Annotated in this window: 55 protein-coding genes (1 of these 55 running past the window's edge); 22 read left to right on the forward strand and 33 right to left on the reverse strand. The window is 65.0% G+C overall.

Features of this window, described 5'->3' with window-relative positions; all coding sequences use genetic code 11:
* Window positions 1-145: 145 nt before the first annotated feature.
* From MTX35_RS21570 to MTX35_RS21610, 9 genes are all read right to left on the reverse strand, one after another.
* Window positions 146-343: a hypothetical protein gene (locus tag MTX35_RS21570; RefSeq protein WP_243596936.1), complete on the reverse strand. Its 198-nt coding sequence runs from the start codon at window positions 341-343 to the stop codon at window positions 146-148.
* A gap of 111 nt (window positions 344-454) precedes the next feature.
* A complete protein-coding gene (locus MTX35_RS21575; RefSeq protein WP_243596937.1) occupies window positions 455-865 on the reverse strand; it encodes a DUF2752 domain-containing protein in 411 nt (136 codons plus the stop codon).
* Window positions 866-877: 12 nt separating this feature from the next.
* On the reverse strand, window positions 878-1,225 hold the full coding sequence (locus MTX35_RS21580; RefSeq protein WP_243596938.1) for a plastocyanin/azurin family copper-binding protein: 348 nt from the start codon (window positions 1,223-1,225) through the stop codon (window positions 878-880).
* Between the two features lie 23 nt (window positions 1,226-1,248).
* The gene (locus MTX35_RS21585; RefSeq protein ID WP_243596939.1) at window positions 1,249-2,223 is read right to left on the reverse strand and encodes a HEAT repeat domain-containing protein; all 975 of its coding nucleotides are present in this window, start codon (window positions 2,221-2,223) and stop codon (window positions 1,249-1,251) included.
* Window positions 2,224-2,232: 9 nt separating this feature from the next.
* Complete coding sequence (locus MTX35_RS21590; RefSeq protein WP_243596940.1) at window positions 2,233-2,859, reverse strand: HEAT repeat domain-containing protein; 627 nt, start codon at window positions 2,857-2,859, stop codon at window positions 2,233-2,235.
* Between the two features lie 34 nt (window positions 2,860-2,893).
* A complete protein-coding gene (locus MTX35_RS21595; protein WP_243596941.1) occupies window positions 2,894-4,948 on the reverse strand; it encodes an FUSC family protein in 2,055 nt (684 codons plus the stop codon).
* A 22-nt stretch (window positions 4,949-4,970) separates the two neighbouring features.
* A complete protein-coding gene (locus tag MTX35_RS21600; protein WP_243596942.1) occupies window positions 4,971-6,263 on the reverse strand; it encodes a GAF domain-containing protein in 1,293 nt (430 codons plus the stop codon).
* Window positions 6,264-6,307: 44 nt separating this feature from the next.
* The gene (locus MTX35_RS21605; protein ID WP_243596943.1) at window positions 6,308-7,075 is read right to left on the reverse strand and encodes an acetoin reductase; all 768 of its coding nucleotides are present in this window, start codon (window positions 7,073-7,075) and stop codon (window positions 6,308-6,310) included.
* On the reverse strand, window positions 7,072-8,130 hold the full coding sequence (locus MTX35_RS21610; RefSeq protein ID WP_243596944.1) for a 2,3-butanediol dehydrogenase: 1,059 nt from the start codon (window positions 8,128-8,130) through the stop codon (window positions 7,072-7,074). The genes MTX35_RS21605 and MTX35_RS21610 overlap by 4 nt, the downstream gene beginning before the upstream one ends.
* Window positions 8,131-8,312: 182 nt before the next feature.
* Here MTX35_RS21610 and MTX35_RS21615 point away from each other — a divergent pair, with 182 nt between their 5' ends.
* Together MTX35_RS21615 and MTX35_RS21620 are read left to right on the forward strand one after the other, a co-directional pair.
* A complete protein-coding gene (locus MTX35_RS21615; RefSeq protein ID WP_243596945.1) occupies window positions 8,313-9,428 on the forward strand; it encodes a hypothetical protein in 1,116 nt (371 codons plus the stop codon).
* 92 nt (window positions 9,429-9,520) lie between these two features.
* Entirely contained in the window at window positions 9,521-11,362 is a 1,842-nt protein-coding gene (locus tag MTX35_RS21620) for an NAD(P)/FAD-dependent oxidoreductase (protein ID WP_243596946.1), read from the forward strand.
* A gap of 61 nt (window positions 11,363-11,423) precedes the next feature.
* On the opposite strand, the gene MTX35_RS21625 is transcribed toward MTX35_RS21620, so the two are convergent.
* The 3 genes from MTX35_RS21625 to MTX35_RS21635 form a co-directional block, all read right to left on the reverse strand.
* Entirely contained in the window at window positions 11,424-12,788 is a 1,365-nt protein-coding gene (locus tag MTX35_RS21625; RefSeq protein ID WP_243596947.1) for an NAD(P)/FAD-dependent oxidoreductase, read from the reverse strand.
* 63 nt (window positions 12,789-12,851) lie between these two features.
* Window positions 12,852-14,324 (reverse strand): carboxylesterase/lipase family protein, encoded by a 1,473-nt coding sequence (locus MTX35_RS21630; RefSeq protein WP_243596948.1) that lies wholly within the window; start codon window positions 14,322-14,324, stop codon window positions 12,852-12,854.
* Between the two features lie 45 nt (window positions 14,325-14,369).
* Complete coding sequence (locus MTX35_RS21635; RefSeq protein ID WP_243596949.1) at window positions 14,370-15,374, reverse strand: aldo/keto reductase family protein; 1,005 nt, start codon at window positions 15,372-15,374, stop codon at window positions 14,370-14,372.
* Window positions 15,375-15,426: 52 nt separating this feature from the next.
* Between MTX35_RS21635 and MTX35_RS21640 the strand changes: the two genes are divergently transcribed.
* A complete protein-coding gene (locus tag MTX35_RS21640; protein WP_243596950.1) occupies window positions 15,427-16,041 on the forward strand; it encodes a dihydrofolate reductase family protein in 615 nt (204 codons plus the stop codon).
* On the opposite strand, the gene MTX35_RS21645 is transcribed toward MTX35_RS21640, so the two are convergent.
* Genes MTX35_RS21645 through MTX35_RS21655 form a run of 3 tightly spaced genes read right to left on the reverse strand, consistent with a single transcriptional unit; the run spans window position 16,023 to window position 18,320 of the window.
* On the reverse strand, window positions 16,023-17,252 hold the full coding sequence (locus MTX35_RS21645; protein WP_243596951.1) for a hypothetical protein: 1,230 nt from the start codon (window positions 17,250-17,252) through the stop codon (window positions 16,023-16,025). The genes MTX35_RS21640 and MTX35_RS21645 overlap by 19 nt on opposite strands.
* Before the next feature lie 7 nt (window positions 17,253-17,259).
* Entirely contained in the window at window positions 17,260-17,724 is a 465-nt protein-coding gene (locus MTX35_RS21650; protein WP_243596952.1) for a MarR family winged helix-turn-helix transcriptional regulator, read from the reverse strand.
* The gene (locus tag MTX35_RS21655; protein WP_243596953.1) at window positions 17,721-18,320 is read right to left on the reverse strand and encodes a DJ-1/PfpI family protein; all 600 of its coding nucleotides are present in this window, start codon (window positions 18,318-18,320) and stop codon (window positions 17,721-17,723) included. The genes MTX35_RS21650 and MTX35_RS21655 overlap by 4 nt, the downstream gene beginning before the upstream one ends.
* A gap of 167 nt (window positions 18,321-18,487) precedes the next feature.
* On the opposite strand from MTX35_RS21655, the gene MTX35_RS21660 reads away from it, so the two are divergent.
* From MTX35_RS21660 to MTX35_RS21670, 3 genes are read left to right on the forward strand one after another with little or no spacing between them, the layout of a single operon-like run.
* A complete protein-coding gene (locus tag MTX35_RS21660) occupies window positions 18,488-20,080 on the forward strand; it encodes a sigma-54-dependent Fis family transcriptional regulator (protein ID WP_243596954.1) in 1,593 nt (530 codons plus the stop codon).
* A gap of 54 nt (window positions 20,081-20,134) precedes the next feature.
* Window positions 20,135-21,604, forward strand: coding sequence for an aldehyde dehydrogenase (locus tag MTX35_RS21665; protein WP_243596955.1), 1,470 nt, complete (start codon window positions 20,135-20,137; stop codon window positions 21,602-21,604).
* A gap of 21 nt (window positions 21,605-21,625) precedes the next feature.
* On the forward strand, window positions 21,626-22,735 hold the full coding sequence (locus tag MTX35_RS21670; protein ID WP_243596956.1) for an NDMA-dependent alcohol dehydrogenase: 1,110 nt from the start codon (window positions 21,626-21,628) through the stop codon (window positions 22,733-22,735).
* A 111-nt stretch (window positions 22,736-22,846) separates the two neighbouring features.
* Here MTX35_RS21670 and MTX35_RS21675 read toward each other — a convergent pair whose 3' ends face one another.
* Window positions 22,847-23,485 (reverse strand): hypothetical protein, encoded by a 639-nt coding sequence (locus tag MTX35_RS21675; RefSeq protein WP_243596957.1) that lies wholly within the window; start codon window positions 23,483-23,485, stop codon window positions 22,847-22,849.
* Between the two features lie 94 nt (window positions 23,486-23,579).
* Between MTX35_RS21675 and MTX35_RS21680 the strand changes: the two genes are divergently transcribed.
* Window positions 23,580-23,939 carry a helix-turn-helix transcriptional regulator gene (locus MTX35_RS21680; protein ID WP_243596958.1) on the forward strand — a complete coding sequence of 120 codons (360 nt, stop codon included), beginning with the start codon at window positions 23,580-23,582 and terminating at the stop codon, window positions 23,937-23,939.
* Window positions 23,936-24,973: a TIGR03086 family metal-binding protein gene (locus tag MTX35_RS26105; RefSeq protein ID WP_308198158.1), complete on the forward strand. Its 1,038-nt coding sequence runs from the start codon at window positions 23,936-23,938 to the stop codon at window positions 24,971-24,973. Before MTX35_RS21680 ends, MTX35_RS26105 begins: the two co-directional genes overlap by 4 nt.
* Window positions 24,974-24,980: 7 nt before the next feature.
* On the opposite strand, the gene MTX35_RS21695 is transcribed toward MTX35_RS26105, so the two are convergent.
* The 3 genes from MTX35_RS21695 to MTX35_RS21705 all read right to left on the reverse strand — a co-directional run bounded on the left by MTX35_RS21695 (window position 24,981) and on the right by MTX35_RS21705 (window position 27,944).
* Complete coding sequence (locus tag MTX35_RS21695; RefSeq protein WP_374230343.1) at window positions 24,981-26,126, reverse strand: acyl-CoA dehydrogenase family protein; 1,146 nt, start codon at window positions 26,124-26,126, stop codon at window positions 24,981-24,983.
* A gap of 69 nt (window positions 26,127-26,195) precedes the next feature.
* A complete protein-coding gene (locus MTX35_RS21700; protein WP_243596960.1) occupies window positions 26,196-27,017 on the reverse strand; it encodes an SDR family oxidoreductase in 822 nt (273 codons plus the stop codon).
* A 72-nt stretch (window positions 27,018-27,089) separates the two neighbouring features.
* On the reverse strand, window positions 27,090-27,944 hold the full coding sequence (locus tag MTX35_RS21705) for a sulfurtransferase (protein ID WP_243596961.1): 855 nt from the start codon (window positions 27,942-27,944) through the stop codon (window positions 27,090-27,092).
* 65 nt (window positions 27,945-28,009) lie between these two features.
* On the opposite strand from MTX35_RS21705, the gene MTX35_RS21710 reads away from it, so the two are divergent.
* Window positions 28,010-29,155: an NADH:flavin oxidoreductase gene (locus tag MTX35_RS21710; RefSeq protein ID WP_308198159.1), complete on the forward strand. Its 1,146-nt coding sequence runs from the start codon at window positions 28,010-28,012 to the stop codon at window positions 29,153-29,155.
* A 33-nt stretch (window positions 29,156-29,188) separates the two neighbouring features.
* On the opposite strand, the gene MTX35_RS21715 is transcribed toward MTX35_RS21710, so the two are convergent.
* A complete protein-coding gene (locus tag MTX35_RS21715; protein WP_243596962.1) occupies window positions 29,189-31,459 on the reverse strand; it encodes a DUF222 domain-containing protein in 2,271 nt (756 codons plus the stop codon).
* A 143-nt stretch (window positions 31,460-31,602) separates the two neighbouring features.
* Between MTX35_RS21715 and MTX35_RS21720 the strand changes: the two genes are divergently transcribed.
* Window positions 31,603-31,875, forward strand: a complete 273-nt coding sequence (locus MTX35_RS21720; protein WP_243596963.1) for a hypothetical protein — start codon at window positions 31,603-31,605, stop codon at window positions 31,873-31,875.
* Here the strand turns inward: MTX35_RS21720 and MTX35_RS21725 are convergent.
* Window positions 31,872-32,648, reverse strand: coding sequence for an IclR family transcriptional regulator (locus MTX35_RS21725; protein WP_243596964.1), 777 nt, complete (start codon window positions 32,646-32,648; stop codon window positions 31,872-31,874). The genes MTX35_RS21720 and MTX35_RS21725 overlap by 4 nt on opposite strands.
* 143 nt (window positions 32,649-32,791) lie before the next feature.
* Between MTX35_RS21725 and MTX35_RS21730 the strand changes: the two genes are divergently transcribed.
* Window positions 32,792-33,553: a CoA transferase subunit A gene (locus MTX35_RS21730; RefSeq protein WP_243596965.1), complete on the forward strand. Its 762-nt coding sequence runs from the start codon at window positions 32,792-32,794 to the stop codon at window positions 33,551-33,553.
* Window positions 33,550-34,191: a 3-oxoacid CoA-transferase subunit B gene (locus MTX35_RS21735; protein ID WP_243596966.1), complete on the forward strand. Its 642-nt coding sequence runs from the start codon at window positions 33,550-33,552 to the stop codon at window positions 34,189-34,191. Before MTX35_RS21730 ends, MTX35_RS21735 begins: the two co-directional genes overlap by 4 nt.
* Window positions 34,192-34,244: 53 nt before the next feature.
* On the opposite strand, the gene MTX35_RS21740 is transcribed toward MTX35_RS21735, so the two are convergent.
* The gene (locus MTX35_RS21740; RefSeq protein ID WP_243596967.1) at window positions 34,245-35,093 is read right to left on the reverse strand and encodes an aldo/keto reductase; all 849 of its coding nucleotides are present in this window, start codon (window positions 35,091-35,093) and stop codon (window positions 34,245-34,247) included.
* A gap of 54 nt (window positions 35,094-35,147) precedes the next feature.
* Between MTX35_RS21740 and MTX35_RS21745 the strand changes: the two genes are divergently transcribed.
* The 5 genes from MTX35_RS21745 (at window position 35,148) to MTX35_RS21765 (ending at window position 40,049) form a co-directional block, all read left to right on the forward strand.
* Window positions 35,148-36,821 carry a phospholipase D-like domain-containing protein gene (locus tag MTX35_RS21745; RefSeq protein WP_243596968.1) on the forward strand — a complete coding sequence of 558 codons (1,674 nt, stop codon included), beginning with the start codon at window positions 35,148-35,150 and terminating at the stop codon, window positions 36,819-36,821.
* 128 nt (window positions 36,822-36,949) lie between these two features.
* Window positions 36,950-37,843 (forward strand): PfkB family carbohydrate kinase, encoded by an 894-nt coding sequence (locus tag MTX35_RS21750; protein ID WP_243596969.1) that lies wholly within the window; start codon window positions 36,950-36,952, stop codon window positions 37,841-37,843.
* On the forward strand, window positions 37,840-38,589 hold the full coding sequence (surE, locus tag MTX35_RS21755) for a 5'/3'-nucleotidase SurE (RefSeq protein WP_243596970.1): 750 nt from the start codon (window positions 37,840-37,842) through the stop codon (window positions 38,587-38,589). Before MTX35_RS21750 ends, surE begins: the two co-directional genes overlap by 4 nt.
* A gap of 94 nt (window positions 38,590-38,683) precedes the next feature.
* Window positions 38,684-39,757, forward strand: a complete 1,074-nt coding sequence (locus tag MTX35_RS21760) for a M4 family metallopeptidase (RefSeq protein WP_243596971.1) — start codon at window positions 38,684-38,686, stop codon at window positions 39,755-39,757.
* Window positions 39,758-39,767: 10 nt separating this feature from the next.
* Window positions 39,768-40,049, forward strand: a complete 282-nt coding sequence (locus tag MTX35_RS21765) for a protealysin inhibitor emfourin (RefSeq protein ID WP_243596972.1) — start codon at window positions 39,768-39,770, stop codon at window positions 40,047-40,049.
* 31 nt (window positions 40,050-40,080) lie between these two features.
* Here MTX35_RS21765 and MTX35_RS21770 read toward each other — a convergent pair whose 3' ends face one another.
* Genes MTX35_RS21770 through MTX35_RS21780 form a run of 3 tightly spaced genes read right to left on the reverse strand, consistent with a single transcriptional unit; the run spans window position 40,081 to window position 43,162 of the window.
* Window positions 40,081-40,740, reverse strand: a complete 660-nt coding sequence (locus tag MTX35_RS21770) for an NADPH-dependent F420 reductase (RefSeq protein ID WP_243596973.1) — start codon at window positions 40,738-40,740, stop codon at window positions 40,081-40,083.
* 37 nt (window positions 40,741-40,777) lie between these two features.
* The gene (locus MTX35_RS21775) at window positions 40,778-42,268 is read right to left on the reverse strand and encodes an NAD(P)/FAD-dependent oxidoreductase (RefSeq protein WP_243596974.1); all 1,491 of its coding nucleotides are present in this window, start codon (window positions 42,266-42,268) and stop codon (window positions 40,778-40,780) included.
* Between the two features lie 27 nt (window positions 42,269-42,295).
* A complete protein-coding gene (locus MTX35_RS21780) occupies window positions 42,296-43,162 on the reverse strand; it encodes an SDR family oxidoreductase (RefSeq protein WP_243596975.1) in 867 nt (288 codons plus the stop codon).
* A gap of 73 nt (window positions 43,163-43,235) precedes the next feature.
* Between MTX35_RS21780 and MTX35_RS21785 the strand changes: the two genes are divergently transcribed.
* On the forward strand, window positions 43,236-43,880 hold the full coding sequence (locus MTX35_RS21785; RefSeq protein WP_243596976.1) for a TetR/AcrR family transcriptional regulator: 645 nt from the start codon (window positions 43,236-43,238) through the stop codon (window positions 43,878-43,880).
* Window positions 43,881-43,889: 9 nt separating this feature from the next.
* Here MTX35_RS21785 and MTX35_RS21790 read toward each other — a convergent pair whose 3' ends face one another.
* Window positions 43,890-44,891, reverse strand: a complete 1,002-nt coding sequence (locus MTX35_RS21790; RefSeq protein ID WP_243596977.1) for a DMT family transporter — start codon at window positions 44,889-44,891, stop codon at window positions 43,890-43,892.
* Between the two features lie 39 nt (window positions 44,892-44,930).
* Here MTX35_RS21790 and MTX35_RS21795 point away from each other — a divergent pair, with 39 nt between their 5' ends.
* Complete coding sequence (locus tag MTX35_RS21795; protein ID WP_243596978.1) at window positions 44,931-45,464, forward strand: CGNR zinc finger domain-containing protein; 534 nt, start codon at window positions 44,931-44,933, stop codon at window positions 45,462-45,464.
* Between the two features lie 69 nt (window positions 45,465-45,533).
* Entirely contained in the window at window positions 45,534-45,845 is a 312-nt protein-coding gene (locus tag MTX35_RS21800; RefSeq protein WP_243596979.1) for a hypothetical protein, read from the forward strand.
* A 36-nt stretch (window positions 45,846-45,881) separates the two neighbouring features.
* Here MTX35_RS21800 and MTX35_RS21805 read toward each other — a convergent pair whose 3' ends face one another.
* From MTX35_RS21805 to MTX35_RS21825, 5 genes are all read right to left on the reverse strand, one after another.
* Complete coding sequence (locus tag MTX35_RS21805; RefSeq protein ID WP_243596980.1) at window positions 45,882-46,979, reverse strand: PQQ-binding-like beta-propeller repeat protein; 1,098 nt, start codon at window positions 46,977-46,979, stop codon at window positions 45,882-45,884.
* Window positions 46,976-48,313, reverse strand: a complete 1,338-nt coding sequence (locus MTX35_RS21810; RefSeq protein WP_243596981.1) for a hypothetical protein — start codon at window positions 48,311-48,313, stop codon at window positions 46,976-46,978. The genes MTX35_RS21805 and MTX35_RS21810 overlap by 4 nt, the downstream gene beginning before the upstream one ends.
* Window positions 48,314-48,364: 51 nt before the next feature.
* A complete protein-coding gene (locus MTX35_RS21815; RefSeq protein ID WP_243596982.1) occupies window positions 48,365-49,591 on the reverse strand; it encodes an AGE family epimerase/isomerase in 1,227 nt (408 codons plus the stop codon).
* A gap of 39 nt (window positions 49,592-49,630) precedes the next feature.
* Window positions 49,631-50,188, reverse strand: coding sequence for a dihydrofolate reductase family protein (locus tag MTX35_RS21820; protein ID WP_243596983.1), 558 nt, complete (start codon window positions 50,186-50,188; stop codon window positions 49,631-49,633).
* Window positions 50,189-50,259: 71 nt separating this feature from the next.
* Complete coding sequence (locus tag MTX35_RS21825) at window positions 50,260-50,670, reverse strand: RidA family protein (RefSeq protein WP_243596984.1); 411 nt, start codon at window positions 50,668-50,670, stop codon at window positions 50,260-50,262.
* A gap of 81 nt (window positions 50,671-50,751) precedes the next feature.
* Here MTX35_RS21825 and MTX35_RS21830 point away from each other — a divergent pair, with 81 nt between their 5' ends.
* Entirely contained in the window at window positions 50,752-51,120 is a 369-nt protein-coding gene (locus tag MTX35_RS21830) for a helix-turn-helix domain-containing protein (protein WP_243596985.1), read from the forward strand.
* Between the two features lie 97 nt (window positions 51,121-51,217).
* Here MTX35_RS21830 and MTX35_RS21835 read toward each other — a convergent pair whose 3' ends face one another.
* On the reverse strand, window positions 51,218-52,309 hold the full coding sequence (locus MTX35_RS21835; protein WP_243596986.1) for a spore photoproduct lyase family protein: 1,092 nt from the start codon (window positions 52,307-52,309) through the stop codon (window positions 51,218-51,220).
* Window positions 52,310-52,355: 46 nt separating this feature from the next.
* The gene (locus MTX35_RS21840) at window positions 52,356-54,872 is read right to left on the reverse strand and encodes an EAL domain-containing protein (protein ID WP_243596987.1); all 2,517 of its coding nucleotides are present in this window, start codon (window positions 54,870-54,872) and stop codon (window positions 52,356-52,358) included.
* 870 nt (window positions 54,873-55,742) lie between these two features.
* On the opposite strand from MTX35_RS21840, the gene MTX35_RS21845 reads away from it, so the two are divergent.
* Window positions 55,743-56,042: the start of a DNA alkylation repair protein gene (locus tag MTX35_RS21845; protein WP_243596988.1), read on the forward strand. It continues 798 nt past the right edge of the window; only the first 300 of its 1,098 coding nucleotides appear in the window; the start codon lies at window positions 55,743-55,745; the stop codon falls past the right edge of the window.

Genomic DNA, 56,042 nt, shown 5'->3' on the forward strand with positions numbered 1-56,042 from the left:
GCGGGTCGGGTACCGACACATCGTTCGAAGGACAGCCCACCGGGCGTCGGTCACATTGAGAGTCAGGCCCCAACCCACCGCAGATATCCAGTATCACCGGACACATTCATACTCACAGTCACATTGACTCCCCAAGGGGAGGCGGTCAGGGCACCCAGTGCCTTGCGGCGATGTCGTCGATGATCGGGTCACCGTCCTGCGCCGCGTCGAGTGCCTCCAGATCGTCGCGCAGGGCGTTCAGGCGTGGGTCGTCTCCTTCTGCCTGTTCGGCAGCGGTGCCTCCGTCGTCGGCGAGTTGTGCGAGGAGTTTCGCGCGGACGCGATCCCGCAGAGAGTCGCTCATTCGTCGTCACCCTTCTTGAACACGCGGCGGGCCGTGGGGATGAGCGCGATGAGCACACCCAGCAGCACGATGATCGAGAAGATTTCCAGCAACACAGTTCCTCCTAGAGGTTCAGGTCGGAGCGATCGAGGTGCCCCACGGGGTGTTGCGCACCACGGTGAAGACGGTCAGTAGGGCGACCAGCACAGCAGCAGCCGGGCGATTCGGGCGAGCCAACGTCAGAGGCTTCTGCGTCCATCGTGCTCGAAGCCACAGCCCCCACACCCCGACGGCAACGACAACGAGCACAACCGCAACGACATTGCTCGACGCAGCCGCGGCGACATCTCCGCGAGTGAGGTCACCCAGAGCCCGCGTCGTGCCACATCCCGGGCACCACAGTCCGGTCAGAGCGTGCAACGGGCAGGGCAGATACGTCGACGTCCGTGGGTCACGCACATGCAACAGCACCAACCCGCCGACAGCGGCGGCAGCCACGCCGAGGGGTGCGGCGATGCTGCGTCCCCGGGTCGGTGCCGTCATGTGCTCAGTCCATCACGGTTCGACGACAACAGTCGCCGTCATGTCCGGATGCGGGGTGCAGTGGTAGGTGAACGTGCCCGCGGTGTCGAAGGTGTGCGTGAACTGTCCGGTCTCCATCAGCGCGCTGCGGAACGAGTTATCGTCGGCGACCACGTTGTGGGCCATGCCGCGGTCGGCGAACACCCAGGTGACGGTGTCTCCCACCGAGATTGTCAGCGTTTTCGGCGAGTACATCCGATCGGCGACGGTCACCTGGTTCTCGGCGACAGGTTCGGCGGGTGCAGCCGGGGTGGTCGGGGTGGAGCAGGCAGTCAGGGCCGAGGTGATCATCAATGCCGCGAAAAGTCCGAATGCCTTCATGTATCCGACGGTACCCAAAGGGCTCATTCCCTCCGGCCGAGGATGTATTCGGCCGTCAGTGCGATCGAGCGGTCGGCGTCTCGGGTCAAGCCGTGCAAGGCGCGCGAGGCTGCCTGCCCCGGAATGCTCGCCAGCGCCTGCGTCACCCGCAGTCGCGACGGCGCATCTCGTGGCCCGTCCATCAGAGCCGCCACGATCGAGTCCGCGGAGCCCAGCATGCCCAGCGCATCGGCGGCATCCACATCGTTGGTGCCGTCGTGCACCATCTCGATCAGCGTCGGAACAGCATCGGCGATGCCTCGAGTCGCCAATTCCAGCGCAGCGACCCGCCTGACCTGCTCGTCGTCGTGAACCAGCGCCGCCCGCAGCACCTCGGTGGCCTCGGGATGCCGAATCTCGACGATGGTGTCCACAGCGCGGCGTCGTATCGCGGGGTCCGACGAGTTCAGACCTTCCCGGAGCGCCACCAGGGCGTCGCCCCCTGTTCGAGCGAGGGCCCACCGAAGCGCGCCCGCAACATTGGGCGCAGGCTCGCGCAGCACCGCTTCCGCCAACGCATCCGCCGGAATGGGTCGATCTCCGGCAGACGACAGCGCCGCCGCCTGCCGCTTCCCGGCGCTGACCGACTGCAGATCACCGAGCAGCGCGACGGTGCCGAGTACGTCCTCCCAGTCCTCCGGCCGCGGGTCGCCGATTCGACGCAACCGCGTGAGCAGGTCGGTATCTCGCGCGATGCGTTCCTCGGCTCGTGCCGCGAGCTCGTCGACGAGTCCCGACGCCGCGAAACTGGGATCGTCCAGCGCGCGACCGACGTCGTGCAGCGACAACCCGAGCGAACGCAGCGATTCGACGTGGAAGAGACGTCGAACATCCTCCGGGGCGTACTCGCGGTAGCCGGTGCTGCTGCGCGAGGTCGGGCGCACGAGCCCCAGCCTGTCGTAGTGCCGAAGCATGCGCGCACTGACACCCGAACGCCGAGCAACCTCACCGATCAGCATCTGTCCATCTCACCTCGTCGTGTCGGCTGCGCCAAGGGCATCGACTCGTGTGGCCTCGAAGACTGCGAACCCGGCGTCCGGATCTCGGAGCAGAGCCTCGGTGGCCAACGCGTGGACGCGAACGGCGACGTCTTTGCTCGACGCGGCCTCCCGCACCATAGGTTCGATCACCGATCCGAGCGCAACCAGCGCGCGACTGAGACTGCGCTGGACGTCGTGGCCACCTCGTCCGAGTTGGGTGGACAGCATCGTCGCCAATAATCCTTCACTTCCTGACTGCACCAGGACCACCGCGGCTCGCCATGCGCTGCGTGCCACCTCGTCGTCGGAATCGGAGATCAAGTCCTCGGTGATCACCGGCCACGCCGACGGATCCTTGATCTTGGACAACGTGTGCAACGCCTGGCTGCGAGCGAGTGGCCCTCCGGTGCGCACCTGATCGATCAGCCGCGGAACCGTCGACGACGCGGGAAGTCGAATCAGTGCCCACGTCAACATTTCTCGCACCTGAAAATCGGGTTCGACGGCACACCGTTGCAGCAGCGCGTCGAGGTACCGTGGATCCGGAGAAGTCCCGATGTCGAGTGCAGCCCGGAGGCGGGCCGACGGATTGCCGTGATGAAGTGCCTGGTTCATGACGGTCAGCCAAGACCTTGTCACTGTGTGAAGGTCAAGCCCGAGCCAACACATCCGCCAATGTTCGGTTCATCGTGTTCAATGCTCGCACCGCGCCCCGCAGCGGACCTGGCGCATTGGTAGAGGTGAGTAACACGTCCAATACCGTTGTCTCGGTGATTTTCTCGGGTGGATCGACGTGCTCCCCGGCGACCACTGCCTCCACCTGGCGTGCGGTGTCGCGCACCAGGGCCGCGGCGTCGCGCAGAGCCTGTGCAGTCTCGTCCGACGGAGCCGTCTGCGTATCGGCGCGGGAGGCGAGCACTCCGGCCCGGGCCAGTGCGTGCGCTGAACGGCTGCTGACGGCCAGCACCCGCAACAGGTGCTTCGCGCCACGTCTGCTGCGGGTGGTCGGCCCGAGCACGAGTGGCTTACCGGACATCAGAACGTCTTTCAACGCATTGTCGAGCGTCCGCGTCGACGCCACCAGATCGGTTGCACCTCCCGGCGCGAGAACCGATTCGACGCTCGATTCGATCAGCGCGTCCAACTGCTCGAGGTAGGTGTCGACGTTGCCCACCAGTGTCTTTCGGGTGCTCGTCGAGAAGATGAAGTAGGCCGACGCCATTCCGACGAGACCGCCGACGGCGGTTTCGATGATCCGAAGCTCGAGCACCTCGATACTGAACGTGCCCAGCAGCCCGTACAGCATCGCGAGCAGAATGGTCACGAAGAACGACAGCAGCGCATAGGCGACGGTCACCAGGTAGAACGCGAGGAATACGCAGACGACGATCAACACCAGTTGTACGGGTTGGTTACTGCCCACCAGTGCGGCGATCACCACCCCGGCGAGCACGCCCGCAATGGTTCCGAGAACGCGTTGGCCTGCCCGCGTGAGGATTTCACCCCGCGTCGACGCCCCCGTGAATACCAGGAAGGCCGTCAGCACCGCCCAATACCAGCGGTCGGGAGAGACGAGTTCGCCCAGCACAGTTGCGGCACTGGTGGCGACGGCCACTTGGATCGCGGCCTTGGTGCTGGGGTTCAGTCCGCTCGGCTCGTCCTTCGTGGCAGGTTCGGGGACGACTCGAGGACCCGCATCAACGGCAACCGCATTGGTCGTGATGTGATGAATCGCGATGTGCGACTGCACGGCTCGTTGCGCGGAGACCGTGGCGATGCCTGCGGGGGTCGACGGGTCGGCACGCTCGGCAGCCGTCGCGGCCAACCGGCGCGCCGCCCGAAGCTGTTCCGAGGACGGCGTGTTCTGCAGAACCGACCCGAGCGCCGTCGTCGCCTGCCCCAACGCTGTCGGCCACGGTTTGGCGGGATCGAGCGCCCACAGTGAGCTGACGAGCTGCTCGGTCGCGATCTGGGCGTCGAACACGCGGTGTGAGAGATCGATGCTGGTGACGCTGAGCAGCTGACCGGCGTCGTGCCGATCGAGCCAGTCGTCGATCATCAACGCGGTGTTGCCGAGCCGATCGAGCCTGCGGCGCACCAGGTTCAGGTCGCGACTCTCCCCTGCCGACGCTGCCTCGAGCACCGAGGCCGATACCGCCCGCATCGCGAACAGCAGCCGGCGCACCTCCACGACCGGCCGGTCCGGGAAAATGACGGCTCGCACGAACAACGCGATCGCCAGTCCGCCGAGGATCGCCGCGATCAACATCGGCAGTTGGCCCGGGGTTGCGCGCAGGAACAGCGCGAAAAAATACGAGATGAACGCGACCATCCCCAGCGCCGTGCCGCGAGGGCCGAACCGGCGCACCCACACTGCCGCGAACAGCACCGCGATGAATCCGACGTCGGCCACCTTGCCGAGCTCGGAGAGCAACGCCGCCAACGTCACTGCCGCCGACGCAGGCAGCGCCATCAGCGCGGTGGTGATGAGCCGACTGTGTTGGTCCTTGTCCTTCACCGCCGCCGACGCCTGCATCGCCACGACGGTTCCGAGCATCGCCACCGTCACCGGTTGGCCGATGGCCCGCGTGGTGAGCACCAGCGTCACCATCGCCAACAGCACCGTCAGCGTCGTCGCCGACGCACTGCGCAGCCGTACCTGCCCCGGATCCGAGGCGTCGAGGATTCGGGCGAGGCGCTTCATTCCCCCGATTCTGCGCTACGGCTCAGCCCCGTGCCGCCCGGATCGCCGGGGCCGACGAATGCGGAAGCAACCGACTCATGTCCGACGGCATGATCACCTCCACGGTCGCCGATTCGTCCAACCGATACGGCTGAGTGGAGATGATGCCCGCAAGGTGTTTGCGCAGCCGAGACATTTCGGCCCGCACGGTGATCGCACGGCCGTCGTCGCCGAAGAGATCGGCCGCCATCTGCGCCGCGGTCCGTCCTTGGCGATGGGTGGCGAGCAGGTACAGGATCTCGGCGTGCCGGGGCGTCGGCTCGTGGGTCCACTCCCCCACCTCGCTGCGCACTTCGATGCGAGGCTTCTGCGAACTGCGCAGGTCGATGCGAATTCGCGTCGATCCGACATCGGCGACGCCGGAATCCGTTGTGCTGGCGGGTCGGACGAGCCATCCACCGGGCAGGGGCTCGAAATCGCACACGCCGAGGGTCGGCAGCCAGAAGCGTCCCGTCGCGAGATCCTCGGGCAGCAGGATGCGATTGCGCAGTGCTACCGATTCGACGGCCGCGACCCAGCCGTTCGCGTCGACGGCCAGGGCCGGAGATTGCAGGCGCGCGAGCATCGGAGCGGCCACCGAACGCAGTCGATCGAGTGTGCTCCGATGAATCTCGCGCAGTTGAGATTCGGCCAACCGTGCGACGGCGTCGACCAGCGCAATGGTGGTGGGATGCACCGTCTTGGCCGGTCCGCTGACGTCGATGGCTCCCAGCACCCGGCCGGTCCGCGGGTCCCGGATCGGCGCTCCGGCGCACGTCCACGAATGATGGCTGCGCACATAGTGTTCGGCCGAGAAGATCTGCACCGCGCGCCCCGAGACCAGTGCCGTTCCGATGGCGTTGGTGCCCACCGAATCCTCGGCCCAGTTGGCACCCTCGACGAAGCCGAGGTTGTCGGCGCGGTCGAGTACGGCGGTCGATCCACTGCGCCACAGCACCCGGCCGTGCCGATCGGCGACGACGAGAATGTTGTCGCCGTCCTGCACCACCGATTCCAGGCCGCGGGCCAGATCGTCGAGGATGTCGAACAAACCCGATTCCCGACGCGTCAGCTCGAGGTCGGAGACATCCATCTGCGTTTCGGCGGGGTTGCCCAGTTCGGGGTCGATGCCCAACGTCTGCAATCGTCGCCACGAATCACCGATGACCTCGCGGGGCCGCGCGGGCGACTTGCCGCCGGTCATGGTGGCGTCGTACACGGCAGTGAGAATCTGCGCGTAGCGGCGCGGGTCTTCGCCGGCCGCCAGCGCAGGTTCGGGGCCTGTCGACTGCGTCATCACAGTCGATTGTGCTCCAGCTCACAGATCGACATCAACGGGGGTTACCGATAGACCAGACCACCGTCGATCAACGGTGCCTGGCCCGTCATGTAGTCCGAGTCGGGTCCGGCGAGATACGAGACGAACGCCGCCACGTCCTCCGGGGTCTGCGCGCGACCGAGGGCGATGCCGCCGACGAACTTGTCGTAGGTCTCGCCTTCCGCTGCGCCCGTCAACTCGGCGAAGCGCTTGTCGATGGTCACCCACATGTCGGTGCCGACAACGCCGGGGCAGTACGCGTTGACGGTGATGCCCTCGGCCGCGTACTCCTTGGCCGCAGCCTGAGTCAGGGCACGAACCGCGAATTTCGTTGCGCTGTAGACCCCGAGCATCGCGAACCCGTCGTGGCCGGCGATCGAGGACGCGTTGATGATCTTGCCCTTCTGGCCGAGCGCCTTGAATTTGGCTGCGGCAGCCTGAATTCCCCACAGCACGCCGTCGACGTTGACGGCCCAGATCTTCGCGACGTCCTCCGGCCGGACGTCGTCGAGCGGGGCCACTTGCGCGATGCCCGCATTGTTGACGATGACGTCGAACCCGCCCAGCGCCTCGTGGGTGTGTTCGACGGCCGCGAAGACCTGGTCGCGATCGCTGACGTCGGCCACGAATGTCGTTGCCTTCGAGCCTGTTCGACGCACCTCGTCGGCCACGCCGGAAATCTTGTCCTCGTTCAGGTCCGCAAGAGCGATGTCGTGACCGTCGTTCGCCAACCGCAACGCGATGGCCCGGCCGATACCCTGACCGGCGCCGGTCACCAACACCGCGCTCATGCCGATGCTCCAGCCGAAGGGTCCACCAGGACTTTCATTTTGGTTCCGGCGTGCAGCGCCTCGAACCCGTCGTCGATGACACCGTCGAGCGCGATCTTGTCCACCCACCCCGTCGTGTCGTAGTGGCCCTGGCTCATCAGATCGATGACGGCCTCGTAGTCGGCGGCGGTGTAACAGAGCGAGCCCTGGATGCGCGATTCGTTCATCACCAACTTCTGCAGCGGCGTGGTCAGGGGCTTTTCGTAGATCGCGACGCTGACGAGTGGCTTACGCGCACCGATGCAGCCGAGCGCGGCCTCGACGGCAGGTTGCACGCCGGCCGCGTCGTAGATGGCGTCGGCGCCCTTGCCATCGGTGAGGTCGGCGATGTAGGCCGGGATGTCGAGAGCCGTCGGATCGAGGGTCTTTGCGCCGAGGGCTTCGATCGAGGCTCGACGCGTCGGCGACGGTTCGACGACGTAGACGTTGTCGAGCCCCTTGCCGCGGAGCGCGAACCATAGCCCGATGCCGATGGGCCCGGCTCCGAAGACCATTGCGGTGTCCTCGGGCTTCGGATCTCCCAGTGTCGCAGCATGATAGGCGACCGACATCGGCTCGACGAGGGCTCCGAGTTCGAGCGAGACATTGTCGGGCAAGGCGTGAATCATGTCGGTGGGTACGACGGTGTATTCGGCCATTCCGCCGTCGGACATCAGTCCGTGGAAACCGATCTGCGCACAGATGTTGTAGTTGCCCGCCCGGCACGGCCCGCAGTGTCCGCAGCGGTAGAGCGGCTCGATGGCGACGCGGTCGCCCACCGCGATGCCGGTGACCCCCTTCCCGAGTTCGGTGACCGTGCCCGAGAACTCGTGCCCGAGTACCAGCGGCATCTCCTGACCGGTCAGCGGGTGCGGCGAGGTGGGGATGAAGATGGGTCCTGCGTAGTACTCGTGCAGGTCGGTTCCGCAGATTCCGTTGAACCCGACCTTGACCTTGACCTGCCCTTCACCGGGATGGGGCTCGGGAACGTCGGTGATCTCCACCTTGTTGGGGCCGTAATACACAGCTGCGCGCATCGGTTTTCACTCCTGACTGGATTGGATGCACACAGGTTTATGTGACCCGGAGCACAACCGCCAGGGTTGCAGTGCGTTGCAGTGCGCCGGCCGCAATGCAACCTCCCGCAACCCTGACGGTGGGGTGTGATTCAGCTCATAGTGACGGCGTCCACTGTCGCTCACACCGAAACGAGCAGTCCATGACCGCAACCGCAGACCGCCCACTGAGCAAGTCGAAAATCGCTCGCTCACAGGGCAACTGGATCTTGTTCGGAGTCGCCAACCTCGCCGTCGTGGCGGCCGTGTCGCTTGCGACGTGGTACCTGCTGGCAGACCCGACCACCAGTCCATGGAACTTCTATCCCCTCCCCTTCAACGCCGCGCTGTTCTGGGCAATTCTGTTCATCGTGTTCATCGGATTCGATTGCGAATTCGCCGGATTCGACTCGCTGAAGCAACCGATGCGCGGGCTCGCCATCCTGGCCTCGACGGCAGTGTCCGCCGTTGCCGTCACCTGGATCCTCGGCAGCGGCCTCGGTGCGCTGTATCCGGATTTCGCCGGCACTCGGGAGGGCGGCCTCGGCTACTTCGCCGGAGCTCTGTTCGTGCTGTTCGGATTCGGAACCTGGGTCATGGTGGTCCTCAACTGGCAGCACTGGCCGTGGACCGTACTGCGCATGAAGCAACCCCTGATCGGGCTTTGCGAGATCGCCTTCGTCGCCGTGCCGACTCTGGCGCTGTATTTCGTGTTCGGACTGCCCTCGGTCTCGCTCTCGGCCACCGATCCGCTGATGTCCGTCGACACCGCACTCGGCTGGTTCTACTCCATCGTCGTCTCGGTGATCCTCACCGGCCAGACCCTCGACAACTGGCCGTGGAAACTGGCCGGCGGCGGCGGACGGACCGCCCTGGCGGCGACGGTCGGCAACGCGGTTCTCGGCACCGCGATCTACTTCCTCATGGTCCCGCTGGCGAAACTCCTGGTCGGCTCGGACGCCACCGCCGAGCTCGGCTCCGTCATCGACCAGTTCCCAGCACAGATCGGAGTCTGCTGGGCCTTCTGGATGATTTTCTGGGCGAACGGCTTCGGCAATCGCTTCCCCGCGGCGGGACGAGCGGTGCTGACCTTCGCCTTGGCCATCGGCACGTTCCTGGCCTACTACTTCGTCGTCGCGGAGCACGTCCTGCACGAGCCCGTCGTGGCGGCAGGTATCTCCGGGAACGCTCTCGGGTTCATCGACTGGCTGGTGCTGTGGACGTTGATCTACGTCGTCGGATTCCAGTCGTTGGGGTTGAAGAAGCTGTCACCGGCATGAACCGCTGCAACGCATTGCAACTCTCGACCCAGCACCACGAACGGAGTGTGCTGGGTCACATACACGGCACCACGAATTGCTTAGGAGTTTTCATGACCCAGACCATCGAGCCCGACTCGATCACCCGCACGCACACCCCGCAGGAACGGGTCGACGCCTGGTTGTCGAACTTCGAGGACGCCCTGGTCGCGAGAGACATCCCTCGGGTTGCCGGCATGTTCGCCGTCAGCAGCTTCTGGCGCGATCTCGTCACCTTCACCTGGAATCTGAAGACGGTAGAGGGGCGCGACGGCGTTTCCGACATGCTCTCCGAGCGGCTCGACGACACCGACCCGACGGGTTTTCACACCACCGAGACCCCTGACGAGGCGGACGGCGTCGTCTCGGCGTGGATCGAGTTCGAGACCGCGACGAGCCGCGGCAAGGGACACCTGCGCCTGACCGTGGACGCCGACACGGGAGAAGACGTGGCCTGGACTCTGCTGACCACGATGCAGGAACTCAAGGGCCACGAGGAGCGGCAGGGCGCGTCGCGCATCAAGGGTGCGGTGCACGGCTCGAATGCCGACACCCAGAACTGGGCCGAGAAGAAGGAGATCGAGGAGAAGGAGCTCGGCTACAGCGTGCAGCCGTACGCCCTCGTCGTCGGCGGCGGTCAGGGCGGCATCGCTCTGGGCGCGAGGTTCCGGCAACTGGGTGTGCCGGCGATCGTCGTCGACCGGGCCGAACGCCCCGGCGACCAGTGGCGCGGGCGCTACAAGTCTCTGTGCCTGCACGACCCGGTCTGGTACGACCACCTCCCATACCTACCGTTCCCGCCGAACTGGCCGGTGTTCGCGCCGAAGGACAAGATCGGCGACTGGCTCGAGATGTACACCAAGGTCATGGAGGTGCCGTACTGGAGCAAGACCACTGCGAAATCCGCCACCTACGACGAAACCGCCAAGGAGTGGACCGTCGTCGTGGACCGCGACGGCGAAGAAGTGATTCTGCGGCCCAAACAGTTGGTGATGGCCACCGGAATGTCCGGCAAGAAGAACGTGCCGAACTTCCCCGGCATGGACGAATTCGAGGGCGAGCAGCATCATTCCAGCGAACACCCCGGTCCCGACGCCTATGTCGGCAAGCGCGTCGTGGTGGTCGGCTCCAACAATTCCGCGCACGACATCTGCAAGGCACTGTACGAGACCGGCGTCGACGTGACGATGCTGCAGCGCTCGTCCACGCACATCGTCAAGTCCGATTCGCTGTGTGAGATCGCGCTCGGCGATCTGTACTCCGAGCGGGCCGTCGAGTCCGGAATGACCACGAACAAAGCCGATCTGACGTTCGCGTCGCTGCCGTACCGCATCATGCACGAGTTCCAGATTCCGGTGTATCAGCAGATCGCGGAGCAGGACAAGGACTTCTACGATCGGCTCCAGAAGGCCGGCTTCCAACTCGACTTCGGTGACGACGGCTCGGGCCTGTTCATGAAGTACCTGCGGCGAGGCTCAGGCTACTACATCGACGTGGGCGCATCCGAGCTGGTCGCGGACGGCAAGATCAAACTCGTTGCCGGACAAGTCGATCGGATCAGCAAGACCGGGGTGGTCCTCGACGACGGAACCGAGCTCCCGGCCGATCTCATCGTCTACGCCACCGGCTACGGTTCGATGAACGGCTGGGTCGCCGATCTGATCGATCAGGAGACCGCGGACAAGGTCGGCAAGTGCTGGGGCCTCGGCTCGAACACCACCAAGGATCCCGGTCCGTGGGAGGGCGAACAGCGCAACATGTGGAAGCCGACGCAGCAGGAGAACTTCTGGTTCCACGGCGGCAATCTGCACCAGTCCCGGCACTATTCGCTCTACCTCGCACTGCAGATCAAGGCGCGCTACGAGGGTATCGACACCCCGGTCTACGGGCTGCAGGAGGTGCATCACCTGCGGTGACCCATGTGAGTGGAACTTCGTAGCAGGCTACGAAGTTCCACTCACGTGCGGCGAAGCCGCTCTACTCGTACAGGTCGATTGCCTGAGCCTTCTTGATCAGCGCATCCTCGGATCGCACCTGGGCGAGGTTGACGACTCGGGTCGGCAGCACCGAGGAGTACAGCCAATCCGTCGCCACTCGCACTCGCGCGGAGACCGTCGGCAACGCATACAGGTGGTAGCCGCGGGCGACGAACTTCGCCACAGGTCCGGTCAGCGGAATTCCGAGAGGCTTTGCGACACCGTCGAATCCACCGAGATCGGCGACGAGCCCCAAGTCCTTGTGCTTGTACGGACGCGCCTGCCCGACGCCGAGTGACGCCGCGACGTTGCGTGCGACGGCAACGCCCTGACGCTGCGCGTGCTGAGCCGTCGGTGGTGTGGGCTTCGACGGGTCGGCAGCGAGGTCAGGAACTGCGGCCGCGTCGCCGATCGCCCAGACATCCGGTACCTCGGGGACGGTCATGTCCGCGCCGACGACGAGGCGCCCGCCCACAGTGGGCAGACCCAGCTGCGCGATGAGCGGGCTCGCCGCGACGCCTGCGCCCCAGACGAGGGTTCGCGACGGGATGACCTCGTCGTCGGTGAGCGTCACCGACGTTGCGGTCGCGGAGGCCACCGACACACCCAGCCGAACGTCGACGCCGCGTTCGGCGAGCACGGCGAGGGCCTCCTTGCCGAGTCGCTCACCGAGCTCGGGAAGTACCGCATCGGCCACATCGACGAGCACCCAGCGCACCTCCTCGGGATCGACGCTCGCCCACCGAGATGCGATACCGCGAACCCAATTCTGCATCTGCGCAACGAATTCGGTGCCCGTGTAGCCCGCACCCACCGCGACGACCGTCAACCGCTCCGCGCGTTCGCTCCGGCCTTCCGGGGTATCGGGCAGGGCATCCGCCGCGTCGAGTTGGGCCAGCACGTGGTTGCGGATGTAGACGGCCTCACTCAAGGTCTTCAGACCGTACGCGTGCTCGTCGACGCCGGGGATGTCGAACTGCTTGGTCACCGACCCCGGCGCGAGAATCAGCTTGTCCCACTCCAGCGTCGAGTCACCGTCCGGACCGGTCACCGTCAACTCGCGGGCCTCGAAATCGACGGTCGTGACGTGACCGAGAACCAACCTGGCGCGCGGCAGTGCCTGACGGGTCGAGACGGCGATATCCCGAGGATCGAGCACGCCGGTCGCGACCTCGGGCAGCAGCGGACTGTAGAGCAGGTAGTCGGTGGGGGCCACCAACGTCAGCACGGCGCGATCCGGCCCCAGCAGCTTCGCGAGCCTCTGCAGAGCATTGAAGCCGCCGAAGCCGCCACCGACCACCACGACGCGAGCAGGCCGCACGGGGACCGGAGAACTCGTACCGCCACCGGGAAGGAATCTGCGCATATCCGAGATTAACCCGCCTGCGAGCCACCTCGCAGACGACGTTCGGAGGTTGTAGCAGGAAGCTCAGCGCACCCCGTCCCACACCGCACGCGTTTCGGGTCTCGGATCGAGGACGACGCCCGGCTCGTTTCCGAACATCATCACCGCACGGTCGGTGCCGTACCGGTCCCAGCCGGGAGCGCCGTCGCGCACGAAGTCGACCCAGGCGCGATGCATCTCGTCGGCCACCTGCTGCGGCGGATTCGGCCCCGTGATGCGCGCGGTCTCGGGCTTGTGCAACATGTCGAACACGAACGGGATCTCGAGTGCGTGACAGGCCCCGAGTGCCCCGTCGAACAGCGACGAACGCCACGTGAATTCGTAGACGAAGGCGTTTCCGGAACGGGCCTCGACCAGGCGTGTGGCCGGGATGCGGAAGAACCAGTCGGTCATGACGGCGATCATCAGCTCGCCGGCCGAGGCGTCGGGTAGCTGTTCGCGGTACCGGTCCAGCGCCGACGCGTCGGCCCGGTACCCGGCGAGAACCATCTTCACGTAGTCCTCGGTGAGGTGCGGGACTATTCCGGCCGGGACGATGAAGAACGCATGCTCCTCACTGGTGGTGCCGATCAACACGTCCACCTGCGAGCTCGCGCCGTCGCCGATGCGCGAAAAGGGCTGCGCCGGAACCACATCACCGTCGATGTACGGCTCGAAGGCCATCACGTTCAGGGCGAGCTCACCCCATGCTCCGGTCGGGGCCTCGGCCGTGATGCGATCGGACAGTTCGCGTTGGGCGTCCACCAACGCGTCCACCGGTACCGAACCCAGCCCGTCGACCGACGCCTCGACACCGAGCGAGGCCGCCAATGCAGCGGAGACCTTCGCGGCCGTCTCGGCGGTGATGACGTGGTGGCCGGCTCCACTCTGCAGAATTGCCCGTGCGAAGAGCCCGTCGGCGCGCGGCATCGACATCAGGGTGCCGACGCTCATCGCGCCCGCGGACTCCCCCGCGATGGTCACCCGCGCAGGGTCGCCCCCGTAGGAGGCGATGTGGTCACGCACCCATTCGAGGGCCGCGACCTGGTCCAGCATCCCCCGGTTGGCCGGGGCGCCGTCGATCAGCGCGAAACCGTCGACACCGAGTCGGTAGTTGATCACCACGGCCACGACGCCGTCTCGTGCGAAGGCCGAACCGTCGTAGGTGGGAATAGCGTTGCTGCCGTTGACGAATGCACCGCCGTGAATCCAGACGAACACCGGTGCCGATCCACCGATATCGGGGGTGAAGACGTTGACGTTCAGGCAGTCGTCACCGGGTACGACGGGCTCGCTCAGGATCTCACTGGTCGGCGGCCGGTATCCCACCTTGGGGACGGTGGCCCCGAGCTCGAGAGCGTCGCGAACCCCGCCCCACGTGGGCGGCGGCGACGGTGCCTGGAATCGACGGGGCCCGAACGGGGCCTCGGCGTACGGCACTCCGAGGAACGAGGTGATGCCGGCACCGGTCCGACCGCGAACCTGGCCCTGAGGTGTATCGACGGTGATCGTGTCCATACCTCATTACTACCCTGTTCGGATCGGACCGACGCCCTCAGGCGGTCAGACCAGTCGCGCTTCCGGCGAACCGGTCTTGCCCGCGTCGCGCTCCACGGAATCGCCGAGTGCATCGTCGATCTTCGCGAGTACGTCGGCGTCGAGCGTCACCTCGGAGGCCTTGACGTTCTCGGCGATCTGCTCGGGGCGCGAGGCTCCGACGAGCGCTGCCGCGATGTTGTCGTTGGCCAGTACCCAGGCAACGGCCAACTGCGCCATGGTGATTCCCAGGTCGTCGGCAATGGGCTTCAGTTGCTGCACCCGGGTGAGCGTCTGATCGTCGAGGTAGCGCTCGATCATCTTGTCGCCGCCCTTGTCGTCCGTGGCGCGCGACCCGTCGGGCAGCGGTTGGCCGGGAAGGTACTTGCCGGTGAGCACACCCTGCGCGATGGGCGACCAAACGATCTGCGAGATGCCCAGTTCCTTCGACGTGGGGATCACCTGATCCTCGATGACGCGCCACAGTGCCGAGTACTGCGGCTGATTCGAGATGATCGAGAAGCCGTTCTGACGGGCGAGTTCCTGCCCGGCGCGCAGCTGATCGGCGGTCCATTCGGAGGCGCCGATGTAGAGCGCCTTGCCTTGGCGGACGACGTCACCGAACGCGGCGATGGTCTCCTCCAGCGGGGTCTCGACGTCGTAGCGATGGGCCTGGTAGAGGTCAACGTAGTCGGTGCCGAGTCGACGAAGGGACGCGTCGATGCCTTCGCGGATGTGTTTGCGTGAGAGTCCGGTGTCGTTGGGGCCCTTGGGCCCGACGGGGAAGTAGACCTTGGTGAAGATCTCGAGCGATTCCCGACGCTCCCCTTTCAGCGCGTCACCGAGCACCGTTTCCGCCGCTCCGTTGGCGTAGACGTCCGCGGTGTCGAAGGTGGTGATGCCTGCGTCGAGTGCAGCACGTACGCATTGGGTCGCGATGTCGTTCTCCACCTGCGATCCGTGGGTCAACCAGTTGCCGTAGGTGATCTCCGAAATCTTCAGTCCGCTGTGTCCGAGGTATCTGTAAGCCATGAAGAAAACGGTACTCCGATGATTTCGCGGTCGGCTGCTGGTCTACTCGGGTATGACACTTCGCGTACACAATCTGTCGGTCTCGCTCGACGGCTTCGCCGCCGGTCCCGATCAGAGCCAGGACAACCCCATGGGGGTCGACGGCATGGCGCTGCACCAGTGGGTGTTCGCCGACCGGTCCGACACCGAACACCCCGACGCCGATCAACGGATGCTCGACCTCGGCACCGAGAACATCGGCGCAACGATCATGGGCCGCAACATGTTCGGCCCGATTCGCGGCGAGTGGCCGGATTACGGTTGGCGCGGCTGGTGGGGCGAGGAGCCGCCCTACCACCACCCGGTGTTCGTGCTGACCCACCATCCGCGGCCGCCACTGGAGATGGTCGGCACCACGTTCCACTTCACCGACGATCCCATCGAGGCCGTGCTCGATCGTGCCCACGAGGCCGCGTCGGGCAAAGACGTGCGCCTCGGCGGCGGGGCGTCGACGGTGCGGCAGTACCTGAAAGCAGGGCTCGTCGATCACCTTCATCTGGCGGTCTCGCCGGTGATTCTCGGAGCCGGTGAACCGATCTACGACGGCTGGGACGTCTCGACATTCGAGCGAACGGAGACGGTCGGATCCGACCAGGTCCTACACGTCGTCTACCGCGCAGTCCGGTAGCGGTTCAGACCCCAGATCCCGACGCCTGCGAGCACGACCGTTGCGAATGCGCCACCCGTCGAGAGCCACGTTTCCGGCCAGGACGTGTCCGTGAGTGCAGAAGTCAGTGGCGTGTACGCCGTCCAGCCGTAGGTGACGACCATCGGCACGGTGATCGCCACCGGCACCGCGAGGCCGAGGGTCGCAGGCGTCGGGTCGGCCGGTGTGCACGCCACGTAGAGATACGCAGCGGCGGCCGGGAAGACCACCAGACTCGCCACATAGTGAACGTTGTCCAGCGGCGGCTGCTCGAACAGTGCCGTCGCGCAGACGACCGCCAGAAGTGCGATACCGACCATCGAACGGCCCCACCGCAATCCGAGTGCGGCACCGGCCGCAACCGACACTGCAATGACGGCTACGAGTCCGAGTGTCCAGACCCGGGCCGAGACACTGATACCCACCCCCGACGTGGTGGTCGAGGTGAGCAACACGGCTGTTCCGGCGAGAACGACGATGCCGCCCCGACCGGGTAGCAGGCCGGCCGCCGCGAACAACACGGGTACGGCGAGGAGGCCGAAATACCAGCGACCGCCGAACCCGTATTCGCTCTGGAACATGTTGAACACGAACACCACATTGATCAGCAGCCCACCGATCGCGATCAGCAGTGTCGCCCAGATGGTGCGGATGTCGCGGTCGGGTGGTGGGATCGCGGCCTGGTCTTCGTTGCGCGCTGCCCACGCCACTGCCAACACGACCAGTACGCAGAGCACCGACACGACCACCGGTGTGCCCATATCGGATTCGGTGAGGTAGTCGGCGTAGCGCCGTGGAACATCGGCGTAATGCAAGGCCTCGACCGCACCGGCGCTGAGCAGTCCGAGAAGGAACGACCCGGCCAGCAGCGCCTGACGAACTCGTTCACGATTCGCCCGTACCGCACTGCATCCCAACAGAACTCCTCCTGCTATCACCTCGGCGATGTCGGATTGGAACAGCAGGGCAGAGCCGCCGATGACGACAGCAGCGGCGATGGACAGTCCGGCCAGAATGCGGTGCCGACGAACGACCATCGCCGTACCCGACGCCAGAATCAGTGCGAGCGCAACTCCCACGCCGGCACTGGAGAACAACGCGCCGAAGCTGGTGCCGCCGAGTGTGTCGATGCCGTCGGACTGTATCGACAAGCCGGCCAGCAATCCGGTCAGAAGTACCCCGAGCCCAACCATGCCCGAATTATGCACTGCCGCCCCGATAGTCACGGGATGCCGCGAGGATCCTGTCGAGGGTGGCGGCGAAGGCGCGCAGTTCGCTCTCTCCCACGGCGGCTCCCACGGCATCGGACCACGCGTGCTGCGCATCTCGCAGCTCTGCAACGGTGTCGCGTCCCTTGGGGGTGGGTTCCAACAGTTTTGCACGCTTGTGGTTCGGGTTGTGGATGTACACGGCCCAACCCCTGTCCACCAACAGATTTGCCGTCCGCTGTACGCTCTGCCGCGCCAACCCCAGCCCGACGCGGCGCGCGATGTCGGCCACGGTGAGGGGCTCGTCGAGGGTGGCCCCCAGGACCTGCCACCACGCCGGAGTCAGACCTGTCGGCTCGGTGATGTCGTGTGCGGCGGCGAGAAATTCACCGTTGAGCTCGAAGACGGGCAACACCAGGGCCGTGAGCGCATCACCCTCCGGAGTGCGCTGGCTCATGCGCCCGCCAGCTGGTCGTAGTACTTGCGTTCCCCCGTCGTGTAGAGGCCGTACCAGGCATCGACCACGGGTTGGGGAAACACGTTCAACCGCTCGAACACGAGCTTCGCGAACTCCAACGGGCTCACGCCACCTGCGGTGATCACGGTGCCATCAGTGACCGCTTTTTCGTCCCGGTAGTGCTCCGCTCCACGGTATTCGGTTGCCTGCGTGAGGAACTCGGCGGCATTCGAGGTGTGCGGCCGGTCATCGAGCAGTCCGGCCCGGGCCACACCCAACGTTGCCCCGCAGATCGCCGCGATCGGAGTGCCCGCCGCAACGAGTTCGGCGGCAAGCCTCAGCACCGCATCGTGACCGGAGTCCCAACTGGGCGCGCCGGGCAGAATCAGGGCATCGAGGGCCGGGAGGTCGGGTACGGCAGCGTCGGGAGTGATGCGCAATCCGCCCATCGTCGTGACGGCCTCCCCCGTCTCCGATGCGATGATCAGCCGGTTCGCGTCCTGGTCCCGCTCGCGAGCCATGGCCAGGCCCGCGGTGAGGTATCCGTATTCCCAGTCGGCCATGGTGTCGGTGGCGTACAGAGCGATCGTTGTCATGTCGAACCTCCAGAATTTGACAGTGTGCTGTCACTTTGCACTCATGACAGTGCACTGTCAATACATCACTGCCCGATCGGACAGGTTCTGTCGAAACGCGCGTCGAACCGGGCAGTCGGCGCTACCGTCGGAGCACAAGCTAGCGTCGGCCAACGGAGGTACGCGCGATGCACAGCGGTGCCGAGAAGCTCCGAGATTCCATCGCCAAGTCCTGGCAACGGTCGGCGCAGAGCGGTCTCGCACCGGCGGACACCCTGGAGCAGGCGAGTCTTCGTGACGTCGACCGTCGCAGCCGCCTCCTCGCCGCGGCAAACCCCATCCTCGATCGGATGGAGAGCGTGCTCGACGGCTCCGGGTACTGCGTCCTGCTCGCGGATCGCGATGCCCGGCTGGTCGATCTCCGTTTCGGAACCCATTCGCTACGAGATGCAGTGTCCTCGGTCGGCGCGGTCGTCGGCCGGTCGTTCACCGAACAGGCATCGGGCACCAATTCGATCTCGACGAGCTTCGAGATGCGCGCACCCTGTGCCGTACGTGCCGAGGAGCACTACATCGAGTCGATGAAGACCTTCAGTTGCTACGGCCACCCCCTGATCCACCCCGTCACACGCCGCATCGAGGGCGTCCTCGACATCACCTTCCTGGCCTCCGGTGACAACCCGCTACTCGAACCGATGCTCGTTCATGCCGCACAGGACATTCAGGGCCGGCTCCTCGAAGAGACCCGCTCCGGTGAACATCGACTGTTCCAGGCATTTCAGTACGCGTCCTCACAGCGTCGCGGTGCGCCGGTCATCGCGATCGCCGACGAGATTCTGCTCGAAAACACCAGCGCTGCAGCAATGATCGACACAGTCGATCATTCCGCACTGCGCGCGCTCACCGACGATTCGATCCGGCGCAGTGGCGTCGTACACGATGTGATCCTCAATTCCGGACTGCACGCGACCGTGCGCTGGGAGCGTCCGGTATCGGCCGCTGGAATCGTCATCGAGATCGATCCTCACGACACCGTGCGCACCCCTCTTCCCGCTCCGAAGATCCGAAAGCCGTTGTGCGTCATCGGTGAACCCGGAACCGGAAAATCGACCACCCTCGCCCGACTGACAGCAACGACGTCACCGCACTGGTTCGACGCCGCAGATCTGGTGACGACGACCCCGGCCGTGTGGTTGACAGCCGTCGAGCATCAGGTCGAGGCCGCACACGATGTGGTGATCAAGAACGTGCACTTTCTCCCAGGTCCGGTGGCGAACCGGTTGCATTCGACTCTGTCGTCAGCCCGCGGGTGGTATGCGTTGTCGAGTTCGGCCGCCGACTCGGCCGAACTCGAACACCGCCAACTCCTGTCGCTGTGCGCCGACACCATCGAGCTTGCCCCGTTGCGATCTCGCCGACACGAAATCCCGGACCTGGTCCGCGCCATCATGGCCGAGTTGGAGTCCCGCGCGCACTTCACGCCTGCGGCGTTGTCGGCGCTGATCGACTACGACTGGCCGGGCAACATCGGCGAACTTCGAGCCGAGGTCACCGAGGCCGCATCGCGTAGATCCGTCGGAGACATCACCGAACGGGAACTGGTCAGACCGCGCAAGAACGCGTCGACGACTCGGATGAGCACGCTCGACACCGCGATGCGCGACGCCATCGTGCACGAGTTGGCGCGGCAGGGCGGCAACAAGCGCACGACGGCGGAAAGCCTGGGAATCAGTCGGACCACCCTGTACAAGCGGATGCGCGAGTTCGGCATCCTCGGCTGAGGTTGTCCACTTTCTGAACACTCGGCATCCGTGATCGGGGTCACACTCGTATGCATGGATGCACACACGACAACACGAGAGCAGCTCGACGCACAGTCGCTCTTCATCGGCGGCGAGTGGGTGGAACCCAGCTCGTCCGCCCGCATCGAAGTCCGTTCGGCAAGTAGCGAAGAACGCATCGGATCGGTACCCGAGGCACAGGAAGCCGACGTCGATGCGGCGGTGGCCGCTGCCCGCCGCGCATTCGAGGACCCCAGCGGTTGGAGCCGGTGGGAGCCCTCGAAGCGCGCCGACGCGATGGATCGACTCGCCGACGAGTACGAGAAGCGAGGCGACCAACTCGCCCGACTCGTGGCGGCGCAGAACGGCATGCCGATCTCCATTGCGGAGCAACTCGAAGGCGGCTTCCCAGTCGCCGTGATGCGGTACTTCTCGGGCCTCACGCGAACCGCGCAGTTCGAAGAATCTCACCCCCACCTGATGGGCGGGACGACGACGGTTCGACGCGAGCCGATCGGCGTCGTCGGTGCCATCGCACCGTGGAATTTCCCGCAGACTCTGGCCGCGTTCAAGTACGCACCGGCCCTCGCAGCCGGCTGCACCGTCGTCCTCAAGCCGTCTCCCGAGACGGTGCTCGACTCGGTTGTGTTGGCGGAGGCCATCATTGCCGCTGGGTTGCCGCCCGGCGTCATCAACATCGTTCCCGGTGGCCGTGAGATCGGTGCCCATCTGGTCTCGCATCGAGGCATCGACAAGGTCGCGTTCACCGGCTCCACCGCAGCCGGGCGGTCCATCGCCGAAACATGTGGCCGCCTGTTGCGCCCGGTGACTCTCGAACTGGGCGGCAAGTCGGCGTCGATCATCCTCGACGACGCGAATCTCGATCTCGCCGAGATCGGCGAGAACCTGTTCGGTGCAACGTTTCTCAACAACGGTCAGACATGCTTCCTCGGTACCCGCGTCCTCGCGCCGCGCTCCCGCTACGACGAGGTGGTCGGCATGATGGAAGCGTTCGCGAATTCACTGGCCGTCGGCGACGCGCTCGACCCGGCCACCCAGATCGGCCCGATGGCCAGCGAGCGGCAGCGCGATCGCGTCGAGGGCTACATCGCGAAAGGCAGCGGCGACGGCGCTCGGCTCGTCACCGGCGGCGGTAGACCCGCAGACCTCGATCGCGGCTGGTTCGTTCAACCGACGATCTTCGCCGACGTCGACAACAACCACACCATCGCGCAGGAAGAGATCTTCGGGCCCGTCCTGTCGATCATCCCGTACGGCGACGAAGCCGAGGCGATCAGCATTGCCAACGACTCCGATTTCGGGCTCGGCGGATCCGTCTGGACCGCCGACGGCGAGCGAGGTTTCGACGTGGCCAAACGAATTCACACCGGAACCATCGGCATCAACCACTACATGGTGGATCCCTCGTCCCCGTTCGGCGGGGTCAAGGACAGCGGAATCGGGCGCGAGCTCGGGCCCGACGCCATCGGCAATTTCCAACACGTCAAATCCATCTACCGCTGAATCGAACTCAGGAGAATCTCTGTGAAGACCAAAGCAGCAGTACTGTTCGAGCCGCACAAGCCGTTCGAGATCATCGAACTCGACATGGACGGCCCCGGCCCCGGTGAAGTCCTGATCAAGTATGTCGCAGCAGGACTGTGTCATTCGGATCTACATCTGCTCGACGGCGACCTGCCACCACGCTTCCCCATCGTCGGCGGCCACGAGGGCTCCGGCATCATCGAGGAAGTCGGTCCCGGCGTAACCAAGGTCAAGCCCGGCGATCATGTCGTCTGTTCCTTCATCCCGAACTGCGGCACCTGCCGCTATTGCTCGACGGGCCGACAGAACCTGTGCGACATGGGCGCAACGATCCTCGAGGGCTGCATGCCCGACGGCACGTTCCGTCGCCGCGACAGCAAGGGCACCGAATTCGGAGCGATGTGCATGCTCGGTACCTTCTCCGAGCGCGCCACCATCTCCCAGCATTCCGTCGTCAAGATCGACGACTGGTTGCCCTTGGAGACAGCAGTTCTCGTGGGCTGCGGCGTTCCGTCCGGCTGGGGCACCGCCGTGTACGCGGGCGGTGTACGCGCAGGTGACTCGGTGATCATCTACGGCATCGGCGGCCTCGGCATCAATGCCGTTCAGGGAGCAGTACATTCGGGTGCGAAGCATGTACTCGTCGTGGATCCACTCGAGTTCAAGCGCAACCAGGCACTGAAGTTCGGTGCGACTCACGCGTTCGCGGATGCCGCGTCGGCCCAGGAGAAGTTGACCGAACTCACGTGGGGCCAGGGAGCGGACCAGGCTCTGATTCTGGTCGGAACCGTCGACGAGGAGGTCGTGCAGGCCGCGACCGCGGCAATCGGTAAGGGCGGCACCGTCGTCATCACCGGTCTTGCAGATCCCGAGAAGCTGACGGTGCACGTGTCCGGCACGGATCTGACGTTGAATCAGAAAACGATCAAGGGCACGCTCTTCGGGTCGGCGAACCCGCAGTACGACATCGTGCGCTTGCTACGCCTGTACGACGCCGGGCAACTCAAGCTCGACGAGCTGATCACCTCGACCTACTCCCTCGAACAGGTCAACGAGGGCTACCAGGACCTCCGTGACGGCAAGAACATGCGCGGGGTGATTCATTTCTGAAACACGCTGCGGCAGTAATGCGGTCGAGTGCGCTGGATGGCACTCGACCGCACCGTCGTGTGCGGGACGTCGTCGCTGATGCTGCCGTACATCCGACTGCACGGACGATGGTCATTCGATAGCAATCCAGTCGACCGGCAGCACTCGCGTTGCCCGAGCGCGCGGATCCACCTCGTCCAGATAGATCCGGCATGCCTCGTGATAGCGCTGATCGAAGGCCCGACCTGCCGCCTCCGGGCCACCGAGCGCCTCCGCATCCCTGTCGATACCGCGGGCCCGTGCGACGTCCATGGGAGTGTCGACGAAGACCGTGTAGTCCCAGTAGTCGGGCAGCGGCGGCCGATGCAGAAACGTTCCGTCCACCACCACGATCGCATCGGCCGACACCGGTTCGAGCGGATCATCGACCGCCTCATCTGTCGCCAGATCGATGATCCGACGCCGAATCGCACCGCTTCCGTTCGGTCCCAACGGAATCAGGACGTGTTCACGTAGCGCGTCGAAGTCGTATGCATCCCGGTAGTAGCCGAGAGCCGACGCTCGCCCCTGCCGATACCGGTGGACGCGACGGTGATGAAAGCCGTCCATCGTCACATGCACGGCTGGGCGCCCGTGCGCCGCAACGGCAGCCACCAGCCATCGCGCGCAGGTGGACTTTCCCGCAGCCGTCACTCCGTCGATCGCCACCCGTAGCGGATGCCCCGGATCCCGGGAGAGCACGTCCCGCACCATGTCATCGACGACGTTCATGGGTCGAGGGTAGTCGATCGGCGTACTCAACCAAGTGGTTGACTACGGTCGGTGAGCGGCCTATTCTCGGCAACAACACACAGCGAGGAACCTCATGAACGATCGAACAGAGCAGCTCAACAGAACGTTTGCGGCGCTGGCCGATCCCACTCGACGTGACATCGTCGCCCGGCTCGCCGGCGGTGACGCGAACGTCAGCGAATTGGCCGAGCCGTACGAGATGAGCCTGCAAGCGGTGTCCAAGCACGTGAAAGTGCTCGAGGACGCCGGATTGGTCACGCGTAGCAGGGACGCGCAGCGTCGGCCGGTGCATCTCGATGCCGAGGTGTTCGGCCTGATGGCGAAATGGATCGAGCGCTATCGCCAGGAAGCCGAGCAGCGATATCGACGCCTCGACGCCTTGCTGGACGGCATCGCAGAGGACAAGAGCACCGAGACGAAGGAAGTGTCATGACTACACCCGAAACCGAGATCGTTGCGGACGAGAAAGTACCCACGATCGAGATCGTCCGAGAGTTCGACGCGACGCCGGAGCGGGTGTTTCGCGCTCACATCGACCCCGAACTGTACCGACAGTGGGTGGGCCCCAGATCGTTGACCACGCGAATCATCAAGTGGGAGGGACACACCGGAGGTGCCTGGGCGTTCGCCAACGACCGGGACGGTGAGGAGATCGCGGCCTTCTTCGGCAGCTTTCACGAAGTGCGGCCGAACGAGCGGATCGTGTGGACCTTCACCTGGGAGGGTGCACCGGATTCGGTTGCGCTCGAGACGCTCACTTTCGAGCGTCGAGGCGACGGCGGTACGCGGCTGAGAGTGACGAGTGCATTCTCGGACTTCGCTTCTCGCGACGGCATGCTGTCGAGTGGCATGGACGTCGGTGTGAAGGAGGGCTACGACAAGCTCGACGAACTCCTCCAGCAGCACACCGGTCCGGCCCAGCAGCACGCACAGGACGCGGCAAGGTTCTCCGCATTGGTCGGGTCCGCATCGCCCGAGGACTGGTCCCGCCCGAGCCCGGTATCGGGCTGGGCCGCAGTCGATGTCGTGAAGCACCTGATCGAATGGTCTCGCGGCTTTCTTGCAGGCGGCGCAGGAATCGAGTTCGAGACCCTCGACATCGAGGCCGACCCAGCCGCAGCCTGGACACAGCACGTCGCCGACATCCAGTCGGTTCTCGACGACCCAGCCGGCCGCGTGTTGAGTAATCCGCACACGGGAGACATGCCGGTGGACAAGGCAATCGACATGTTCTACACCGCAGACGTCTGGATGCACTCCTGGGACCTGGCGAAAGCCCTTGGCCGAGAGCCAGATCTGGGTCAGGAACGCTGCGCTGCTGCACTCGAGGCCATGCAACCGATGGAACAGATGCTGCGAGACAGCGGGCAGTACGGCCCCGCGGTCCCCGTCGCCGACGACGCTTCCCCACAGGACAAGTTGATGGCCTTCATCGGCCGAGACCCGGCGTGGCAGCCGGGTCTCTGACCAACGTTCAGAGGTACTTCTTCAGCTCCATTTTCGCGATCGACATCTTGTGCACCTCGTCGGGACCGTCGGCCAGACGCAGGGTGCGGATGTGGGCATACATCATCGCGAGCGGGAAGTCGTTGGACACTCCGCCGCCGCCGTGGACCTGGATGGCACGGTCGATGATCTTCAGCGCCATCTCCGGTGCCGCAACCTTGATGGCTGCGATCTCGGTGCGCGCTTCCTTGTTCCCGACGGTGTCCATCAGGTATGCAGCTTTGAACGTGAGCAGTCGCGTCTTCTCGATCTCGATGCGCGCCTCGGCGATCCAGTCCTGAATGTTCGAGCGCATCGCCACCGGCTTGCCGAACGTCACTCGCGATGCCGCACGGCGACACAGCAATTCGAGCGCACGTTCGGCCACACCGATGGTGCGCATAGCGTGATGGATACGGCCGGGCCCCAAGCGAGCCTGGCTGATGGCGAAGCCCTCACCCGGTCCCTTCAGCACGTCCTTCGCGGGCACTCGAACATCCTCGAAGAGCACCTCGGCGTGGCCCTCGCGATCGATGTAGCCGAAAACCGGCAGGTTGCGCAGAACGGTGACCCCGGGCGCGTCGATGGGCACCACCAGCATCGATTGCTGACGGTGCGTGGCCGCCTCGGGATCGGTCTTGCCCATGACGATGAGCACCTTGCAGTTCTTGTGCATCGCATTGGACGTCCACCACTTGCGTCCGTTGAGGATGAAGTCGTCACCGTCGCGGTCCATCTTCATCGCGATGTTCGTGGCGTCGGAGCTGGCCACGTCGGGTTCGGTCATCGCGAATGCCGAGCGAATGGTGCCGTCCAGCAACGGCTTCAAGTACTTCTCTTTGTGCTCGTCGGTGCCGAAGAGGGTGAACACCTCCATGTTGCCGGTGTCCGGTGCGTTGCAGTTGCATGCCTCCGGAGCGAGCAGGCTGCGGCCCATGATCTCGGCGAGCGGCGCGTATTCGAGGTTGGTCAGACCTGGACCCCACTCCGGATGCGGGTGGAACAGATTCCACAGACCCCGCGACCGGGCTTCCTTCTTCAGGTCCTCGAGGATCGGCGGATGGAAGTGCGGGTCTCCGGCTTCGAGCATCTGTTGCTCGTACACCGCCTCGGCCGGATAGACGTGAGAGTCCATGAACTCCAACAGATCCGACTCGTACTTCTTCGCACGGTCGGAGGTCTCGAAAAATGCCACAGTGGGCCCCTATCGGTTGTTGTCGAGCAAGCTGTCCTGGTAGCGACGCATGCCGCGCAACCACCGGTCGTAGTCGGCACCCTTGTTGCGGTACATGTCCAGTACGTTCTCGTGCGGCAGGATGAGGAACTGCTCGCGGTCCATGGCGTCGAGCACGACATCGGCGACATCGAGCGGTTCGAGTACGGCCCCGGCGCTCAGCACTGCCGCAGTTGCTGCCGCTCCCAACGCATCTCCGGATTCGCGTCCCTCGTAGAGCAGTTTGGTGTTGACGCCCATCGGGCACAGGCAGCTGACGCGAATACCCCGATTGCCGTAGGTGACGTTGAGCCACTCGGCGAATCCGACTGCCGCGTGTTTGGTCGTCGCGTACGTCGCCGAACCAATCTGAGTGAGCAGACCGGCCGCAGACGCAGTGCTGACGAAGTAGCCCTCACCGCGCTCGAGCCAACCCGGCACCAACAGTTGCGCTGCGCGGATGTGGGCGCGCACATTGATGTCGAACGAGAGGTCCCAGTCCTGCTCTGCGGCGTCGAGTCCGGGTGCGCCGCTGATGCCCGCGTTGGCGAAGTAGAGGTCGACGGGTCCGAACGAATCCTCGGCCAGACTGATCAGCCGTCGGATGTCGTCGGTGTTCGACGCGTCCGCTGCCGCAGCGACGGCCGTTCCAGGCCGGTCTCGTTCGATGGCGTCGGCCACGGATCGGGCGGTGGTCTCGTCGACGTCGGAGACGACGACGCGCGCGCCGTGCTCGGAGAGTCGAGCGGCGATGGCACCGCCGATTCCGCCACCACCGCCGGTGACGATGGCGACTTTGCCTGCAACCTTCATGCCCCAGGTATAGTTGAAGTCAGATTCAAGTTCAACCCTGGTTGCATGAACACACTGGTCAAAGGGTGTTCTCTATGCCCGGGGACGCGTCGGATCGGTGATCCACCCCGACCACGAGCCCGGATACAGCGCAGCATCGATGCCCACCAACTCGAGCGCGAGAATCTGATGAGCGGCAGTCACCCCGGATCCGCAGTAGACGGCGACGTCCTTTCCCTCCGGCACAAGTCCACCAAATGTGCCATTGAGTACCTCGGGTGCCAGGAACCGCCCGTCCGCGTCGACGTTCTCGGTCGTCGGTCGATTGACCGCGCCCGGGATGTGACCGGCCACGGGATCCACCGGCTCCACTTCCCCGCGAAATCGTTCGGCTGCCCGGGCATCGAGCAGGATGTTGTTCTGCGCGAACTCGAGCACGTCGTCGACATCGAGAACGCGTGCGAGGGACGGCTTGGCGGTGAACGATCCGGCCGCGACGATCGACGGTTCAGTACCGGTTGAGAACCCGGCCGCGACCCACTCGGCGAGGCCACCGTCGAGCACGCGCACGTCCGCATGGCCGAAGTAGCGCAGCAACCACCACGCCCGCGCCGCGGCTGTCGCCGGGCCTGCGTCGTAGACCACCACGGACGAGTCGTCGTTCACCCCTGCGCCGCGCATCGCTGCGACGAAGGTCTCCTCGTCGGGTAGCGGATGCCGGCCACGGTCATCTGGGTCGTTCCTGCTGGCTCCACTCCCGTCATCCGCCGGTGCCGCCAATTCCGTGCCGAGGTCGACGAATTGCGCAGTCGGGATGTGCCCCGCCTCGTAACCTGCTCTGTCGCTTCCGTTCTGGAGGGTCCACCGTATGTCCAGGACCACTGGGCCACGTCCCATCTCGAAGAGGTCGTGCAATTCGGCGGCAGAGATCAGCGGAGAAGGGCTCATAAGGCTCCGACGCTAACAGCCCTGTGCCGGGAATAGCCCGGTGTTCGGGCAGGTTGTGCGCAGGCGTGACCGAAACTGCATCCACAACAGAGCATCTGTCCACCGCCGGGCTCTTCGAGCCGTTCGAGGTCAAGTCGCTGAAGCTGCGCAATCGCTTCGCCATGGCCCCGATGACGCGTGCCTTCTCACCCGACGGCATACCCGGCCCGGACGTGGCCGAGTACTACCGCAAACGTGCGGCAGGTGGCACGGGCCTCATCATCACCGAGGGCACCTACATCCCCGATCCCGCTGCGGGCCCCCACACCCGCGTCCCGAGGATCTACGGTGACGCCAGCCTCGAAGGCTGGAAAGGTGTCGTCGACGCCGTGCACGCCGAGGGCAGCGCGATCATCCCGCAGCTGTGGCACCTCGGCGTCGAGCGCGGCACCGAGCCTCGCCTCTTTCCGGACGTCACCACGGTCAGTCCGTCCGGTATCGCACTCGACGGCTCTTCGGTGGGTCGGGCGTTCACCGAAGCAGACCTCGATGAACTCACCTCGCAGTGGGTGCAGGCCGCGGTCAACGCGAAGAACACCGGCTTCGACGGCCTCGAACTGCATGGCGCACACGGGTATCTGCTCGACGAATTTCTCTGGGCCACAACCAATGTGCGCGACGACGAGTTCGGCGGCTCTCTCGAAGCTCGGACTCGCTTCCCCGCGCAGGTCGTTGCCGCGATTCGTGCGGCCGTCGGCGAGGACTTCGCCATCGTGTACCGATTCTCACAGTGGAAGAGCAATCACTTCGACGCTCGGATCGCACAGAACCCCGAAGAGCTCGGACGCGTCCTGACGCCGCTGGTCGACGCCGGAGTGGATGTGTTGCACGCCTCGACCCGACGCCACTGGGATCCGGCGTTCCCCGAGCTGGACGGCAACGACGGAAAGCTCGGCTTGGCCGGGTGGACCCGCAAGCTCACCGGTGTCCCGACGATCACCGTCGGATCTGTCGGCCTCGATTCGGTGTTCACGTCGGCATGGTCGGAGGACGCCGCATCCGGCGTCACCGGGCTCGACGCACTGGTCGGTCAGTTCGAGGACAACGAATTCGATCTGGTGGCCGTCGGACGTGCACTGCTGTCCGACCCGGATTGGGTGAACAAGGTGGGCGACGGCCGCGTGGACGAGCGCATCGAATTCACGCGCGACCACATTCAGCACTTGGTCTGACGGAGCGAGCCCAGGGATTCACGGCAGCATCGCCTAGAACGGCGGTGCTGCCGTGTCGTCTGTCTCGGGTTGTTCGTTGTCGGGTGGGTCGGGGTAGGCGATGATGCCGGATCGTCTGGGTTTGGTGGGGATGTGTGGTCTCAGGTCGTTGCCGAGGATGGGTACTGCGGTGCCATTGGCGGGCAGCGTGATTCGGGTGGTCTTCGAGACGGAGGTCCACAGGATCGCCCCGCCGGGGAGCATGACGGCTGTCCAGTAGCCGGCGGTTTTGACGGTGTGGTGGAACTCGCACAGGCATTGCAGGTTGTTGACGGTGGTCCAGCCGCCGCCGAGTGGGTTGGTGTGGTCGAAGGGATTGATGTGGTCGAGTTGGCAGCGTGCGGCGGGGCGGTGGCAGCCGGGGAATCGGCAGTGGCGGTCGCGGAGCCGGACTGCTGCGGTGGTGAGGGCGTCGGGCCGGTAGATCAGGGCTTGGTCGGTCAGCGGGTCGCGTGCGACGGACTTTCCGAGGGTGGGTTCGGCGGCGATCGCGGCTTCCAGGGCTGCGGCGAGGGAGGCGTTGCCGAGATAGATACCTGAAGGTGTGCGGCCTGCAGTGTGGATCGTCGGTTGGTTGCGCCGGATTGCGGAGGGCAGGGCGAGGGCAGAGCTGTGCCGTGTGCCCCGGCCGACGGGGGTGTGGGTGCAGAACAGAGCTGCGGCAGAGGTCAGTGATCCCAGCCGACGCGAGCATGGGTTGTCGGCAGCGGCAGCCGCGCCTGTTTCTGGCGCTGGGCCTCCGGCTGACGCCGGAGCGGATGATGCTGCCCCGAATGGTGTTGTGGACGGGCGTGATTCCGAACAGCTCGACGCGATGCCAGGTGCCGGCGATGCCTGTTGCCCAGGTGATCGTGAAGCTGACGCGGGTTCGGGCCGTGCAGCTGCCTCAGGGCCGGTGGTCGACGTTGCCTCCGCTAGCGGGTCGGTCGCTGGTGCCGTAGCGGGTGTTGCTGGGTGCTTCCGGACAGAATCGGCGGCACCTGGGCGGGGAGTTGCCGACGGGTCGGCCCCGGCATCGCCAGTCTCGTCGACCTCATCTGACGGTGCTTCCGGTGCAGCTGGTGCCGGTGTCGACGTGTTGCCCGATGCAGGTGCAGGTGAACTGGCCGAGGTCGGTTCGGTCGAGGAATCTGTCTCCTCCCCCGAATCCGTAGCCGACCCCATTCCCTCAGCAGCATCAGCAGCCGAATCCACGTCTGCGCCTGCGTCTGCGTTGACGCCGGCGTTGGCGTCTGCGTCTGCGTTGACGTTGACGCCTGCATCAATGTCGGCTTCCGTTGATGTTCCCGTCTCTGGTCCGGTTGCAGCCCTTGCCCTCTCGCCGTCCGAGCGTCGTTCCCATTCCCCGGTTTCCGGGTTCTGCACAGCCAGGCCCAACTTCTCGGCGAGGGTGACTGCTTCGGTGAGCAGGATCTGCCACTGACTGTTACGGGCCAGCTCTCGGGCGAGATCAGGATCGATCGAACCATGACCGGCCAGATACGCGGGGTCGGCGAGCAGTCCGATGAGGGTGGCGATGTCGACGGTAACCATCGTCAACGGAACCCGGCGATCCGGCAATGCCGCATCCTTTTTCGGGCAGTCATCACGTTGGCACAGGCATGCCAACCGGGATTCGCCGTGCATGCGCGCCATGAACGCATCACACAGGCGATCTTGTTTGCCTCGGGGGTCTTTCGGGCAGAGCGTGTCGGCCATCTCCTCGAGCAGCTGCCAGGCCGCCGCCGCCTCGGGTGCGGTCAATTCCGCTCGAATCCGCGCCAACTCACCGGCCGGGCTGTAGGAAACATGGCGGAATCGTTTCGCGAACTCTCGTAGTGCTGCCGCTTCCTCCGGCGCGACCCGCAGCACTATGTCCCAGATCTCCTTCTCCAACGGACCGGGCGAATTACGTTGCGCTGCTTCGACGATCTCGTCCTCGACCAACCTGACGATCTCGTCGGGGAGGTTGTCGAGGATCCGGCACACCGTCCGCACTCGCGGGAGGTCGATCTCGCCGGCCTCGAATGCTTTCTTCACCAGAGGAAGCCGGGTATGTAAGGCAACGCCGACGGACACATACGATTCGGCGACGGTGGCGGAGCAACCCAACGCGGTTGCCATTTCGGTGCGTCCGTATCGGCTGTAGTGCTTGTACTTGGTGTCGTGGGTGATCCAGCTCCGATGGACGTTGTAGCAGGCGGAGATCTTGCGGAACGCGTGACGATTCTCTGCGCGTGCGGCAGCGGTCAACGCCTCCAACGACACAGTCGGTACTGCACCCATCATTTTCACCCCCCGGTGAGCCGAAACAAGAACGCCTGTTCGAACTGAAAGAACAGTAACCCGAGCCACCGACAGAAACGGAGAATGCAGATTCGAGGTAGCTGACCTGCCACTATCCACTGAATCGTTCTACACTCCACTTCATGACCGAGCCCGATTCCACAGCGGCCGAGCTGGCTGCGTTGCGCGCCCAGGCAAACGAAGGCAATCAGGATGCACTCGACCAGTTGGTCGAACTCGCAGGCTCTCGAAACGACCTCGACGAACTGCGCTCCCTCGCCGACGCAGGCAGTACCGATGCCGTCGACATCCTGGTCGAACTGGCCGGCGAACGCGGCGATCGAGTGGAGCTGCAGAGGTTGGCCACCGCAGGCAGCCAGGACGCCGCGGACATCCTGGCGGAGCTCGACAGCTAAGCGGGACGCTCTCCCAGTTGCACGGTGAGTCGATGTGCCGCGTCGAGCAGCAGCTTGCCCAACTCCCGGCGTCGATCGTCGCGGAATCGCGTCTCGACTCCGGTCAGGCTCAGTGCCCACGCCGGCTTGTCGGCGCGATCGAACACGGCGGCACCGAGTCCCCAACTGCCCTCCACGAGCAGCGCCGGATTGACGGCGAATCCTGTGGTGCGGGTATGCGCTATCCGCCTGCGAATCTCGACGGCGGCGTGGCTCTCTCCCCACTCCGGCACCAGGTTCACGCCATCGAGATACTCGTCGACCTCCCGATCCGGTAGGTGCGCAAGAATGGCCAACCCTGCAGACGCCACTCCGAGCGGCAACCGAATTCCCTCGTACAGAACGTGCGAGCGCAATGGGAAACTTCCCTCCACTCGAAGCAAGCACACCGTCTCCGCCCCACGCCGGGCCGACAGAAACGCACTCTCGCCGCTCTCGGTAGCCAACGCCTGCACTATCTTTCGTGCTTGGTCGGTGATGTCGTACCGCAGTGCCGCCATCGATCCCAGCAGATAGATCTCCGGGCCCAGCGACCAACGACCGGTACCGGCGTCACGATCCACGAATCCCTGTTCCGCAAGCGTGGACAACAAGCGATGTGCGGTGGGTCGAGCAATACCGGCCGCCTTCGCAAGTGCAGTGGTCGAGGCCCCCGACGGCTCCTCGCTTCCCGCTGCGCGCAGCAACGAGCAGATCTTGCCGATCACACTTGCGTTGGCATCCAGTGACGTCACCCGGCCATTCTACGTCCACTCACTGGACGCCAAATCCCCAACCGTTCATCGAACGAGCAAAACACAGCATTTGCTTCACCGAAATACACAGCTCAGGTTCACTGAGTACAACGTTTGCTCACCGAACACATCAGGAGCTGCAAGTGACTGGAAAGACCTATGCGTCCGCCGCCGAGGCGGTCGCGGACATCGGCCGAGGAGCGACCATCGCGGTCGGCGGATTCGGGCTGTGCGGCATCCCCGACGCCCTCATCGACGCCATCGCCAACACCGACGCCGACGAGCTCGAAGTGTTCTCCAACAACTGCGGCGTCGACGGCTACGGCCTCGGAATTCTGTTGGCCGCCGGACGCATTCGCCGAGTCACCGCCTCGTACGTCGGAGAGAACAAGGAGTTCGCCCGGCAGTATCTCGCCGGCGAGCTCGAGGTCGAGCTGACCCCGCAAGGCACACTCGCCGAACGACTGCGCGCCGGCGGCAACGGGGTTCCCGCATTCTTCACACCCGCCGGGGTCGGCAGCCCCATCGCCGACGGCGGAATGCCGTGGCGCTACGACCCCGACGGCTCGGTATCGATCGCGTCACCGCCCAAGGAGACCCGGGTGTTCGGCGACAAGCGCTACGTTCTCGAAGAGTCGATCAACGCCGACTTCGCACTGGTACACGCCGAAACTGGCGACACAGCAGGCAATCTCGTCTTCGACAAGACCGCGATGAACTTCAACCCCCTCGCCGCAATGGCAGGCAAGATCACCATCGCGCAGGTCGAGAACCTCGTCGAGCCAGGCGAGCTGGACCCAGCCCACGTACATCTTCCCGGAGTGTTCGTCCAACGCATCGTCCACACCGGGCCACAGGACAAGCGCATCGAAAAGCGCACCGTCACCTCAGGAGATCGAGCATGAGCACAGGATGGACCCGCGACCAGATGGCCGAACGCGCCGCAGCAGAGATGATCGACGGCGAATACGTCAACCTAGGCATCGGACTGCCCACGTTGATTCCGGGGTATCTGACCGACGCCGTCAAGGTCACTCTGCACTCGGAGAACGGCATCCTCGGCACGGGGCCCTACCCCACCGAGGACGAGGTCGACGCCAACCTCATCAACGCAGGTAAAGAAACTGTCACCGTCAATCCCGGTGCCGCATACTTCGACTCGTCGCTGAGCTTCGGCATGATCCGAGGCGGACACATCGACACCGCGGTGCTCGGCGGCATGCAGGTCTCCCGCACCGGCGACCTCGCCAACTGGATGGTGCCCGGCAAGATGGTCAAGGGCATGGGCGGCGCGATGGACCTCGTCCACGGAGCCCGACGCGTCATCGTCGTCATGGAACACACCGACCGCGACGGCAATCCCAAGATTCTCGACGCCTGCACGCTTCCGCTCACCGGCCAAGGCGTCGTGAATCGCATCATCACCAACCTCGCCGTCATCGACGTGGTCGGCGACGGCACCCTCGCACTGGCCGAACTCGCACCCGGCGTGACCACCGAGCAGGTCACCGCGGCAACAGGATCCGAGCTCACGATCACGTGACACGACTGTGGGCTCGAACGTGATGAACACGTTCGAGCCCACAGGGTTTCGCGCTAGTCGGGAATCATGTCGAAGGTGTCCGGGTTCGGGCCGTTACGGCCCTGCTCCCCCTTGTCCAGTGCCGTGATGGCATCGACATCGGCCGAGCTGAGCTCGAAGTCGAAGATCTCGAAGTTCGCCTTGACACGCTCCGGCGTCACCGACTTCGGGAAGATGATGTTGCCCCGCTGAATGTGCCAGCGAAGCACCACCTGCGCAACGGATTTGCCTGCTGCGTCGGCGATTCGCTGCAGTTCGGGATCGTCGAGGACGTTGCCCTGAGCGATCGGCGACCACGCCTCGGTGGGAATGGCGTGTTCGCGGCCGTAGGCCCACACGTCGTGGTTGACGAAGTACGGGTGTACCTCGATCTGGTTCACCGCAGGGACCGTATCGGTCTCCTCCGCGAGGCGATCGAGGTGCGCGGGCTGAAAGTTGGAGACACCGATGTTGCGGGCGCGGCCGTCGGCGGCGAACTCCTCCAACGTCTTCCACGTGGACACGAAGTCGCCGTCGTAGCGGGTGGGCAGCGGCCAGTGGATGAGGAAGAGATCGACGTAGTCGGTCCCGAGGTCGCTGAGCGTCTTGTCGAACGCCGAGCGCGCGTCGTCGGGCCGGTGGAAACCGTTGTTGAGCTTGCTGGTGACGAATACCGATTCGCGGTCGATGCCGGAGTTGCGGATGCCCTCACCGACCTGCTTCTCGTTGCCGTACATCTCCGCGGTGTCGATGTGTCGGTAGCCGATCTCGAGCGCCGTCTCGACGGCCTTCGCGGTCTCGTCAGCGTCGATTTGGAAGACGCCGAAACCGAGCTGGGGAATCTGCTTGCCGTTTCTGAGCGTGACGTTGGGTACCTGAGTCATATCGCCGGGGTGCCCGCCCACTCGCGCCTTCAAACCGGGTGAAATGATGCGTGCGTGATAGTGCAGCGCATCCGGCGCGTCGTCGATGGAGTTGCCGAGAAATTCGGCCGGTCCACCTCCGCTCTGATTGCTCCCGAGCGCCATTTCGACCCGGCGCACCCGTGGTTCCTCACCGCACCCGAGCGGGGAAACGACGACACCCGAATTTCGGCGTGGACGGAGGGCAACCGCGTCGAGAATCTGGTGCACGGCAAAACCTACTTCGCTGCACTTGCACGAGCCCTGGAGCAGACCGAGCGTGACGATCTGGTGCTCTTCACCGACTGGCGCGGGGACCCGGAGCAACTGCTCACCGACGACGGAGTGACCGTCGAAGATGCCCTTACCTCCGTCGCGCACCGCGGCGGCGTCGTCAAGGGCATGGTGTGGCGCTCCCACATGGAGACCCTTGGTTTCACCGGCCCGAAGAATCGCAAGCTCGCGCTGCGGCTGGAGGAGGCGGGCGGCGAGGTCGTTCTCGACCAACGCGTGCTGGTCACCGGAAGCCACCACCAGAAGTTCGTCGTCGTGCGGTACGGCAGGAAAGATCTGCCCGACGTCGCGTTCGTCGGTGGCATCGACCTGGCCCGTGCTCGACGCGACGACGCCGATCACTTCGGTGATCCGGTCTCACGTCCTTTCCCGCCCGAGTACGGCGAGATTCCAGCCTGGCACGACGTGCAGGTGCAGATCGAAGGCCCGGCGGTGCGAGACGTGGAGGACGTCTTCCGCGAACGCTGGGAAGATCCCGCTGCGCTCTCGCGCCTTCCGTGGCACGCCATCCCCGACTTCCTACGGGGAGTGACACGCGAACCGTCGGAACTCCCTCCGGCAGCTGCAGCCCCGGAGCCGCAGGGCACGTGCTCGGTGCAGTTGCTGCGCACCTATCCCCGCCGACGCCCCGCCTACCCGTTCGCCACGAAGGGCGAGCGCAGCGCTGCCCGCGCCTACGCCAAGGCCCTGAATCGCGCCACCGAGTTGATCTACATCGAGGATCAGTACCTGTGGTCGGTCGACGTCGCTCGGGTTTTCGCTTCGGCACTGAAGCGCAAGCCGAACCTGAAGCTGGTGGTGGTGGTTCCCAAGCATCTGGACGACGACAGCCCACTCACCATTCCCTCGGCGCTGCTGGGACACTCGGCTGCGCTCGAGGTAATTCGCGCGGCCGGCGGTGATCGCGTACTGGTACTCGACATCGAAAACGACCGTGGCGTACCGGTATACGTGCATGCCAAGGTCTGCATCATCGACGACGTGTGGACCGCAGTGGGATCGGACAACTTCAATCGCCGCTCCTGGACCCATGATTCGGAATTGACCGCAGCAATCATCGACGAAGCCCACGACACGCGGGAACCTCTCGACCCCGCAGGATTGGGCGACGGTGCCCGCACCCATGCCCGCAACCTGCGCTTGGAGCTCATTCGCGAACACCTCGGCCGGGCCGACGGTGACGACGCAGACCTGGTGGATCCGCAACAGTTCTTCGACGTGATCTCCGCCAGCGTGACCGCACTCGACAACTGGCACCGAAACCCGTCCTCCGGACCACGTCCCGTGGGACGGCTTCGCCTACACGAGATCTCGGTGCCGCCCGTCTGGCAACAGCGACTCGCATCACTCGCCTACCGGTTGTTCGTCGACCCCGACGGCCGTCCCATCGGAATGCGCCTGCGTCGTCGATTCTGAAGACATCCTCGACCGGCCCTGTCCCGCCCTGTCCGTTTCGGACCTTACAAATCGGGCATTCGCACTCGGTGCCTCCCTCCTCTCGTACACCCAGCGCCCTCGTTTTCGCACCGTCTCCGCTTCTGACGGTGACCCTCGACGCCGCTCCGAACGGCAGTACCGAACTGCATGTGCACGCAGGCGGTCAGGGGCACTGGATCGCGCGGATGGCATCGGTGCTCGGTCTCGACGTCACGCTTGCCGGTGTGTTCGGCGGCGAGATCGGTGCCGTGTTGCGCGGCATCGTCGAGAGTGAGGGCATCTCCGTCGTCTCCGTCGATATCGGCCAGGAAAGTGGTTCCTACGTGCACGATCGCCGCAGCGGGGAGCGCGAGGTACTGGCCACGGTGGATCCGCCGCCGCTGGCCAGGCACGCGCTCGACGATCTGTTCGGCGCGGCACTCGCTACCGGTGCCCGCAGCGACGTCGCCATCCTCGGCGGTCCGCATGCCGACGACATCGTGCCCGCCGAGGTGTACGAGCGGCTGTGCGCAGACCTTCGCGCGCTGAACGTCCCGGTGGTCGCCGACCTGTCGGGCCCGACCATGCAGGCTGCTCTCGCCGGCGGCATCACCGTGCTCAAGGTCAGTCACGAGGATCTCATCGCCGACGGCGGAGCCGAGTCCGAAGATCCGAAGCACCTGATCGATTCGATGAGAAAGATGCACGACGACGGTGCCGAGGTGGTCGTGATTTCACGTGCGGGAGATCCCGCGCTGGCACTGGTGGACGGAGACGTGCTCGAAATCGTCACCCCGGCTCTGCAGATGGTCGACCACCACGGCGCAGGCGATTCGATGAGCGCCGGAATCGCCGCCGGCCTGGCCCAGGGAATGTCCATGCAGGAATCACTACGCCTGGGTGGAGGCGCGGGCACCGCCAACGTGACCCGCCGCGGCCTCGGTAGCGGCCGAAAAGACCTGGTTCTCGGACTCACCGATTCGGTCGAAGTACGTCCGTTCGAGAAGGCAGGCAAGAAATGAGGGCCCTGATCACCAATGACGACGGCGTGCACAGCGCAGGCATCGCCCTGCTGGCACGGGTGGCACTCGACGCCGGCCTCGACGTCGTGGTGGCCGCTCCCCACGAGGAACGCAGCGGTGCCAGCGCGTCGTTGACGGGGATGGGCGTCGACGACCACCTCGGGATCGAGCTGACCGAGATCGAGGGACTCCCCGACGTGACAGCTCATGCGGTGCAGGCCTCGCCCGCCCTCATCGCGTTCGTCGCCACGAGAGGGGCCTTCGGCGACGCACCGGACCTCGTGCTCTCGGGTATCAATCACGGCCCCAATGCCGGTGCCGCCGTACTGCATTCGGGAACGGTAGGAGCGGCGTTGACGGCCCTGACGCACGGAGTGCCCGCCATGGCGCTGTCGTCGATCGCCAGTCGGCCGTCGCACTGGGAGACCGCCGAACACGTCGCACACCTGGCCGTGACATGGATGATTGCCCACCTGACCGTCGATGCCGTGGTCAACGTCAACATTCCCGACGTCCCCCTCGCGGACTTCGCCGGGATCGTTCCGGCTTCGCTGGCTCGCTACGGCGCGGTGCAGGCCGAAATAGGAGATCGCGGAGAGGATTTCGTCACCGTCCGGTTCGACGAGATCCAGGCCGAGGACGACGATTCCGACGCCTCCCTGCTGGCCCGGAACTGGGCGACCGTCACCGCACTGCGTCCCCCGAGCGAGGTGGACAGCGTAGATCTGTCGACGCTGCGCGAGTGAACTCTGCGCCGCGGAACGAGAGTTGTCGGTCCCCTCGGGCACACTGGGAACCACGCACCACCGCACATGCCACGGACCTAGGGGGTCACCGCGTATGACGTCACTTGCCAATTCCGGATCATTCCGCAGGCTCCACTTCCATGGTGTCGTTCCACCGTTTCTGCTCGAGCGGCTCCAAGGAGCTGGGGCCCGAGCGACTCTGCTGGCCGACCGCGAGATGCGGGCCGGACGAGAAGTCGTCCAGGCGCGCACCGCCATCGCTCCGCGCACCGGCGGCACCCTCGAACGCACCATCTCCGACGCGAAGTCCACTCGTGATCTACCCGGCCAGCAGGTACGAGCCGAAGGCGAGGATCCCACCGGAGATGCCGCCACCGACGAGGCGTACGACGGCCTCGGTGCCACCTATGCGTTCTTCGACGACGTCTACGGCTACTCGAGTCTCGACGGCAGCGGCCTGCCCCTCGACGCGACGGTGCACTACGGGCAGGACTACGACAACGCGTTCTGGGACGGCTCGCGCATGGTGTTCGGCGACGGTGACGGCGAGGTGTTCGCTCGCTTCACCGTCTCACTCGGCGTCATCGCGCACGAACTGGCCCACGGGTTCACGCAGTACACCACTCCGCTCGAGTACAAGGATCAGGCCGGCGCACTGAACGAGTCGATCTCCGACGTCTTCGGCGCACTCGTCGAGCAGTACACCGCGAAGCAGAACGCCGAGGACGCGTCGTGGCTCATCGGCGAAGGCCTGTTCCTGCCCGCAGTGCAGGGCAAGGCGTTGCGCTCGCTCCTCGAGCCCGGCACCGCCTACGACGACGACGTACTGGGCAAGGATCCGCAGCCCGCCAGCATGGCCGATTTCGTCGTCACCACCGAGGACGACGGCGGGGTGCACATCAATTCGGGTATCCCCAACCGCGCGTTCGCCGTTGCCGCCACCACGCTCGGTGGTCCTGCCTGGGATCGCGTCGGGCAGGTCTGGTTCGACACGATGACCGTCGGCGGACTGTCGCCGACAGTCGATTTCGCCGGCTTCTCCGCCGCAACGATCGCGGCGGCGAACAAGCGATTCGGAGCCGGCTCCGACGTTTCCGAGGCCGTGGCCACGGGCTGGTCTACCGTGGGAGTGAAGACAACACGGAGACCGAGCGACGATCGGGTGTGATCGAGGGCAGATGAGCCTGCGCATCGAGGTACTGCGAACCGGCGGCGTCGCCGGGATGTCCAAGCGTGGAGTGGTCGAGACCGACGAGCCGGAATGGCAGTCGTTGGTCGAGGCCGCACAGCCGTACATCGCCGATCAGCAGGCCACCGACGCGGCCGAGTCCCACGCCCGCGACACCTTCGTCTGGAGCGTGTCGGTGGGCGGGCACTCGTGCCGAGTCGGGGATTCGAATCTGACCGGACCGCTTCGCGACCTCGCGGAGCGCACACTCCGCGAGGGTCGCGTCAGGTAGCTGCCGCGTCAGGTAGACCGAGAACCGCGGCTCAGGCCTTCCACTCCGCACTGCGTTCTTCGGTGGCCTGCCCCAGCGCCTCGACGAGGGCGTCGACTCCGAAATCTTTGCCGTACGAGGGTGTTCCCGGCTGCTGTCGCCAGGACTCTTCGAGTGTGCCGGCGTCGACCGGGTCGAAGCCCAGTTCGTCGATCACCGAGAACACGAACTTCTTCGAATCTGCGTCGTTGCCTGCGATCGGAAGCGCGATGCGACCGTCGGTCTCGGCCGGCACACCCTTCTTCAGCAGGTGCTTCCAGTAGATTCCGTTGAACGCCTTGATCACCGGCTCACCGAGTTGTTGGGCCACCCAGACGCTTTCGGGTGTTCCGCCTTCGATCTCCTCGATCAGCCCGTCGCGCTGCTGCGGGTAGTAGTTGTTCGTCTCGATGATCGGCGCTCCGGCCTTGCGAGCACTGGTGATTCCTGGAGCGAGATCCGGAACGTTCTTCTGCGGGATACTCAGAATCACGAGGTCGGCATCCTCCGCGGCATCCGCGGCCCACACCGCGGTCGCTCCAGTTTCTGCCGCCAGGTCCGCGAGAGTCTCCGGATCACGCGAGTTGGAGAACCGAACCTCGTGACCGAGCGCCGTCAAACGACGCACGAGCGTCCCGCCGATGAATCCACTTCCGATGATGCCAATTTTCATGTCCGGAACAAACGATTCCCGACTCGATCTATTCCCGTCAGGATCCGACGGAGACCTTCGACCGGGGACGGCCGAACTTCATGGCCTTGTCCACGACCTTGCCGTAGCGCAGCACCGGCAGGTCCCGGAAGTAGTTCATCCGCAGCTTCCACGGAGTTTCGCTGCCCTGCCTCGGGAAGTTGTCCACGGCCCGCAGTACGTAGCCGGCGGCGAAATCGAGGAACGGTTCCTCGTCCACGGACGGATCCCGTTCGAGCTCGACGGTGCTGTACCCGTTCTCGTCCATGTGAGCGAGAAGTCGCATGACGTAGTTCGAGACCATGTCGGCCTTGAGCGTCCACGACGCGTTGGTGTATCCGACAACGAAGGCGAAGTTGGGGATGCCGGTCAGCATCATGCCCTTGTACGCCATGGTGCTGGGCAGATCCACGTCCTTGCCGTCGACGCGGAAGGTCGCGCCGCCGAGTGCAGACAAGTTCAATCCCGTTGCGGTGACGACGATATCGGCGTCGAGGTGCTGGCCGGACTTCAACTGCAGACCGGTCTCGGTGAAGCTGTCGATGTGATCGGTGACGATCGAGACCTCGTCCTTGCGGATGGAGCGGAACAGGTCGTTGTCGGGCACCAGGCACAGGCGCTGGTCCCATGGGTTGTACGACGGGGTGAAGTGGGTGTCGAGGTCGTATCCCTTCGGCAGCCACCCCTCCTGCAGCTTCCGGATCCGCTTCTTCATGAACTCGGGGTACTTCTGGCTCAACGTGAAGATCAGCATCGCCATCGACACGTTCTTGAGCCGAGTCACGCTGTACGCCAGCTTCTTCGGCAGCCGCTTCCGTAGCGTCTGCGCGATCGGATCCTTGGACGGCAGCGACAGGATGTAGCTCGGCGAGCGCTGCAGCAGAGTCACGTGCTCGGCGTCGCGAGCCAGGTTGGGGGCCAACGTGATTGCCGTTGCGCCGCTACCGATCACGACGATCTTCTTGCCGGAGTAGTCCAGATCCTCCGGCCAGTGCTGCGGGTGGATCACCTGACCACCGAAGTTCTCCTGGCCTGCAAACTCAGGGCTGAAACCCTTGTCGTAGTTGTAGTAGCCGCTGCAGGAGAACACGAACGACGCCGTGATCGTGACGGTCTGGTTCGTGTCGCTGCGGTGCGCCGTCACCGTCCAGAACTGCTGTTCGCTGGACCATTCGAGCGCGACGACCTTGTGATGGAACCGAATATGCTTGTCGACGCCTGCTTCTCGCGCGGTCTCGACGATGTAGTTGCGAATGTCGGTGCCGTCGGCGATGGATTTCTCACCCATCCAGGGCTTGAAGCTGTAGCCGAGGGTGTACATGTCGGAATCGGAGCGAATACCGGGGTAGCGGAACAGATCCCACGTACCGCCGATTGCCCCGCGGCTCTCCAGAATGGCGTAGGTCTTACCGGGCAGGTCGTGCCCGAGGTGGCGCGCGGCCCCGATCCCGGACAGGCCGGCACCGATGATGAGGACATCGACGTCGGGGGTGGTCGATACGGCAGTCATATCAGCAACGATTCCTTCGGTGGGGGGTCAGCTGGTCTTGTTGCGTGCGCTCTCGGACCTACCGAGGCGCGCTACTTCTTCGTCCATCTTGGGCAGGATCGTCGGCACGTGCTCGAGCATGCTGCGATCACCGACCCGCGAGGTGATGACGGCCTTGAACCACGACGCTGCACCCACCCACCGCGGTACGTAGACGCGGCGCTTGCGCTTGGCCAGGCCGTCGACGAACGCGTCGACGCACTGCTCGACGGTCATCGTCTTGCCGAGCGGCCCGGGGAGCACAGCGAGCAGATCCTGGAATGCCGTGAGATCGGATTTGGCGTCCTGCACCATCGGCGTGTCGATCCACGCCATGTGGGCGGAGCCGACGTCGACGCCGCGGTAGTTGACCTCGAGGCGGAGGGCGTTCGCAAAGTGTTCTGCTGCAGCCTTACTGGCGTTGTACGCCGCCAGGCCCGGGCACGGGGTGAACGCCGCCAAGGAGGACACGACGAGGATGTAGCCGTTGCGTTCGATGAGCGACGGCAAGGCCGCGCGGACGGTGTTGAACACGCCCATCACGTTGATGTCCATGACCCGTTGGAACGTGGCGGGATCGACCTGCATGATCGATCCGTAGCTGGCGATTCCGGCATTGGCGAGCACCAGATCGATGCCGCCGAACGCCTCGATTCCGCCGTCGACGGCGCGCTGCATGTCGTCGAGATTTCGTACGTCGGCGACGAACGCCTCGGCCTTCAGCTGGGTCGCGAGCTCAACAAGTGGGGCTTCGTCGACGTCGACGAGAATCAGCTGTGCACCTTTGCCTGCCAGGTCGCGCGCCGTTGCGGCACCGATTCCACGTGCTGCTCCGGTGATCAGAACGACCTTGTTGCGTAGCGTCGACGCCGCCATGTGCTCCCCCTCGATCGGAATGCTTGTCTGCGAACACTTTGCATCTGATACCGAGCGGTGTCAAGATCTGTGTGTGACCACGCATCACAGTGAAGTCGGCCGCACCTACCGAGGTGCCGATCCGCAGCAGCGGCAGCAGGAACGTCGAATCCGCCTGCTCGACGCAGCCGTCGAGGTCTTCGGCACCACCGGCTACCGCACCGCAACGGTGGAGAAGGTGTGCAACGAGGCCGGGCTGACCAAGCGCTACTTCTACGAGTCCTTCACCAACAGCGAGGACTTGCTGATGGCCACTTATGCCCGCGCCACCGAGGCCATGCGCGAGAACATCCTGGCCGGAGCCGCCGCAGAAAAAGACTCCAGCGAACAAGTGCTCCGCGGAGCCCTCACCGGCTTCTTCACGTTCGTCGCCGAGCAGCCGAAATCGGCTCGCATTGCTTTCGTGGAAATCCTCGGCGTATCCCCTACCGTCGACGCGCTGTACCGCAAGACCACCACCTCGTTCTCCGCGACGGTGCTCCAGGTGGCCGACACCGTCGGGTCCAGCCGCGGTCTCGCCGGGCCCAACCGTCGAACATTGGCGATGGGACTGGTGGGCGCGGTCCTCACCATCGCTCAGCAGTGGCTGCTCTCCCCCGAGCCAGAGCCGCTGGAGTCGGTGATCGCCAGCGCCCACACCATCCTGGCGGCCGTGGTGTTCGGCCGCGTCGACGGCTGACCCGGCAGGTCAGGCCCTGCTCTGCAGCGGCTCCACCGGGGCGTCCGCCGTGGCCCGCTCGCCGGACTTGACGACGACCACGCCGAGCAGAACCAGTGCGCCACCGGCCAATTGGATCGGTGCCGGAGCCTGCCCGAGCAGCAACCACGCGAACACCAGTGCCGCAACAACTTCCATCAATCCCATGAAGGACGCCAACCGCGAGCCCAAGCGTCGGCCCGCGGCGATCCCGAGGACGTAGGCCAGCGCGGCCGTCACCACTCCGAGCCCGACGATCGGAACCCACCAGGGCACAACCGCATCGACGAAGGTGACGTCGGTGAGCGGGGCTGCGAACGGGACGATGCCGACGAGCCCGGCAACCAGCAGGATCAGCCCGCCCGCGAGCAACCCTCCGCCTGCGAGCACGATCGGGGGAAGTCCGTTGGTCTCGTCGGCAGAGAGCACCCAGTAGACGGCCGCACCGGCCATTGCGCCGAGTGCCCACAGCACGCCGACGGTATCGACGTCGGCACCGGAGATCAGGTCGAGCACGAGCACCAGACCCATCGCCGCCAGGAGCGCACCCACCAGGGTCAGGCGGCCCGGGCGTTGGTGATGGCGGAACCACATCCACCCGATGACGGCTACCGGCGAGGTGAATTCGATGAGCAGCGCCACCCCCACTTCCATGCGGCCGACGGCGTTGAAGAAGGCGAGCTGGCAGCCCGCAACCGCGAACGCTCCGTACGCGGCGATCAGCTTCCAGTTCTTCGCCAGCAGGCTCCACCGACCGCGCAACGCGAGGATCGACGGAATCAGCAGGACGGCCGCCGCCAGCAGGATGCGCGCGGTGACCGCGGCCCCGGCCGTCCAGCCGGCGTCGAGCAATCCCTTGGCGAGCGAGCCGGACAGCCCGAACGACGCCGCGGAGAGCAACGCGAAACCGAGTCCCGAGAGTCGACGCGACCGCGCGGCAGCATCGTGGGCAGTCGTGCGATTCACCTGCGCGTCATGAGTGTAAGCCGTCATGACACGTGACAGTAGGGAGTGACTTGGTAAGGTGTCAACATGCTTTTTGCTCATGACGCGGAATTGTCGTTGCTGTCCGCCGTGGCATTGGTCAATTCCGCCGAGGACCCGGACACGTTGACCTCACGAGAGCAGCTCGCCGAGTTCTTCACGGAGCAGGGTTACTCGGGCCGCTTCGACGGCGACGACGCCGAGCTCGAGGCGGTGCGGGCACTACGGCCGACCCTGCGCACTCTGCTCACCAGCAGCCGCGACGACGCCGTGGTCGAGGTCAACCGACTGCTGGCCGAGTCCTCGGCCCTCCCGCGACTGGTTCGTCACGGAGACCTCGACTGGCATATTCACGCTGTGGCGGACGACAGTCCGCTCGCGACCCGCATCGTCGTCGAGACCGCGATGGCGATGATCGACGTCATCCGCGCGGACGAGCTCTCGCGCTTCGACGTCTGCGCCGATCCGGACTGCAACGGGCTGGTTCTCGACCTCTCCAGAAACCGCTCTCGCCGGTTCTGCAGCACGACCTGCGGTAATCGCGCGGCCGTCGCCGCGTACCGGGCGCGCAAGGCTCAATAGCACCGCGGGGGCTTAAGCGATCGACTTTCGGGTATCCGCCGTCCGAGCTGATCGAAAGGAATTGCCCCTATGGTCGAGAAAAGGCCTACCAAGACAAGCTGGGCCAGAGCAGTCGAGAACATGCTGGCCGTTCTACTGATCTTTGCCGGTATCGCCGCCGCGGGTGGTCTGATCGCCGCACTGGCAGGCGGTTTCGAGGGCTGGGCGATCGTCGCCGGCATCGCCGTCATCGTGCTGTTCGCAGGCGGATTTTTTGCCGTTCGAGACGGCGCTCGACGACGCGCCCTCGAAACGAACACCGTCGTCTACGCCCCCGACAACACCGACCAGCTGTTCGACGTCGATCCGAACACGGGTGAGCGAACCCCCCACCGGGAGTAGCCGTTCGGTGCCACGCCGTCTCGGCGTTTCACGGAGTCAGGTGGGTACCGATTCGAGCCGCACCATCGATTCGGCACCCAGGAAGAACACACCCGACTGGGCTTCGACGATCGAACCCGACTCCGTGAAGCCGTCGACCCCTTCAGGAAGTGGCCAGCGCCATCGCACGTCGTTCGAGTCCGTGGTGGCCACGAGCGCATTCTCCTCGAACGAATAGACGGTATTGCCGACGAACGTCTCGGACGAGTACGGATCCTGCAGCGCCCACACTTCGGTGCCGCTCCGGTCGACCACCGTTGCGTCGGCGGTCAATTCGAGTCCATCGACGGGCGTGCCGGTGCGCGGGTCGAAGAACGTCGCCTCACCGCCGAGGGTCACCACTCCGCGTCCGTCGTCGACGTGGATCAGCGGACCCGCGACGTCTTCCCATCCCGCGGAGGAGGTGATCGGACGCGACCACATCTGATCGAGAGCATCCACAGAACCGCCGTACAGTACCGATTCGCCGTCCTCCGGGTTGCCTTCGAGCAGGAAGACGGACTCTCCGTCGCTCTCGATTGCGTACGGAAACCAGGCTTCGGGGATCGACGTTCTCCGTGCCTCCCCGTCGTCCACACCGATCCTCACGATCGACGGGATGTCGGAATAGGAGTCGAGACAGACGATCTCGTCACCGACGGCCTCGCTCGCACACTGATCGACACTGCCGGGTGATTTCTTCCAGCGGACATCGCCGTCCTCGGCGTCGATGGCCACGAACTCGATCGCGTCCACCGAGTACGAACGCGGATTCGGCAAGCCGGCTGCAGTGACCAGAACATCACCGGCTTCTATCACGCCGGTGGCACCCGAGTCGAACATGAGATCTGCTGCAGGAGAGCGGAATGCGGCGAACTCGCGTCCGTAGACGGATTCGGCGTCGATCTCCCACGTCGGGTCGAGGACGGGCCCGGACGGCACCTGCGTGGTGATCGTCTCCGGCGAGAACGTCGGTGTCATCGCCTGGCTGTCGGCCGGTAGCTCGACGGGAACGTCGTGCATCGATACCACGACGACTGCAGCGATGACGGACACGACGGCGACTGCCACCGCGACTCCGGCGCGAATGGTGGACCTTCTCTGCGGATCCGTCATGGCCACTGCGCAATCGGGGCCTGTGCCACAGCGTCGAGAACCTCGAAGGGCAACGGTTCCGGCAACACCAGCGGCGCGTACTGGGTGGGGTCGAGGTCGACCGTCGATCGCACCGACACGCGAACTCCGGTCGGTCGTGTCACGGTCACCGAGCGCGTGAGCTGCGTGGTGCCGTCCTCGGAAGTCATGCTGTTCACGATGTCCACATCGGAGCTTTCGACCACCGAACCGTCGGGCAGCGTTCGGAACTCGACGACGGGGCCGTACGCGGACTCGGGATCGTACGGGTCCAACGCCATCGGAAGTGCCGCTCCTCCGGACACGGAGATCGACAGTGCAATATCGGTTCCGACGACCTCGAGATCGGTGCACACCCCGGAACCGTACGAACCGGGGACGAGGGACCCGATCGGTCGGCTCAGCGGCGGCGCACCCGGCAGCGACTCCCACGTGTTCGTCAACGCTGCGTTCGCCGCCTCGACGGACTCGGCCCGAATGTCGGCGACGGTGCCGCTCTCACCCGACATGACCTCGCCCGAAGAGACGTAGCAATCCTGTCGTGGAGCAGAGGCTCCGGCCGGAGCAGGAACCGTCAGTCGCAGATCCGGTAGCGCCGCGACGGTGGCCAATTCGGCTGACTGCAGCGGGAATTCGGCCGACGTGCCGGTGAGATTGGCGGTCACCTGTGTCCCGTCCGGGTGATAGGCGGTGGCAATGCGGAAGTATGTTCGCTTGCCACCCCACTCGTACCAGCTGTCGTTGGTGTCGACAACGGTGCCGTCGGGCTCGGTGGCCCGAGCGTCGAGAGCGCCCGCGACACAGGGCGGCACGCCGGTCTCGGAGGGTCGGACGTCGATACTCGCGGAGGCGGACGAGTCGGCCCGAGCCAGCTCTCCCCGTGCGCTGGTGCTGGGCTCGAAGCCGTCCGGTGCTGCACCGCCGAGGTCGTCGACCGGCTGGAAGGTCACGGATTGGGATGGCGCGGCCAACACGACGGCGACATCGGTCGGCAGCGCGGTCAGAACGGCGTCGGACATGGCACCCGCTTTGCCCGACGTGAGCCATGGATAAGCGGGATCGTCGTACGACGGGGTGCTTTCCACGATCGACGACGACATGACCAGCTCCCCCTTGTCGGACGGAGGCGGCTCGACCTCCGGACAGCCCTGGATGTTCACCGGGTACTCGACCGGCTCGGACACGAGAGCCGCATCGCTCTCGGCAACGGCGGACTCCGGAGATCGAAGCAGGCCGGCCGCAACGACTCCGAGAGCTACGACCGTGACGATGACGGAGGTGTCGATGATCAGGTCGTGTCTTCTACCTTCGGGCACGAGGAAACAATACAGACCCATCGGAAGGTTTTGGTGCTGTCCGGCACACCGCTAACGCGGGGCGTCCCGCAGCACCGCCACGATGCTCGAGCCCGACGCATATCGACTGATCCACGTCGCTTGAACGGCGTGGTAGAGATCGGGCTTGCCGCTCCACACCGTGGCCGCTGGGACGTTGCCGGTATCGAGTTCGTGGTGCCAGGAGCCGTCGACGCGATCGATGTAGTACTCGGCTGCGGTGTCCCACCACTGTCGATAATCGTTCTCGTACCGGTCTTTTCCGGTGTGCCGTGCCAGTGTCGCGGCAGCGGCGATCGCCTCGCACAGTACCCAGTGCAGACGGCCGGTGACGACCGGCTTCCCCGTCCAGTCGGTGGTGTAGACGAAGCCGGGGGTCGGCCCGGGTTGCCAGCCGTCGGTCGCAGCGCGGTGATAGAGGGATTCGGCCGCGTCGACGTAGTCCCGTCCGCCCGCACAGAGGCCGGCCTGCACCAGAAGTCGTGCCCACTCGAATCCGTGACCCACCGTCGCCCCGTACGGCTTGAACTGGTTGGCGACATCGTCACGGTTGTACTCGAGTTGCGGGATCCACTCCGCGGTGAAGTGCTCCGGGATGCGCCACTCGTTGGCCGCTGCCCACCGACAAACGTTGTCGCAGATACGAAGCGCTCGTTCACGCCAGATGACGGGTGCGCCGGCATCGGCGGCAGCCAACAGCGCTTCGACCATGTGCATGTTGGCATTGATCCCACGATAGTCGTCGAGTACCGACCAGTCCACCGTCCTTGTGTCCGAACACATTCCGTGGTGATCGTCCCAGAACCGATGCTCGACGGTATCGAGTGCCTCCCCCAGAAGATCCGCACCGCGCGGGTGTCCCGCGGCCGTGGCTGCAGCTCCCGCCAGCACCACGAACGCATGCGTGTACGCGTTCTTGACAGCATCGGGCGAGGTCGCGTCGGCGCTGGACTCGAACCAACCGCCGTTCGCGCTGTCCCGCAACGTCGTCAGAAGCCCGTCGAACACCCGATCGGCCTTTCTGCGGGACCCCGGCCGACCCAGCATCGATGCAACAAAGTGCACATGCGCCATCCGAGCGGTGATGTACGTGTGGGCCGGATGATCGAGGTCGGGGTGCCCGCGGTCGTCCAACCACACAGCGCCACCGGCCGGGTGATCGAGTGAGGTTCCGAAGTCGAGAAGCCTCGATGATTCGGCGTCGAGCCACAGCTGATGCGAGGGAAGGGTCCACCAATGGAGACGACGTCCGGAGCTCATGTGTTCATTGTGCGCTGCACTCGATGCACCGGGCCGAAGTCAGCGAGAGACGCTGTAGCGCAGATAGACCCACCCGGAGGCCGCGAACACTCGGTGCTCATCCAGAACCAGGTCGAGGTGCTGCCCGACAGGAAAGTAGGGCTTGCCGCCACCCAGAATCGTCGGCAGGAGGATGACCTCGTACTGATCGATCTCGTCGACGAGCGACTCGGCCAGGGCGGCCCCTCCGACGGCCAACGTGCCCGCGGTTTCCCGCTTGAGACGCTGCACCTCCGCGACGGCATCGACACTGCGCACCAACCGGCAGCCGTCGGCCACCGAGTCGAGAGTGTCGGAGAAAATGATCCGCGGAGTGTCCACGTACAGCCGGGCGAACTCCGCCTCGATGTCCTCGCCGTCGGCGCGTGCCGCATCTGTCCAGAAGTCCTCCATCGCCTCGTACATTCGACGCCCGAATAGGAAGGCCGCAGTCTCCTCCGTCTGACGATTGAAGAATCGATGCGTCTCCGCGTCCGGCATGGCGTGATCGAGACTGCCCGCAGAGTCCTCGATGAAGCCGTCGAGAGAAACGATCATGTTGTAGGTCAGAATGGCCATGTCACTCCTGGGGTCGGGTGGGTTCGACAGTATGGACTTCGACGCCCTCCGCAATTCACCGGCCCGGCGGGTCAGTCCAGAATGGCCGTCGCCTCGACCTCGACAAGGACGTCGGGCTCGAAGAGATAGTCCACGCCGATCAGCGATGCCGGTGGCATCGGTGTCGGCAGCCCGATCTCGCCGGCGACGCGGGTCACGCCGTCCATGAACTCACCGATGCGCTCCGGAGCCCAGTGCGTGACGTAGAACGTCAACCGCAGGACGTCCTCGAATGTCGCTCCGGCACCGGTCAATCCGACAGCGGTATTACGGAGCGCCTGGGCAACCTGCCCGGCGAGGTCGTTCACAGCGATCGCAGACCCGTCCTCGTGGCGCGCAATCTGACCGCTGACGTGGATATGCCTGGAGCCCTGCCCCACCGCTACGTGGTGATACGGGGTGGGTTGCATCATGCCGGCCGGGGTGAATCGAGTGACGCTCATGAAGTTCCCTTCGTCGTGATCAATGGCATGTATAACCTTGATACTTGGTACACAGAGGACACTTCAAGGGAACCTGGTTTCATGACCGATACCGCCGCCGTCAACGCAGAGCTGACAGTCGATGCCCCACACCGCGAGCTGCTGGACCAAGTGCTGGACAAGTGGTCGCTGCAGGTTCTCAACGAATTGTGTGAGCGACCCTGCCGATTCAACGACCTCCGCCGTGCAATTCCGGCGGTGACGCAGAAGTCCCTCACTGCAACGTTGAGGAAGCTCGAACGCAACGGCATCATCGAACGCATCGTTCTGAGCACTCGCCCAGTGGCGGTGGAGTATCGAATCACACAGCTGGGCAAAACCCTTCGGGGTCCCGTCGACGTGCTCCTGGCCTGGGCAGCCGCTCACATGCTCGAAATCGACAGCGCTCGAGATCGATTCGACGCTCTCTGATCCACTCGCCGCGAACTGTGCAGGTTCTTCGACGACGACTACGCGACAGTGCGACGTAGAACGACCTTCACCCCACGGCGGGGGAGATCGGCCTTCGTCAGGTCCAGTACAGAAGTTGCGCTTCGGGTAGAACGGAGTCGAGTTCTTTCACAAACCACGTCCGCATTTCCGACATGGTCACCTTGGGGTAGACGTACTTCACGCCGCCGAACTTGTTTCTCTTTGCTGCGCGGGCACTTTCGTCCATCTCGAGCTTCGTGCCCGGGTACCAGCTCAACAGCACGTCCTTGCTCGACGGCGTGAACCGATGAGTGATGATCTCGGCGGTCAGGTCCAGATCGGGAACGCCGCGTAGCGCGTCGGCGACGTTCGAGAGCAGTCGCCCGTACTGTTCGCGCCACTCCGGAATGGGCATGATCGGAGCGATGGTCAGCCCGATTCGATATCCGGCGAGCGCCAACTGCCGTAGCGCCTCGATCCGAGCAGGCATCCTCGCGGTTCCACCCTCGAATCGATGGGCGATGTCATCGGCGTTGACCGACAGTCGAACTCGGGTGCGTCGTCCGTGATCCAACGTCGCCAACTCCGTGACGTCGTCGAACTTGGTCGTGAAGCGTAACGAGACGCCATCGCCGTACTCGCCCGCCCCAACTCTGCGCACGGCCTCGGCGAGGGATCCGGTCACGTGTTCGATACCCAATGGATCTGTGTAGCAAGACAACTCGAACGTGGTTCCCTCGTGGCCCCGCTCTTCGGTGCCGGAGGTAATGGTGCCACGGCCTGCATGGGTACCGATTCCGGCCAGGACGTCGTCGAGGTTGGCGAACACCCTGGTGATGGGCGGCCCGGACAACGACCCCGCCAGATAGCAGTACTGGCAGTGCGCAGGGCATCCTTTCGCCAGGTCGATACGCCAGTCAGCGCTCGGCGGAATCGGTTGCGGTTTCAGCACACTCGGTGGTGCGACCACCACAGCCAGTGTCGTCTTGGCTCGCGCGTAGGTCTCTCGCTCGGTCTCGCCGCGTAACCCGGTCAGACGGTCGCCCGGCAGCACGTCGATGTCGGTCACACCCGCCGCTTCGCACCGGCGAACGATCTCCGCGGTGTGGGGAAGCTCGGACGCGGATCGCGTGATCAGGACGCGCGACGGCGTCCACAATCGAGTGGGGGCAGAGAGAGCATCGTCCATTACCCATGCTCAACGCCCTTCCGTCGTGAATCCTTCCCGTCCGATGCTATGAGACCCAGCTGTTCGACGGAATCTCGTCCGGTCTACCCAACAGATAACCCTGCCCTTGAACAGAACTCGGCAGGGCGTCGAGTTGGGCGAGGGTCTCGATCCCTTCGACCACGCATCCCAGATGCAGGTCTCGGGAGAGATTGATGATCGCCCGGACGATGCTGCTGCTCGTCTCGTCGCTGGTCATCGTGGCGGTGAACGATCGATCGATCTTCACTGCGCTCACCGGCAGCGTGGCCAGGTACCGCAAGCTCGCGAATCCGGTACCGAAGTCGTCGATGGCGATGCCGACACCCAGGGCACGCAGTTCGCCGAGCTGACGCAGCATCGAGGACCCGGACTCGAGCAGCACCGACTCGGTGAGCTCGAGAACGAGGTCCGCCGGAGCCATTCGGTGCCGCCCCAGAGCCGCGCCCACCACCGCGGCCATATCCATGTGTTGAGCCTGCCGGGCACTGAGGTTGACGGCCATCGTGACGGGGATGTCCGATTCCGAATCGGGCGGGTTCGCCGCACGCCACCGCACCAGAGTGCCCAGCGCGTCGTCCAGCACCCGCTCCCCGAGGTCGGAGATGAGTCCGGTGTCCTCGGCCACGGGAATGAATCGGTCCGGTGTGATTCCAGCGCCGTCGTCGTCGCGTAGTCGCGCGAGTGCCTCGAAGCTCGTGAGCGCTCTGCTGCCGAGGTCGTAGACCGGCTGATAGGCAACGGTCAGTGTCGTACCACCGCGGTGTTCGAGATCGAGGGCACCCCGCAAGGTCTGTTCGATGTAGGCACGCTCGAGGGCGTTCGCGCGCAGCGCGTCGTCGAACAATTCGATCCGGTCCTTACCGAGCTGCTTGGCTCGGTACATGGCGGAGTCCGCGTCCAGCAGCACTTCCTGCGCGCTGGCACCCTTGCGAACCAGCACCATGCCCACGCTGACCGACACCACATACTGGCTGCCCTGGTACACGATCGGAGCTGCGAGAACCGTTCGGATGCGCTCGGCTACGCGCTCTGCCAAGCCGGCACCCGCAAGCCTGTCGGAACCACGTTCGGCGGGCAGCGCATCGACGACGAGAACGAACTCGTCGCCGCCGACCCGGGCGATCGAGTCGTTGGCTCGCAGCACCGACCGCAGACGTCGAGCGACCTCGACGAGAACTGCGTCACCGGCAGCATGACCTCCGGTGTCGTTGACGCGTTTGAACCCGTCCAGATCGCAGAACAGCACGGCTGCAGCAGCGCCGGTGGTCTCACCGCGCTCGATCGCCGAGCCGATCCGGTCCAGCAGCAGCATCCGATTGGGCAGCCCGGTCAACGGATCCTGCAGAGCTGCGCGCTCGAGCGCCAGCTCTGCCTCGACGACGTCGGTCACCTCTCGCACCACCGAGAGCACCTCCGCAACCTCCCCAGACGGTTCCCGTCGAAACGGAGTTGTGCGTCGCGACAGCCACCGCAACGAACCGTCGGCAGCTCGCGCCCGATAGCGGATCGTGATGCTTTCCCCCTCGGGCAGCGACGCCGCCTGCCGGTCCGCGGCTCGGACGACGCCGATGTCCTCCGCCACCGCACCGTCCAGATGATCCTCGGGGTCGTCGAGGTCGTCGGAGCGACCGAGCCGGTGCCTCGGTGAAAGTCCGTCGACTTCCCCCTCCCCGAGCTGCCCGTCCAACAGCGACCGCAGGCTTCGAGAAGCCCACGTCACCTGGCCGGTGTCCACATCGGTGATGGTCGTGATGTCCGGCGACGCGGTCAACACCGCGTCGCGAAACGCGCGCGCCTGCTCCAATGCGGCGGTGGACTCGCGCTCGGCAGTGACGTCCTCGGAGAGCACCATCGCACCGATGATCTGACCCGAGGCATCGCGCAGCGGCCTTGCTTCGACCTGAAAGATTGCGCCCGTTTGGGGGCTGACGGTATCGAAAGAAGACTCTTCACCCGCGAGGGCCGACCGATAATGAGGCTCGAGGCGGGCGTACGCCTCCGGCGAGACGGTGTCACGCAGCAGTTGGCCCTCCATCCGATGTGGGTCGTAGCCCTCCGCCACCAGGTCAGCCCCCTCGACGAGCACAAATCGCAAGTCGGGATCCACGACGAAGACCGTGGTGTGCGGCAGGTTCGCCGCCAATTGTCGGTACCGTGCCTCGCTGGCATCGTCGAACATGGAGGGCGAGCCGATCAACGGGCCGTAGAAGCGGCGCATCCCCAGGTAGATCACGCCGGCGAGAGCCGTCGACGCCGTCACCGCGACGTCGAGGCCGTCGCCCATCGTCTCCCGCATCGCGTCGAGCATCCCCACGCCGGAGTCGAGATGCGATGCATGGCTGTCGAACCCCGACAGCAGATGCACTGCATGGATGAGGTGGTGCGCAGAGCAGGTCAGAAAGATCGCCGCTGTTGCCACCGCCAGGCGGTTGTTCCGCAACTGCCCGGTCCGCAGCAGTCCGCGGACGATGAACAGCACTATCCCCAGGTACGCCGTAGCGGTGATCCCGTTGAGGATCACCACCCACACCCAGCCACTCACAGCGCGTCCTCACCGAATCGACATCGTAGACACGCACTGCGGTTCCACTCGGTACACGAGACGGGCATGACGCGACCCCCCAGGGTTGTAGCCCAGTGCGTCGCGGGGCCGACCGGGATCGGAGTAGATACTCGCCCCACCGAAAACCGGAGTCGACCAGCGTGTCCGCGCACTGATGATCTGCGAAGATTATCCCAATTCGAATCCTTCCGTCGCCATTGGAACAGTGGGACAGCAGGGTGTCGGCCTGGTGATCTCACCGTCCTGCGCAACCTGCTGTCGAGCGGCGGGCCAAGTCCGCGCTCGGCGGAATCGGTTGAGGTTCGAGCACACTCGGCGGCGCACCCACGGCCATCGTCGTCTTGGCGCGGGCGTAGGTCTCGCCTCGTAACCCGGTCAGACGGTCGCAAGCACGTCGATGTCGGTCACACCGGCCTTCTCGCACCGACGAAACGTTCGAGAACTAAGCACAAGCAAGAAATCACCGAGCTGATCCACGAAAGCAGGCCTCGTCGACGCGTCGACGAGGCCTGCTATACGGGGTTCGCTCAGGAAGCGGAACCGGACGAGAGAAGCTGCAGGATCGGGATATCGGAGATCGTGCTGCCAGTGCTGCTGCCGGTCGAGAGCAGGCTGGAAATGAAGGAAGAGATGTCCATGAAATTTCTCCGTACGCCGAGGGGGATACCACGACGCGGGGATTGAGCCCCGCGACCGAGAGTATGTATATCGGATACAAACGACCCATGTGACGGTTTTTGCCGAACCGAACCTTTCGCGACCCCGCTGCGGGCATCTGCCGAGGGTCGACGCGCCGCTATTCGGGCAATCGACCTACTCGGCGCGCAGCGCGTCGGGTAAGAAGCACTCATGCCTTTCGCCGACGAACTCATCGGCCCGGATGCAGCCCGCACGCTGTTGCGAACCATCCGGACCGCAGCACCGAAAGCAGATCTGTCCGTACTCGAAGAAGCGGTCGATCAGTTGGGACCGCTCGCGCTGCGAGCCCGCGCCGATCTACTGCGCGATGCCCTTCTCACGGGATTACCCGGCGACTACGCGGAGTTCGCTCGCACCATCCGACGGGCCGCCGAGGATCCGGACGTGCAGGGCTGGTCGATCTGGCCGGTCACGAGCGCCGTGGCATCGAAGGCCGTGGACGAGCAGACA

Origin of the sequence: Rhodococcus sp. ARC_M12, from assembly GCF_022810385.1 — a bacterium.
In the GTDB taxonomy this organism is placed as follows: domain Bacteria; phylum Actinomycetota; class Actinomycetes; order Mycobacteriales; family Mycobacteriaceae; genus Rhodococcoides; species Rhodococcoides navarretei.

What these genes read in the sequence shown, in the direction of transcription:
- MTX35_RS21800 (WP_243596979.1), top strand. Translation starts at nt 45,534, where the DNA reads ATGGTCGAGAAAAGGCCTACCAAGACAAGCTGGGCCAGAGCAGTCGAG.
- MTX35_RS21665 (WP_243596955.1), top strand. Translation starts at nt 20,135, where the DNA reads ATGGATGCACACACGACAACACGAGAGCAGCTCGACGCACAGTCGCTC.
- MTX35_RS21660 (WP_243596954.1), top strand. Translation starts at nt 18,488, where the DNA reads ATGCACAGCGGTGCCGAGAAGCTCCGAGATTCCATCGCCAAGTCCTGG.
- MTX35_RS21735 (WP_243596966.1), top strand. Translation starts at nt 33,550, where the DNA reads ATGAGCACAGGATGGACCCGCGACCAGATGGCCGAACGCGCCGCAGCA.
- MTX35_RS21815 (WP_243596982.1), bottom strand. Translation starts at nt 49,591, where the DNA reads ATGAGCTCCGGACGTCGTCTCCATTGGTGGACCCTTCCCTCGCATCAG.
- MTX35_RS21740 (WP_243596967.1), bottom strand. Translation starts at nt 35,093, where the DNA reads ATGACTCAGGTACCCAACGTCACGCTCAGAAACGGCAAGCAGATTCCC.
- MTX35_RS21760 (WP_243596971.1), top strand. Translation starts at nt 38,684, where the DNA reads ATGACGTCACTTGCCAATTCCGGATCATTCCGCAGGCTCCACTTCCAT.
- MTX35_RS21655 (WP_243596953.1), bottom strand. Translation starts at nt 18,320, where the DNA reads ATGACAACGATCGCTCTGTACGCCACCGACACCATGGCCGACTGGGAA.
- MTX35_RS21820 (WP_243596983.1), bottom strand. Translation starts at nt 50,188, where the DNA reads ATGGCCATTCTGACCTACAACATGATCGTTTCTCTCGACGGCTTCATC.
- MTX35_RS21795 (WP_243596978.1), top strand. Translation starts at nt 44,931, where the DNA reads ATGCTTTTTGCTCATGACGCGGAATTGTCGTTGCTGTCCGCCGTGGCA.
- MTX35_RS21775 (WP_243596974.1), bottom strand. Translation starts at nt 42,268, where the DNA reads ATGACTGCCGTATCGACCACCCCCGACGTCGATGTCCTCATCATCGGT.
- MTX35_RS21695 (WP_374230343.1), bottom strand. Translation starts at nt 26,126, where the DNA reads ATGGACTCTCACGTCTATCCGGCCGAGGCGGTGTACGAGCAACAGATG.
- MTX35_RS21575 (WP_243596937.1), bottom strand. Translation starts at nt 865, where the DNA reads ATGACGGCACCGACCCGGGGACGCAGCATCGCCGCACCCCTCGGCGTG.
- MTX35_RS21610 (WP_243596944.1), bottom strand. Translation starts at nt 8,130, where the DNA reads ATGCGCGCAGCTGTGTATTACGGCCCCAACAAGGTGGAGATCACCGAC.
- MTX35_RS21805 (WP_243596980.1), bottom strand. Translation starts at nt 46,979, where the DNA reads ATGACGGATCCGCAGAGAAGGTCCACCATTCGCGCCGGAGTCGCGGTG.
- MTX35_RS21720 (WP_243596963.1), top strand. Translation starts at nt 31,603, where the DNA reads ATGACCGAGCCCGATTCCACAGCGGCCGAGCTGGCTGCGTTGCGCGCC.
- MTX35_RS21765 (WP_243596972.1), top strand. Translation starts at nt 39,768, where the DNA reads ATGAGCCTGCGCATCGAGGTACTGCGAACCGGCGGCGTCGCCGGGATG.
- MTX35_RS21650 (WP_243596952.1), bottom strand. Translation starts at nt 17,724, where the DNA reads ATGAGCCAGCGCACTCCGGAGGGTGATGCGCTCACGGCCCTGGTGTTG.
- MTX35_RS21620 (WP_243596946.1), top strand. Translation starts at nt 9,521, where the DNA reads ATGACCCAGACCATCGAGCCCGACTCGATCACCCGCACGCACACCCCG.
- MTX35_RS21645 (WP_243596951.1), bottom strand. Translation starts at nt 17,252, where the DNA reads ATGGTTGGGCTCGGGGTACTTCTGACCGGATTGCTGGCCGGCTTGTCG.
- MTX35_RS21595 (WP_243596941.1), bottom strand. Translation starts at nt 4,948, where the DNA reads ATGAAGCGCCTCGCCCGAATCCTCGACGCCTCGGATCCGGGGCAGGTA.
- surE (WP_243596970.1), top strand. Translation starts at nt 37,840, where the DNA reads ATGAGGGCCCTGATCACCAATGACGACGGCGTGCACAGCGCAGGCATC.
- MTX35_RS21625 (WP_243596947.1), bottom strand. Translation starts at nt 12,788, where the DNA reads ATGCGCAGATTCCTTCCCGGTGGCGGTACGAGTTCTCCGGTCCCCGTG.
- MTX35_RS21585 (WP_243596939.1), bottom strand. Translation starts at nt 2,223, where the DNA reads ATGCTGATCGGTGAGGTTGCTCGGCGTTCGGGTGTCAGTGCGCGCATG.
- MTX35_RS21605 (WP_243596943.1), bottom strand. Translation starts at nt 7,075, where the DNA reads ATGAGCGCGGTGTTGGTGACCGGCGCCGGTCAGGGTATCGGCCGGGCC.
- MTX35_RS21600 (WP_243596942.1), bottom strand. Translation starts at nt 6,263, where the DNA reads ATGACGCAGTCGACAGGCCCCGAACCTGCGCTGGCGGCCGGCGAAGAC.
- MTX35_RS21635 (WP_243596949.1), bottom strand. Translation starts at nt 15,374, where the DNA reads ATGGCTTACAGATACCTCGGACACAGCGGACTGAAGATTTCGGAGATC.
- MTX35_RS21825 (WP_243596984.1), bottom strand. Translation starts at nt 50,670, where the DNA reads ATGAGCGTCACTCGATTCACCCCGGCCGGCATGATGCAACCCACCCCG.
- MTX35_RS21590 (WP_243596940.1), bottom strand. Translation starts at nt 2,859, where the DNA reads ATGAACCAGGCACTTCATCACGGCAATCCGTCGGCCCGCCTCCGGGCT.
- MTX35_RS21770 (WP_243596973.1), bottom strand. Translation starts at nt 40,740, where the DNA reads ATGAAAATTGGCATCATCGGAAGTGGATTCATCGGCGGGACGCTCGTG.
- MTX35_RS21835 (WP_243596986.1), bottom strand. Translation starts at nt 52,309, where the DNA reads ATGGACGATGCTCTCTCTGCCCCCACTCGATTGTGGACGCCGTCGCGC.
- MTX35_RS21680 (WP_243596958.1), top strand. Translation starts at nt 23,580, where the DNA reads ATGAACGATCGAACAGAGCAGCTCAACAGAACGTTTGCGGCGCTGGCC.
- MTX35_RS21705 (WP_243596961.1), bottom strand. Translation starts at nt 27,944, where the DNA reads ATGAGCCCTTCTCCGCTGATCTCTGCCGCCGAATTGCACGACCTCTTC.
- MTX35_RS26105 (WP_308198158.1), top strand. Translation starts at nt 23,936, where the DNA reads ATGACTACACCCGAAACCGAGATCGTTGCGGACGAGAAAGTACCCACG.
- MTX35_RS21715 (WP_243596962.1), bottom strand. Translation starts at nt 31,459, where the DNA reads ATGGGTGCAGTACCGACTGTGTCGTTGGAGGCGTTGACCGCTGCCGCA.
- MTX35_RS21580 (WP_243596938.1), bottom strand. Translation starts at nt 1,225, where the DNA reads ATGAAGGCATTCGGACTTTTCGCGGCATTGATGATCACCTCGGCCCTG.
- MTX35_RS21830 (WP_243596985.1), top strand. Translation starts at nt 50,752, where the DNA reads ATGACCGATACCGCCGCCGTCAACGCAGAGCTGACAGTCGATGCCCCA.
- MTX35_RS21790 (WP_243596977.1), bottom strand. Translation starts at nt 44,891, where the DNA reads ATGACGGCTTACACTCATGACGCGCAGGTGAATCGCACGACTGCCCAC.
- MTX35_RS21640 (WP_243596950.1), top strand. Translation starts at nt 15,427, where the DNA reads ATGACACTTCGCGTACACAATCTGTCGGTCTCGCTCGACGGCTTCGCC.
- MTX35_RS21675 (WP_243596957.1), bottom strand. Translation starts at nt 23,485, where the DNA reads ATGAACGTCGTCGATGACATGGTGCGGGACGTGCTCTCCCGGGATCCG.
- MTX35_RS21780 (WP_243596975.1), bottom strand. Translation starts at nt 43,162, where the DNA reads ATGGCGGCGTCGACGCTACGCAACAAGGTCGTTCTGATCACCGGAGCA.
- MTX35_RS21700 (WP_243596960.1), bottom strand. Translation starts at nt 27,017, where the DNA reads ATGAAGGTTGCAGGCAAAGTCGCCATCGTCACCGGCGGTGGTGGCGGA.
- MTX35_RS21630 (WP_243596948.1), bottom strand. Translation starts at nt 14,324, where the DNA reads ATGGACACGATCACCGTCGATACACCTCAGGGCCAGGTTCGCGGTCGG.
- MTX35_RS21615 (WP_243596945.1), top strand. Translation starts at nt 8,313, where the DNA reads ATGACCGCAACCGCAGACCGCCCACTGAGCAAGTCGAAAATCGCTCGC.
- MTX35_RS21570 (WP_243596936.1), bottom strand. Translation starts at nt 343, where the DNA reads ATGAGCGACTCTCTGCGGGATCGCGTCCGCGCGAAACTCCTCGCACAA.